The organism is Streptomyces sp. AP-93, assembly GCF_022808175.1.
GTDB lineage: Bacteria > Actinomycetota > Actinomycetes > Streptomycetales > Streptomycetaceae > Streptomyces.
In genome coordinates, this window is record NZ_JALGBX010000037.1 from 1 (window position 1) to 57671 (window position 57671).

The window sequence follows — 57671 nt, forward strand, 5'->3', positions numbered from 1 at the left end:
CATCGTCCGCGGCTACTTCGGCGGCCCACACGTCCGCTACGTCCTGGACGAGAACCCCATGAGTTTCTGATCAATAGATGAGATCCGGATTCTGGATCTTGTTCGTCTCGACCAGAATGTCGACCGGCACCCTCGTCGTCCCCGAGATCGCGGTGAGCGTATCGCCTGACTTGATGGTGTACGGCTTCGCCTTCGGCCCGGGCTTCGTCTCGGCCGGTGCGCCCGATCCGTTGGGCTTGTCCTCGTCGCCACGACCGGGCGTCGAATCCTGACTCGCCCTGCTCTCGTCCTGCTTCCCCGTGCCGCCCTCGCTCGGTTGCTGGGCGCTGCCGCCTCCGGCGTTCTTCTCGCCGGGATTCCCCGGTGCCTCGACCGGAGCGTGATTGCCCTGCAGCGCCTGAATGAAGCCGCCGTCGGACGTCACGAGCTGCATCAGGCCCCATCCGGCGAAGAACGCCGCTCCACCCACCATGACGCTGGCGGCGATGAGGGGTCCGTTGCCGAAGCCCATCGGGCCGGCATGACTCCCGGCAGCTGCTCTCGTCTGCGCCGACGGCTTCAATGCCGTCCCCGCTGGCCTCTGAATTGTAGCCGTCATCGCTGCCCCAACTCCTCTGCGAATAGCGTGCGCATCCATTCTGCCCGACATCGACATTCTACTCATAACCGAATCCAAGTTGATAGGATAAGGGGTTGAGTGGCATTCGGAACCCTATCCAATAGGACGCCAATGAGCCACTGAACCCCTGAACCGCCGACTGTCAGACCGAGCGAAGGAACCACACCGCCATGGCCAACTACTCCATCTCCGCCAGCCAGATCACCGAGGGCAAGAACGTCTTCATCCGCGGGAAGCTCGGCTTCTCTGTACTCGCCCGCCTCATCGAGGGTGCGGAGCTCGTCGCCAGCGACCAGCGCAGGACGACGAACGGCATGAACCCCGTCGGCAGGCCGCACACCACCGCGACGATCGTTCACGCCGAGGTCCAGTTCGCCGATCCGAACAACCCCACCCTCGAAGAGCAGTTCGTCTCCGAGCGCCGCTACGACTCCCCGAAGCGGCCCGAAACCGGACCCAACTACGCCATCGACTCCAAGGGCAGCACCCTGCCGGTCATCGCGATCCCTTCTACGAAGGGCGACGGCACCTACGACCAGGACGAGTCCGGCCAGGAGCTCGAGCAGGGCCTTGACGTCACGCTTGTGTTGCGCACCTACAAGCCGAAGAACTTCAACAACCGCGGCCTGGCCCTCGAACAGGTGATCGTTCACGAGGCGCCGCGCTACTACAATGCCGGCGGCGTAGACCAGGCTGAGCTGGCTGCACGTGGCATCGTGCTCAACGGGACGCCGCGCCCCGTTCAGGCCACTCCTGTCAGTGTTACCCCTGCGGCCGCCGGCCCGGTAGCGACCGAGGTGGAGGACGGCCTGTCCTTCCCGGCCCCGCAGCCGGCGTCCGCACCTGTGGCCGTGGCCGCGCAGTCTCCGGTTCAGACCGCCCCGGCGGCCGTCGCAGTTGCTCCCGCTCCTGCTGCCTCTCCGGCTCCTGCTCAGCAGGAGACCTTGGAGCAGAAGCTCGCGCGTCTTGAGGCCGAGAACGCCTCCCTCAAGGACGCCGGTTCGGCCGTGGGCTCGCCTGCGGCCACCGGCCCCTGGAACGGCTCCGGCCCGGCCCAGCAGGCGGGGATCACCTACCAGGGCTGATCCACGCTGGCCAACGATGAGACCCCGGTACTCGCATCCGTGCAGTACGGGGGTCTTGTCTTTCTCTTCCCCTCCTGACTTATCTGATCGAAAGTGTGCGTCCCACGATGACTCCATCCGACCCTCATGCCTGGTTCCCGCAGTTCTACGGCAACCCCGCGATCCGCACTCTCGCCAGTGCCTGTCGGTGGACCATCTCCGGACAGATCGGAGAAGAGACCTCCGACGATCCCAACAAGCCGCCGAAGCGCAAGGCCCCGATCGACGTACGGCACCTGCTCGACGGCTGCATGCCCAGCTGCCAGCATGCCGGCCCGCTACGCGGAGCCTTCGCCCTGGACGAGACCTGCCTGCTCACTCTCGACGAACTCACCGCGGCGATACCGAACGCTGCGAACGCCGCCTTCTACCTCCAAGCCCAGACTGACGGGCTGCTCGTCCTCGACGTCGAGGCCGACTGCCCGCCAGGTGTGGCCACAGAACTGCTGCGGCTGCCGGGCATCCTCTACTCGGAGCTGTCGATGTCCGGCCAGGGTTTCCACCTCGTCATGCCGCTGCCGAAGAACTTCCACGACTTCCCCGTGGCCGTCGGCAAGCGCGTCCTGCGTGAGGAACACGGCTGGTACGAGCTGCTCCTGGACCACTGGTCGACCTTCACCCGCCAGCCGGTGCCCGATCTCATCGTCGCTCACGTCAAGGCAGCAACTAGCACGCCGGCCTTCGCCTCCATCGAGGACCTCTACGCGCAGCTCGCCGTGAACGCCAGCGAGAGCTCCGGTATTTCAGCATCAGCTGTCAACACCGCCGAGGACATGCCCGACATCCCATACTCGCAGGTCATTGTCGAGCAGGCCCTGGCCGGTGCACGCCACCAGCTCCGGGATCCCGGCGATTTCAACCACGACCTGTCCCGCTGGGAGTTCTCGGTTCTCGGCTCGCTTTACGGCTGGATGCGGATGCAACTGCGCGCCTACAGCGCCCTCGGCGTGGAGTACTCGACGGGCGACATCGCGTGGTTGCTCTACAAGGCGGCGCTCGACGTCATCCCTGCGCGCCCCAAGCACAACGAGCGGCGCAACGGCCGGCCCTTCCTCCTCGACCGGGCGGCTGCGCTCGTGGCCGACCGCGAGGCCCGCTCCCCGTCGCTCGATTGAGGACGCACCTGCACGTTCGATCTCACAGGAGTCATCCATGTCCCGACGTGTACGTATCACCACCAGGCTCAACACCACGGACCTCGCGCACGCGCTGGCCCTGGAACTGGGAATCAGCTACGGCGAGGCCCGCACCGCCGTCAGGTCCGTGTTCGGCCTCATCAGCCGTGCCGCGGCCGGAGGCCATGACACCGCCATCACGAACTTCGGCACGTTCGTCTCTTCCCGGACGCGGAAGCGCATGGCGCGCAATCCGCAGAACGGAGAGCAGATCGCCGTCCCGGCCCACCAGACGGTCCGATTCCGTCCGTCTCCGCGACTTGCCCAGTCGGTGCGCAGCGGAGACTGTAAGGCCGGCATCGGCAAGCTCACCAAGGGCAGCCCGCCGGTGCGCCAGGCGTCGACCCAGGCCCTATCGTGACCGGCTACAGCGGGTGCGATGACGTAACGCGCGTGTATCGGCAAACCCCTCAACGACTTCTGCCGCACCGCAACGAAGGCGACCGGCTGCGGAGGTACATCCAGCAAGACCGCGCAGTGCGGGCGACTTGACCCTGGGGTCTCACCAACGCAAGATCCACGCCGATAGAGCGCTGGCGTGATCCGCTGCTGCACGAGCTTGACGCGGGTGACTGGCTGTCCGCAGCTGCAGCTGCTGCTGGCGGAGTGTGGGGCGGGTGACGAGTGCCGCGGCAAGACGCCTGAGCACCGGTCAGGGACAGAGCTGGATCGCGCGGAGCGCGATCGGGTGGCGATGTGCAGCGGAGCCCCATCGCCACCAGTCCTGGGAGTGCAGGCCTCTACCCGGATCAGTCCGCACAACGCACGGCCGCGCCACAGAGCTGCCCTTGGCCTATTCGGCCTCAACGGCACCGAGAGCCGCCCCTTCTTCTGGCACATCGCCTCTTCTCCTGCCCGCGCACAGAAAAGACATCGACATGAAGTTCAACGACGCCCTGACGACCCTCATCAAGCAGGCCCTTGAGGTCGGCGCCACGCCCGCTCTCATGGGCGAACCCGGCATCGGCAAGTCCAGCTTCGTCGAGGACCTGGCCTACTCCATGGGCACGCAGGCCTTCACGCTGCCGTGCAACCAGCTCGCCGACAAGGCCGACCTCACCGGTGCCCGCCTGGTGCAGTACACCAAGGACGACGGCACGCAGAGCTACAAGCAGGTCTTCTACCCGCACCAGGTGATCCAGGAGTGCATCGACTACGCCGAGAAGAACCCGCGCGAGTGGCCGATCCTCTTCCTCGACGAGATCAACCGCACCACCTCCGACGTCACCTCAGGCGCGCTGACCCTCGTCACGCTGCGCCGTATGGGGTACGTCGAGCTGCCCAAGAACGTCCGCATCGTCGTGGCCGGCAACGACAAGGGCAACGTCACCTCACTCGACGAGGCAAGCCTGTCCCGCTTCGCGATCTTCCGCGTCGAGCCCGACGCCGCCACCCTCATGTCCGTCCTCGGCGACAACATCAACCCCTGGGTGAAGACGGTGCTCACGCAGTACCCCGGGCTCATCTTCCAGAAGTCGACGCCCGAGGCCATCGTCGCCGACGGCCAGGACGACGACGACAACGGCAACGTCACGATGGCCGAGCTGTTCGACGGCGGCGAGGAGATGAACCAGCTCACCACGCCGCGCACCATCGACAACGTGTCGAAGTGGCTCAACGCGGCCGACCAGCAGCAGCTGACGCAGTACCTGGCGACCCCGATCCAGATCGGCGACCGCGAGACTACGCTGCTGAACGAGGCCATCGAGGCCTACGTCGGAGACACCATGTTCACCACGCAGCTCGTGGCCACCATCGCCCAGGACCTGGCGAACAACGCCGGGGGCGTGCAGCAGCGCCGGGTGAACGTCCCGAAGCCGAACTGCTACCAGAGTCTGAAGGCCGCGGCGACCGTGACCGACATGGCCGCGGTCGTCGTGACGCTGACCGACAACGAGAAGTCCGGGTCGCTGCTGTACGCGCTCAAGGAGAGCAAAGACAACGCGCGCCTCATCGAGCAGCTGGCCCAAGCCATGACCCAGATCGAGCCGGAGCACACCCGCACGCTCATCGAGTTGGTGACCAGCCAGCAGATCGACCGCCAGAACCTGGAGGCCTTCATGGAGACCGACGCTCCGATCGTCAACCAGGCCAAGCCGGTCCTCTCGGCCTTCCTCTGATCGCTCGCTCACCGGTGGTGGGGGCCGCTGCGGGCTGCAGTCCTTGCTGCACCTCCCCACCACCGGCGGCGCCAGGGCGCCGCCTTGTCCTCAGAAGGAGACCACGACCTATGACGATCACCGTCACGAACCAGAAGCCGGCCGTACTCGACGCACTGCACACGATCTTGTGCACCGGTGACTACGACCCGATGCCGGCGATCCGGCAGACTCTCGTCGACCCGCTGCTGGAGCCGCTGAACCCCAACGCCCCAGCGAGCATCACCGACGCCCAGGGTGCCGATCTGACGGGGGACATCCCGGATCTGGTCCTGAGCTGCCTCGGCGACACGCTGAACGTGGCCGGCGAGCAGACGGTCAAGGAGGTGCTCGGGCAGACCCTGATCAACTTCGACCAGGGCACACCGCTGCCGGTTGCCGAACTCTTCGCCGTCCAGGCCGGGCAGCAGAACAAGATGCCCGCGCCCTCCCCGCGGGTGCTCTACACCGCTCAGGCTGATGTCCTCCCCGCCGCGAAGGCTTTGCTGGCGGGGACCGGCGACGAGAGCGCCTTCTTCGCATCGATCGCCTACACCTTCCACCCCGACGCCCTCGGGTTCTGGTTCCAGTCCTCCGCGGCCTTCGACGACTTCAAGATCTGGCTGTCCCAGCAGATTCAGACGATGGCCAGCGCGCTGCCGCCGACCACCACCAAGCTGCTAAACGACTTCACAGCCCTGTCCCTGAAGGGGCTCACCGAATCGCTGCTGGTGCGCAAGGACGACTCTGACGCCAACGATGAGCACTCCTTCGCTCGGGTGCTCGTGCACATGCTCATGAACTACGTCGAGCAGCGGCGAGCCCAAGCCAGCCAGCAGAAGACTGCACTGGACACCGGCGTTCTGCCGTTCACGGTCGGAGAGCTGTTCTGCCCGCGCGCCCTCGTCCTGGTCAACGTCGAGGCCCACGCCCGGGCCACCGCGGCGAAGATCACGGGGGAGTGGAACCTCATCAACCAGTCGCTGGCTTCGCCAGTAAAGGTTGTCTCGAACACGTCACTGTCCAAGCTCACGTCGCTGCCACGGGCCGCCGCCCGGGCCGCCGCCCTGGGAGCTAAGCAGCAACCGGGCCAGCCTGGCAGCCGTAGCGCCCAGGTGGCGTTCCGCAAGCAGCCGCCGAGCAAGCTCGACCTGTTCAAGGACATCACCCGTGTGCTGCGCCGGATGGGCAAGGTCAACAGGTCGCAGAACATCTTCCGCACGACGAAGGCGACCTTCCTCAAGGCCAACCGCCGGACCCCGGACGACTTCAACAAGCCCGGCCGGATCACCTCGGTGCAGTACATGCCCGACCTGCACATCTACATCGACACCTCCGGCTCGATCTCCGAGGAGAACTACCAGGAGGCGGTCATGATGCTCATCCGGATCGCCAAGAAGCTCAACATCAACCTGTACTTCAACTCGTTCAGCCACTTCCTGTCCCAGGAGGTGATGCTGCGCACGGAGAACAAGTCGACGGCTCAGATCTGGAAGGAGTTCCGCAGGATCCCGAAAGTCACGGGCGGAACCGAGTACATGCAGATCTGGCAGTACATCAACGTCAGCCGGGTGCGCCAGCGCAGGCTCTCCCTCATGATCACCGACTTCGAGTGGTCGCCGCCGTCCAAGCGTCAGGACCACCCGAAGAACCTGTACTACGCGCCGTGCTCCGCCATGGACTGGCCGACCATGGTGGACCTGGCCAAGCGCTACGCAGACTCGATGAAGCACATCGACCCGAGCATCCGGCAGAGGCTCCTCGGCATGGTCGTCTGACCCTGCATCCCCCAAGAACAGCCAAGAGCGGTGCCGTGCGGCCAACTCCGTTGACCGGCACCGCTCTTGGCGACGCTGACTTCCTCTCTCAAACATCACGCCGAGCAACCCGCACTGAAGGAACCTCCGATGCGAATCCCCGCGGATGTGCTCGCAGCCCTGTCAGGCCGTACCAAGACTGATGGCCATCGCCTGACGCTCGTCGGCCCCCGATTGCCTCCCGCCCTGTACCAGCGTGTCAACGAGGTACTCGAAGCGGTCGGCGGTCGGTGGACGAAGGCTGAGAGTGCGCACCTCTTCTCTGTCCGCGCCGCCGAGGCGCTCGCCCCAGTGCTCACCACCGGTGAAGTCGTGACCCCGGGGGAGAAACGCACCCTCGCTCAGTACTTCCCCACACCCGCACCCGTTGCCGGCCGCCTCATCGCCCTGGCCGCCCTTGAGCCCGGCATGACTGTGCTGGAGCCGTCCCGCCGGCTCCGGTGCCATAGCCACAGCAGCAGCCCGCGGCGCGATCGTGGACTGCATCGAACGGGACCCCAGCTACGCCACTGTCCTGTCCGATAAACATGTGGCACGCCGGGTGCTGGTCGCCGACTTCCTCACGGTCCCGGTCGAACCCCGCTTCGACCGGGTGCTGATGAACCCACCGTTCACCCGTGGCACCGACATGGCCCACGTTGCCCACGCCCTACGGTTCCTGAAACCGAACGGGCTCCTGGTGTCGGTCATGTCGTGGACCGTCACTGAACAGACCGACAGCACGGCAGCCTTCCGAAAGCTCGTGGAACAGCCTGGTGGCCACGTCGAAGCACTTCCGGCCCGGGCGTTCGCCCAGTCCGGGACGACCGTCGACACCGTCCTTGTCGCTATTCCGGCCACTCGTCCGGGCGGCGCGCGACCGACGGTCTGGCCGGTGCATGACATCCCTGTTGGGGATGCGGAAGAACTCAGAAGCCCCGCCGACATCGCCGCGGAGATCGTCTCTGATCTTCGCAAAGCCGTCGCCGCTTTCGAGAAGGTGGCCAGCGGGCTCACCAGATCTGCGCCCACCACCGTGCCAGACGACATCGAGGTCAGCTGACCACGCCGCTCGTCGAAACCGTCAAGAGCAGTGCCGCTTTTGACGACCCCTGGCTTTCCCTCTCACTCATCCATATCCCTGCTCGGGACACCGTGGCGCATCCACCCAGCGCGCCACCACGCCGAGCGACCCGCACCGAAGGAGGACCCGGTGGGTCTCAGTAACTTCACACCCGGCGGCTCCGACGACAACAAGGGCAACGGCGGTGGCAGCAGCTTCCCTCCTCAGTTCCCGCCCGGGGGACTGCCGTCCAGCAGTGGCAGCGCCGATGACGTCAAGGAGCTCCTCGTCGACTACAGCGAGAAGTTCAAGAACGCCGATCCGACCATGTTCCGTGACACGCTCATCGGGCAGGTCCTCTCGGTCATCATCAGCAAGACCAAGCCCAACGCTCTGCTGGTCGGTTCCGCCGGCGTCGGCAAGACGAAGATCGTCGAGGACATCGCACGGCGCATCGCGCTCGGCGACGCCCTCATCCCCGACCAGCTCAAGGACTACACGATCTACGAGCTGCCCATCACCAACATCATCGCCGGGACCGGCATCGTCGGCTCGCTCGAGGAGAAGGTCAAGGCGATCGTCGAGTTCGCCTCGGACCCCAAGAACAAGGCCATCCTGTTCATGGACGAAATCCACCAGATCACCGGTGGGTCCGGCAGCCACGGCGACGCCGTCGGCCGCAAGATCTCGCAGATCCTCAAGCCGGCCTTGGCCCGCGGCGACATGTCCGTCATCGGTGCGACCACCAGCACCGAGTCCCGGGCCTTCGACGAGGATCCGGCCTTCGCCCGTCGCTTCACCCGGCTCATCGTCGACGAACTGAGCGTGGAGCAGACGCTGGCCGTCATGACCACGGTCCGTCCCGGCCTGATGGCGCACTACCGTCACCAGATCGGGGTCTCCGACGACGTCCTGACCTCGGTGGTGCAGATCGCCGAAACGAACTCCCGGGCTGGCCAGCACAGGCCGGACAACGCCATCACGCTGCTCGACAGGGCGATGGCTGATCGGGTCTTGGAGCAGAAGAGGCTCATCGTCCAGGCCGAGGTTGCCGGCGACACGGCACTCGCGCAGACCTTGCGGTCCATGGCACAGGTGCCGCTGACGAACAACCGTGTGCTCGACGTGGCCAAGCGCCTGATGACCGGAAACGCCCAGCGCAAGGACCTCGACGTTGACGCGCTGAGCGCCACGCTCACCAGCAGCCTGCAGGGCCAGGACGACGTACTCGCCAAGCTCACGGACCGTCTGGCCCGCGAAGAGCTCGCCCTGTTCCCGACGAGGACACCCACGACGTGGTTGTTCGCCGGGGCCTCGGGTGTGGGTAAGACTGAAGCGGTCAAGATCATCGCCGAGGAGACGACCGGCAGTGAGCCGATCATCCTCAACATGACCGAATTCCACAGCCCGTGGTCGACGTCAAAGATCATCGGCGCACCTCCCGGCTATGTCGGATCGGACTCCAACCAGGAGCTCCCGTTCGACACGCTGGAGTCCAACCCCCACCGGGTGATCTTGCTCGACGAGTTCGAGAAGGCCGACAAGGCCGTGCAGCGCCTGTTCCTCTCGGCGTTCGACGAAGGCTACATCCGCAACGCCCACGGCAAGATACTGGACTTCTCCAAGGCCCTGGTCATCTGCACGACCAACGCCGCCCGGGATTCGCTCGACGGCAAGATGATCGGCTTCGGCGACAACCCGAAGACCGTCTCTAACCAGAGCCTCAACAAGGCGCTGGGGCAGTTCTTCGACGCCGAGCTGTTGGGCCGGTTCTCACTGGTCGTGGGGTTCAACCCCATCGACCGGCAGACCTACCGGCAGATCATGGCCGCCGACTACGAGCGGCAGCGTGAGCGGATCGTCGAGGCCAAGCCGCGGCTGGCCCAGGCGTTGCCCGTGGTGATGCCCGACGACGAGCTGCGCGCCATCGAAGAGACCACCTATGTGGACTCCCAGGGTGCGCGGCCGGCGCGGAAGGCAGTTCGCACCTGGATCGAAGACTACCTGCTCGCCGCCCAGACCGGCGGCGCAGCCTCGGCATCCCCGTCGGACGACTGAGCAGGCGTCCGCATCGCACCGGGCGTACCTCACCCGCACACCCTCATTGCTCAGGAAGGGCGGTCTCCGTTCGTTATGACCTGGATAAGGACTCTCAACGCAACGTCCCCACAAGGGCAGCAAGTGGAGTACTGGCAGAACCCGGGAGGGGGATACTCCCTGGCCGAGTCCCCTGCGCGGGTGCAGGTGTCCGGTCGCACCGTGGTCAACGGCTGGTCATGTGATGGCGAGACGTATGCGGAGTATGCGCGCATCGTGCGCGAGGGGCACACCCCTGTCAGTACCGACGCGTACGAAGAGGCGTGATCATGAAGTGGAACGAGTGCGAGAGCGGCATGACCGTGCGAGACACCCGCACCGTAGAGATGTTCAAGGTCGTCGGTCGTCGTGGAGTTACCGACGACGGCATCGCCACTGCCACCGACTGCGGCGTGTGGGTCGAGCAGATCGAGCCGGACTCTGACGGCATCAAGGAACTGTGGGTCGTGCACTGGTCGCACCTTGAACGCGTAGCCGACTGATCCGCCGGAGCATCGGGCGCACTCCTCACCGGGGGCGCTCCTTGCCTTGCCCCTGGGATCTCGATCCCGGCGATGCTGCCGTCGATGGTCCCGACCGGCGATCGGACTCGACCTCGAAGTGAGGTGAGCTGCCGCTGATGAACGACCGCGCGCCTGGGTAGCGCGCGGTGTCCGGGGCGTGGCTTCGCCACATACCTCGGATTCAGGGGCCTAACGGCCCCTGACGGGTGGGTTGAGAGGAGCACGGGCGGGGCGCGTTGGCTGTCGATGGCCCCGCCCGTGTTCGTACCTGCGCCCGTGATCCAGCCCTGTCGCTGCGCTTTTCGCTCGCTTTCGAGCATTCGACTGGTTGTTCACCTCTTGTCGGAATTACTGCGTGAAGTGATTCACGCTTTCTCTCAATCCGCCTCTCGATCCACCGAAGAAGGGCAACGACATGCCTGTCCTGCTTGATGACCTCGATCTCTCGGCCAATGCCGTTGCTCACAAGGCCGTCGACCCGAAGTTCTTCTCCTCGAAGCTCACCGGCAACGGCAAGAAGATCGGCCTGCTCAACGAGTCCGTGCTGCCGATCAACACTGCTACCAACACCGCCTACGCCATGGCCGCCGATGTCGAGGTCAAGCAGAGCTCGACACAGCACGACATCACTACGACATCGATCCCGCTCGCACCGATCACGCGCCGCGCTCTGAACGCAGGCGGGTCCTTCACCCTGCCGAGCCAGCACGTCGACGACCGCTTTGTGGTCGACACCTCGTCCAGTCGATTCGACGACTGGGACGTCGCCTTCGATATGACTCCGCAGGCGCTCGTGCTCTACGAGGACAAGTCCGGCGGCAAGTCCACGCGCGACCTCGTCGTCCAGTACCGGATGGAGCTGTACTTCTTCAAGGAGGGGCTCCCCGAGCCCGAGCGCGCGACCGCAGTCTCGCGCTCGGTCGGCTACGGAAACCACGACGCTGCCGTCTTCCTGCAGTGGGACACCAGCCCGCTCGAGAACGCTCGCGACTACGTTCAGGACGTGCTCACATCCGCCGGCCTGACTGCCTCCAACCTCGGCGATGAGTTCGACGAGTGGATGCGCCAGTACCCGATCTACGAGCGCATCACGCGCCTGGCCCAGATTTGGGACTCCGAGACGATCGCCGACGAGATCTGCCGCTACATCCAGGACATGCCCGCGGGCCCGACGGAGCAGCAGCTGAACATGCTTGCCGTCCAGCTGCGCTACCTGGAGAACTACAGCGTCCCGCTGGAGGCATACCGCCAGATCCACAAGCAGATCGATGCGGCCTTCTCCGACCGGATCGCGACGACGCTGTCGAAGCAGAACCTCAGCCTGCTGATGAACCACACGCTCGACCACCTGGAGCACATGAAGGCTCAGCTGGTCGTACCCGCGCAGCCAGCCACGCCTCCGGCACTGCCAGCCCACCTGTCCAAGCAGCAGCTCGACGCGCTTACCACGCACGAGCCGTTGGTGATGACGCAGGCGGGAGCCGGAACCGGCAAGTCGACCGTGATCCTCGAGCGCATCAAGTACCTCAAAGCCTGTGGGGTCCCCGCCTCTGACGTCACGGTGCTGTCGTTCACCAACGCCGCGGCCGACAACATCACGGAGAAGAACCCGGACGTCGGCTCGATGACGATCGCCAAGATGATCATCGACATCTACTCGATGAACCACCCGAGCCACAAGGTCTCGGCAATCGACACGATCATCAACTCGATCGACATCTTCTACCCGAACAGCCAGTTCGCGGCGACGTTCCGCTACCGCCTGCTGGAGGTCGACCAGAACAGGACCGGTGCCTTCACCGCCCTGAACACGTTCGTCGAGAGCCACTTCGACGAGGTGATCTCCCTGCTCGACCGCATCGGGCAGACGTCGCTGGAGCTGCAGATCATCATCTGCTACCAGAAGATCGACGACATGGCCGAGCCGGCCCACGTGCAGTCGAAGTACCTCATCATCGACGAGGTGCAGGACAACAGCGTGTTCGAGTTCATCTACGTGCTGAAGTACATCACCAAGCACGCTCAGTCCCTGTTCATCGTCGGCGATGCCTCGCAGACGCTGTACGAGTTCCGCTCAGCGAACCCGCGCGCGCTCAACACGCTGGAGGGTTCGGGGGTCTTCGCGACCTTCAAGCTCACGACGAACTACCGGAGCAACCAGGAGATCCTGGACTTCGCGAACGTCGTGCTCGGCGGGCTGGAGACCAACCAGTTCGCCAACATCCAGCTGCAGGCGAACTCGCTCGCAATGCCTACGGCGGACTCGTTCCAGGAGAAAGTCACCCTGGAGTACCGCGAGGTGGCCAGACTCACTGGGTTCGTCACCCAGGACCTGCAGGCGATCGTGCGCAACACGGTCATCCCCGACTACGTGGAGAAGTGCCTGGACCGGGGCGAGCAGGTGGCCTTCCTGGCCTACTCGCGCCGCGAGGTGTCCTTGATCCAGGATGTGCTCGAAAAGCGCTACCCGGGCCACCGCGTCGCCTCTCTGGTTAGCGACCGCGTCTACGCCACGGACATCTTCTCGAAGTACATCAAGTTCTTCTGGAACGACGTCCTGCAGGCACCGCCGACCAACGCCGCGTTCGTGGTCTCCCAGGGGATCAAGGACAACATGGACAAGCTGACTAAGAACGCTGCCAACGCCAACGTTGAGAAGGCGATCCTGCGCACGATCTCCGAGTGGTGGATCGAGAACAGCGCGACCATCAACGGCTGGGTCACGCTCTGCCACCAGGGCACGCTCACGCACAAAGCGTTCTTCGATCGGCTGCGCGACAACCTGCTCTCCTTCGAGATTCAGCGGAACCAGCAGAAGCTGAACATCAACAAGCAAAAGAACCAGGAGCGCAAGCGAAAGAACCTCGAGTCCAAGGCCGACCTGGTCGTTTCGACGATCCACGGTGCCAAGGGTCTTGAATTCGACAACGCTGTCGTCCTCTACAGGGAGGACACGAAGATGACCCAAGACACCAAGCGGATGTTCTACGTCGCCTTCACCCGCGCCATGAAGAGCCAGTACGTACTCGGCTACGGCACCGTGAAGAACCCGCCGATCCAGAGCAGTTACGAGCAGATCGTGACGGCTCTGATCGAGCGCGACCAGAGGAACGCCGCTCGAGCCCTGGGCGTCGATCCGGATCTCCTGGACGACAACGACAACGACAGCGCTGCTCCCGGCGGCGCTGACGACCGCTCCGCGGTCACTGCGGCCGTCTGACCAACCGCCGCCACCACCCCATGCCGCGGGGGTGAGCGTCTCGCTCGTCGAGAGCACCCGCCCCTGCGGTCTTGCACGCTTCACACCCCCGAATGACGCAGTCCCGAAGATCTCACCATGACTGTGCTTGGTGTACAGGGCGCCTCCGCTGGGCCCGGCCCGGCCCGGCACGAAGTCGTACGGCGGATCGTTCGTCGAGAGCCTCGCCGAAGCCTGGCACTACCTCGACCAGATCGTCATCCACCGAGAAGGCCGCTTCGCTGTCAACGTCCCGGCAGAACGCTAGGCGCAGCAAGCCGAATTTGCCATGTCTCCCTCACGAATCCGGCGGGACGGTGGCGTTTGCGTATCGCCGGGCGTTGCCGCAGAAGAACAGGAATCCACCCATGGACTTTCCCGGACTGGAACTGAAAATCCGCATGTCGCTCATGGCCGACCCGGACTCGCATATTTGGGTCCCCGCGCGGCTCTACTACAACAAGGCGGATCCCTACGCGGTGCAGTTCTCCTTCGACGTCACGCCCGACCATGTGGTCCAGTGGACGTTCGCTCGGGAACTGCTCGACCAAGGCCTCGCCGCACCCTCCGGCATCGGCGATGTGAAGATCGCTCCGATCGACCAGAACCGCCGCTTCAGCATTGAACTGGAATCCCCCGCCGGATACGCACGCCTTGGAGGACCGGCAGCTTCCGTCAAGGCATGGCTCACCAAGACCTTCGAGGTCGTCCCCGCCGGCCGAGAGTCCGAATCCGTCGACATCGACAGCTTCCTCGACGAGCTTCTGCCCCATTGAGCCGAGAACCGCCCCGCACGCTCACAACGGGCCCGGCGCAGGGAGATCCGCGCCGCCATGTCACACCAGCGGCGTGCAGCATGCCTCTGCACATGACCCATCCGCCCACGTTCCCGAAAGGGGGCAAACCTATGGCTACGCACTAAATAAGTCCTGGGGCACCAGCCTGGGGAACGGCGTCGGTGCTGCGCCCGACAGCACAGGCAGGTACAACTCAGTCTGTCGGCACACCTCGACGACCAAGGCATGGTCCAGGTCGGCGCGGCTTCTTCTCCAGCGGAATGTACACGCTCACGCCGGGCGGTCCGTTCCGCTACTCCCAGACCTTCGTCGACGTCATACTCGGCGCCCACCAAGGCAGCTTTGCCGAGCTGCGCAACTCCCAGGGGCCTCATTCCCCCTGGACAAGAGCGGGTTCCGCTCCGTTGAGCACCGCTGTCCTCTCCACCCACTTGCCCCCGCGAAAGCGAGAAATCTCCATGCCCGCATCCACGATTGTCTCCTCAGGCGGGGAGTTCCGCCTCTACGGAGACTCCGTGCAGACCTTCGCCGATCTGCCCGTGGCCACCTACGCGATCTCCTTCTCTCAGGTGGCCGGCTACAGCCTGCGCCAGACGGAGTCGTTGACATCCGCCGAAGAGACCGTCTACGGCAGCCACGCCTCCCGTGTACAGCGGATCGTCACCGGCTACTCCGCCATGGACCGCTCGCTCGGCGTCATCCTCTCCGGCGACAAGGGCATGGGCAAGAGCCTCATGCTCCGCCTGCTCGCCGAGCGTATGCGCGAGGAACACCACCTGCCCACCGTGCTGGTGCAGCACAACACGCCGGGGCTGGCCGCGTTCCTCGACGAGCTGGGCGAAGTTGTCATCGTCTTCGACGAGTTCGAAAAGATCTTCTCCAACGAGGACGACGAGTCGCAGAACCAGTTCCTGAGCCTGTTCGACGGGCTGAGCACGACGAAGCGCCTCTACGTCCTGTCGGTCAACGAGCTGCACCGCGTCAACGACTACATGCTCAACCGACCCGGTCGCTTCCACTACCACATGCGCTTTGCCTACCCCGAGCCCGAGACAGTGGCCGCCTACCTGCGCGACCAGGTACCCGGGGTGGCCGAGAAGCAGGTGGCCGAGATCGTCGACTTCTCCCGGAAGTTCGACATCAACTTCGACCACCTGCGGGCAATCGCCTTCGAGCTGCGCCTGGGCGAGTCGTTCGCGGAGGTGATCGGTGACCTGAACATCAAGCGCAGCGAGCAGGCCGGCTCGCGGATTGAGGCCCACATCACCTGGAAGAACGGCGACCAGGACGTCTTCGATGGCCGTGTCGACCTGTTCAACGGCGACAGCCTGCAGACCATCAACGACTGGGACACCGGTACCGGGTTGCAGTTCCGCATGTGCGACGCCGTCCCGTCCGAGGACGGCTACCAGCTCCCGGATGGCGCCTTCACGCTTACCGACCTTCGTGACGAGGACGACAGGTCGCCCAACGACGAGAAGGACCTTCGTGCCGCCGCGGTGACCCTGCGCCGTCTCCCGAAGTACTCCATCGACTTCTGAGGACGCCCCCATCCGAACCGCCGAGGAGCCACTCCGGTCTCCTAGGCGGTTCGCCGTCCGGCTCACGCGTTCCTGTACAGAAAGCAGCCTTCGACCATGCTCAAGAACCGCATCGTCTCCGAGCCCGACCCTGACGCGGAGCATCGTGAGCCCCGAAGGGCCAACCCTTGCCTCGGCACGGCCCGTCTCGTCACGGTCATCGACGCCAAGGACCTGTTCTGGGCGACCAGGCGTGAGCTGATCTCCTTCGGCAATGACCCGCATTGAACGCCATGCCGCCAGATCCGACTGTGCTGCTCGTCTGCCTGGCCGTCGCTGCGCTCGGCATCCTGTGCCTCGCCATCGGCGTTGGCCGTAAGCGGCGCTGGCGGGACCCCACCCGGCTTTTCACCTGGTCCCAGAAGCAGCAGCTCATCCGCCAGGCCAACGGCCAGTGCGAGCACAAGCCGCCTCTCTGGTTCCGGTGCCCGACAGCGGGGACCGAGGCCGATCACATATATCCCTGGAGCCGTGGCGGGCCGACTGAACTGTGGAACGGCCAGTTGCTCTGCCGTCGGCACAACCGGCGGAAATCCAACCGCGTGCCGAGTCCCCTCTACCGCTGGCGTCTCGCGCGCCGGCGCCAGAAGCACTGACCACCCCGACACGCCCGACCTGCTGAACCACCCGCACTGAAGGAGCAGATCACCATGGGCGCAAGCATGATCATCGCCACCATCGCCTTCCCCGCCGAACGTGCCGAGCCACCGAACTTCGACCGCGGCCGCCGGCTGCTTGAGCAGATCGAGGATCCCTCACTCTTCAACTTCGACGACCCCCAGATCGAGCTGGAGGAGCTGCTGACGGGCCTTAACGGCAAGTTCGAGCTCGTCGGCGAGGATGGTGCAGTACTCATCGAGTACGCCCGGCGCGCCGGTCTCGCCATCATCGGCAACCTCGAAGGCGCCCTCGACTCTCGAGAGACGACCTTCTTCACCATCGCCGACTACAGGATCTACATCTCAGGCGGACTCGCCAACGGTGACAGCCCCACGGATGCGACCAGCGCGATCTGGAACGCCTACAAGTTGCCCGAGAGCGTGCTGGTGGCCATGGGCTTCATCCCGGACTACGAGTTGCCGCTCTCGCGTGCGAACGGCAGCGGGAACCAGACGCCCCTCACCGACACCGACGTAGTCGACGCGATCGCGCTCGGCCTTGGCACCTCGCCGGACTGGCCCGGTGCGGACACCCTCGAATGGATCGCCGACACCATCGGAGCAAGGTACGCAACCACCCCGGAGGCCGCGATCCCCGCGAGTACCGCGAGGAGTTTGCCGAGGAACACGCCATCGATCCGCTCGTCGACAGCTTCCTCGCCAAGTACGCCAACGAAGGGACCGGCGAGGTGAACGAAGAGGAGAACGAGTGATCGCGCAGCCGCCGGTGCCGATACGGTGCGCGGGCCGTCCGACTCTGGGCAACCTGGTAGTCCCGTGGATTACGCTGCACGCTGGCGGCCGGTACCTGTTTGGAGCGCTCGACAAAGACCGGCGCGACCGGGCACTGACCGAACGGCGCTGCCAGGTCTGCGGGCAGAGCTTCGATGAACGGATCTGTCTCGCGGTGCGGCCTGCTGATGTACACGCCGGGTACACCGTCGAGCCTGGCATGCACCCGGAATGCCTCGCGTACAGCGTGCGCGCCTGTCCGATGTTGTCGGGAGACACCACACGCTACCGGGCCACGCCCGCGTCATCGGGCCTATCCGGGGTCGCCGAAGCAGACCATGGACCGCGTGCCGGACGTCCCGCAGAGGCATTCGACGCCTGGTGGATCACACCCCGCTCGTACTGCGTGAAGGCGGACCCGGAGCACCCCGGCCAACTGCTGGGCATCGATCTGGACGTGCCCGTGCTGCGTAAGCGGCCCATCCGCCCGGCAGCTGGCCCGGACCTGGACAGCCTGCTTGCGCTCGCCCGCCAGGCTCTGGGACTCGAAGACGCTGCGTCCAGTTGCCCACATCAGCCCGACGCCCCCCAGCCACGCAACACCGCGAAGGAGAGCGATTGATGGCCATGCTTCGTCAGTTCGCGATTTCTGAGGCACTGATCTGTCGGAACCCACGAGACGGCGCACGTAACGGCCAGCTTTGGCCGTCGAGTTCACGAATTCCAGGATGCTCCCCACGCATCGACCTGGCCCTGAGGCTCTACCGAGAGCACCGGGCCCAGCAGGTTGAGAGGCCTGAGGCGGTGCCGGCATGAGCTCCCGTCCGGTTCAGGACCCCGTGATCGGCACGGCGCTCGGCGATGAAGTCCACCCCGCCTTTGGCGTTGCGGTCGTGACGCGCAGGCACGGGACAGGCCGTTCGTTGTTCCAGTCCGACCTGCTCCACAACGAGACCGTCTCGCTCTCCGTTCACGAGGCCACACGCGGGCGTGACCTCAACCACGACTCGGTCCATCCGCGTCGGGTGCTCGTGGAGATCGAGATGAGCCTCAGCCAGTGGGGCTCACTCGTGTCCTCCATGGGCCTCGGCAGCGGCGTGCCGGTAACCATTCGGCGTACCGAGCACGAGCCCTTCGTGTCCGAGATCCCGCATCAGCCCCGTACCGCCGAGAACCTTCGGGAGGTCCGGGAGGTCACCGACCGGATGTACGCCCGCGTCAAGGAGGCCACGGCTGCGCTGCACGAGGCGATCCACGCGAAGAAGGGCGTGAGTGCCACCAAGGAAGCGCTCCGCGCGCTCGAGAACGCCGTCGCCCATGTGGGCAGCAACGCCCAGTTCGCCGTCGACTCGCTGGTGGAGGCCAGCGAGCAGGTGGTCGCCCAGGCCCGCGCCGACATCGAGGCCCACGTCCTGGAGGTCGTCCGCCTGACCGGTGCCGGACCATCCATCGAAGCCTCGTTATTCGATGCCCCGGCGCTGCCGGGAACAGCTACCAGCTGAGAGGAGCCCACCGATGCCTGAACTCATCGTGCCCAATGAGCTGTTCGACGCCGACCTCGTCGCCTCCGACGAGCACAGCCTGGCCGCTCGTTTCGACTGGGTCGTCCAGGACGGCCGGCTCATCCATGCCCCAGTCGTCGGCTGGACATGGACGTGCCCGGAGTGCGGAGAATTCGGGAGCTTGCCGAAAGACCCCGTCACCCTCGCCTCTCGGTCGCATGGAGCGCAGCAGGCAGCCGGCCTGTTCAACACCATCGTGCCGCTCCTGGTCGGCGTAGCACGCAAGTTCCCTGGCTCCCGCCCTGGGGCTAACTGAAACTGGCAAGGAGGGAGACGTCGATCATGAACCCAGGCACGACCACCGGGACGTCGCGCAGACCCCGGGCCGTCATCGTCGACATCGACGGAACGGTCGCCAAGCATGTGCTGTCCGACGGCACGCTGCTGCGGGGCCATCGCGAATACCGCCTGGTGGTCTGGGATCTACCCAACCCGCCGATCATCGATACGGTGAACGCGCTGCGCGACGCTGGCCACCAGATCATCTTCTGCTCTGGTCGGCCCGAGCGTGACGACCGGGGGTACAGCGTCCGAGCTGCGACCCGGGACTGGCTGGGCCAGCACCTGGGGGAGTGGGCTGACGATGCTCTGCTGCTGATGCGTGGGCAGGGAGACATGCGCCCGGACCACGCCGTCAAGCACGAGCTGTTCAACGCCCACATTCGTGACGCCTACGACATCCTCCTGGCCCTGGACGACCGTGACCGAGTTGTGGCCCTGTGGCGCTCGCTCGGCATCGCCTGCCTGCAGGTCGACGAGGGGAACTTCTGAAGTCGCGACCGGCCATCCATCGCCATCCATGAACGAGCCTGACCGCCAGTTCGAGCGACCTATACCTCGTAGAGGCCGGCGCGCTCATCGTCCCGGTCATCGTGCTCGTGCTGATCTTCGCCATCGCCGACGGCTGAGCCTCGCGGTTGGGCCCGTCCCGTCATTGAGAGAACCCCCGCGATGCCTGTGTGCATCACGGGGGTTCTCTTTTTTGCTGGCTTCTCGTTGTCTACGATGCGGCCCGTAGCTCACGATCCTCAGTGACGTTCTCGAACTCGTCGGCATCCTCGATCGCCCCGTAGGACTCCGGTGAGATGTCGTCCTCGTTCTCCCCCAGCCGGCGGTTGAAGCTGCTCGATGCGGAGAACTTCAGAACCACGTAGTCGTCGACGTCGCTCTTGCCGAAGCGCACCTTGTGACCCTTATGGTCCTGTCGGTAGAAGCGACCGAAGCTTGTCAGCACGACCGTCTCTCCGCAGCTGACCGCCCCGGTGAGTTCACCAAGCAACGACTCGTACACCTTGCTTACCACCCGGATCGGCAGCTCGCTGCGCGTCGCGACCCGCGAGATGAACTCGCGCTTGCTGACACGCGGATTCGTCGTCTCCATGCCTGGACCCTGTCCTATCGTCGGTCATGCCGCCGTATCGCTGAGAAACCAGTCTACCGAAGATAGTCATGAGTCTATAAGTCTGGACCGTCTTATTGAGTGCACTCGTGATGCTTATCTCGACTCATCTGACTAGGCCGTGTCTCGTGGATCAGTGGCGATGCCGCATGGGCATTTCAGGAGCCGGTGCGCCCCGCCGAGTGATAGTCCAACGGCTCGCCCCCTAGCTGGCCAACCCCATGCGCGCAGGCAATCCGGGCGGTCTTCACTTGTACGAGTGAAGACCATGCGCTGAGCGTGAACATGCCGCCAGTGTCGTTGGTAGGTGCAGTCAGATGTACGCACCGGATCTCGTCGGGATCTCCGCCGGATCCGCCTGAAGCGGTACTAAGCACGATCTATGCCCACGAAGGAGACACAGTGGAACCGGACGTAGACACCAGTGAAGGACTCAAGAGCTTCGGGTTTGACTTCCCGTCTGTCGTGCCCCCTACCAGCGGTCTTTCCGTCACCCCGAAGTCCCGTCAGATGATCTACCTCCCGGAGTTCCGGGCAGAGGTCAGTGCCGGCAAGTTCATCGAGGAGCAGGCCAGCGGCCAATCGGACCGCGACATCCCCAGTGACATGGTCAACGGACAGCCGCCGGTGGACGGGCGCATCGCCAGTGCTGGCAACCCCTTTGCCTCAAAGCTCGACGGCATCCAGGACGAGTCTGGCAACCCCTGGAAGGCCATGGCCGTCCAGAGTGGTCAGGCGATCCCGTTCTCGCTGACGTTCGACAGGCAGGTGAAGATCCGGCGTGTACGAGTCTTCATCACCAAGGCGGACTGGGACTCCGGCCAGTCCCTGAGCCGTCGTAGCTTCGATCTGTTCAACCCGCTCTACTCGCGCACCTGCTCCGCCGCCCCGTACTGGGAGGCCAACGGTGAAGTACCGGAGGGTCTGATCGCCCCGAGTCCGTTCGAGTTCAGCCTCAACCTGCCTGTCCGAAGCGTGGGGCGCCACACCCTGTTGCTGGAGATCGATTACCCCGACAACGGCGATGCCCTCTACCAGGTCTTTGACCTCCAATACACGACCTGACCTCACGACACATTGCCGGGCCTGCGGGACACGCGCCGTCGTTGTCCAGGCATGGAACGGCACAGTGGGCTGAGGGATGCGGCGTGGGAGCAGATCAAGGACCTGCTTCCACGCGGTCGCACGCGGGGCGGCCGATGGGTCGATCACCGGATGATGATCGACGCCGTTGCCTGGAAGTACCGCACAGGTGCCCCGTGGCGGGACCTGCCCGCGCGATTCGGCCCCTGGCAGACCGTCTACAACAGGTTCCGCCGCTGGGCACGCGACGGCACCTGGAACTCCCTCCTGAGAGAACTCCAGGCGCAGGCTGACTCGGCCGGTGAGATCGACTGGCTGGTCAGCGTCGACTCCACCGTCGTGCGCGCCCACCAGCACGCAGCGGGTGCACGTATTCATCCAGAGACGACCAACGAACCTGCTGACCACGGTTTGGGGCGATCGCGCGGCGGGCTGACTACAAAGATCCACCTGGCAGCCGACGGCCGCTGCCGCCCGCTGGCCATCCTCATCTCGGCCGGACATCGGCACGACTCCCTCTTCTTCGAGGCCGTCATCGCCCGCATCCGGGTGCCCCGCACCGGAGCCGGCCGGCCGCGGACGCGACCGAGGCAGGTCAGCGCCGACCGCGCCTACTCCTCTCGCGCTATCCGCCAATACCTGCGCAAGCGCGGGATCAAGGCACTCATCCCCGAACCGTCCGACCAGGCGGCCAATCGGAAGCGCCGGGGAAGGAACGGTGGCCGCCCACCTGCGTTTGACCGAGATGGCTACAAGATCCGCAACACCGTTGAGCGGTGTATTGGCCGGATGAAACAGTGGCGAGGGATCGCCATGCGCACCGACAAACTCGCGACACACTACGAAGCAGCCGTAGTGCTCGCGGCAACCATGCTCTGGACAATGCGGCGGTGATCCACGAGACATCGCCTAGACCTCTAGGTCTGCCTCGATCTCCTCTCGGTCGTCCTTGGGCTCGTAGTCGACCGACTCGATGATGTTTCGCGTGTTCGGATCGCGGCGCTGGTTCACGACCTTGTTGTGGGACTCTTCGAACCGCCGCTGCGCCGCCACGCGGTGGGCCGCGTCGAGCTTCGCGCCGATGTTGCGCTCCCCGAACTCCATCATCGAGCCCAGTGACGACTTCGCACCCTGCTTGATCGCATTGACGTTCGGCTTGTTCTGCGCCCGCTGCTGCTCCCATCGGCTCCGATCCTCCGGCGTGACGTAGCCGAACATCCGCGCGAAACGAGATCCGAACCTGACCTGCTGTCTCTCATTCCGTTCCTGGCTCATGACCCTTCCTCCCGCTCCTTGTTCGTGTTCTCGGATCGCCCTCAGGCGGGCTGGTAGTCCTCGGAATCGGCCTCAGCCTGCGGTCCGGCCTCCTGTGCGGCCGACGGACCCGTAGGACGCGACCGCGGCTTGCGCCGCTGCTCCTTGAAGAAGGCACCCGGGTCGTCGACCGCGGCCTGCAGCGTCTGCTGCCAGTTCTCTCCGAGGCTCCGCTTCAGCTCGGCCTCAAGATCCGGGTACTTCTCGTTCGCTGCCTCCATCGCGTCGACGTAAGCGTTGGAGTAGACCCGCTGCTGCTCCTCGGGGGGCAGGCCGTCGATATCCATGCTTGCGATCATCACCTCGGACTGGTCCAGGCGGTGCTGGAGCATGTCGGGCAGCCCGCTGGTGTCCAGGCCCTGCTTCTGCGCCGCGAAGCCGACCAGGTAGCCGAGCATGTTGCCCCCGTGGCCCTCTTGGTCGCCGCGGCCCAGCGCGTCGAGCAGCGAGGTCTTCATTGTCTCGGCGAGCTGGATCTGGTGGGCGTCCGCGTCCATCGGCCGGCGCAAAGTGAACATCCCGTCCTCGGGTAGACGCTGGCCCAGCTGGTCGTCGAACTCCCCGCTCCAAACCGTGCGGACACAGTCCGAGCCCGCGATCCGCTCCCCGTGTGCAGGTGCCTTGACGATCCGGCCGTGGGCCACGCCGTTGAACATCGTGCGCAGCTCGGGCTCGCATTCCATCCGTTCGCCGATGATCACTCGCGCGCGCTGGACGACCTCCTGGCGCTCCAGGCCGTCTTCACGCATCTGCTGGTGCAGCCGCTTACGCATCGCCCGGTAGCTATCGCGGATCAGGCCAGCGTCCGCGCCCGGCTCACGCATCTTCCAGAAGGCGTTCTCCATGAGCGCGACCTCGGTCATGGCTGCCGAGTCTGGAGTGAACATCTCCCGGTGGCCGCGCTCACGGTGCTGCATGGCGTCGAAGCGCTTGAGCCACTTCTTCGTCAGGTGGTCAAGCGGATCCGTGCCGCCGATGAGGCGCTCGCGCCGGGCATCGCTCGGCACGTCCTTGAAGATCCTCTGCCGGTGCACGATGCCACTCTCGGCAGAGGCGAACATGCTGCGGGTCCTGGTGTCGATGCGTTCCTGGATCTTGTCCTGGAGAGGCTGGAGGTAGCTGTCCATCTCCTGCTTGAAATCCGGGGCGAGCATCCGCATCGTCATCACCATGCCAACCGCCTGGATGATCGAGTTGCCATTCACTCCGCGCGAGAGCGGCTTGAGACACGACTGCATCATCATCTGCATGTAGACGTGGTGCATGACGCCGAGATCCTGCGTCCGTTCCTCGTCGTTGAAGCCGGGCACCAGCAGCTTCGAGTCCCGCAGCGAGGCCATGTACTTCTCACCGGCAAGCCGCGTCTCCGCCCGGAGCTTGAGCAGCTGCTCGCGCTGGTCCAGGCCCTCGCTCTCGTCATCGGCCCGGTCGACGTCGATCCGGTACACACGCTCACGGTCAGCCATCCGCTTCCGGGTCTTCTCACCGAAGAACCCGCGGGCACGGTCCCGGAGCCGCTCACGCCAGGCGCGCCCACCGTCTGCGTCCTCCGGTCCCGGGTCGTCGATCACCTCGTCGTCAACCGGAAGCACCTTGGTCGCGCGCCGACGGCCCGCGGGGCCCGTTCCCAGTTCCTTGTGCTGTGCCATCTCAATACCCCATCCCGTAGTCGTCGTCGTTGCCCTGCGGCTGATCGATCTCGATGCTCGGCGTGTAAACCGGACGCGACTTGCCTACGCGCACGGCATGCGCAGAGCGGCGATGCGAGCCGCGGGTACGCGAGGTCTCCGCGTCCTGAGAGATCACGTCGCGCTTGACAACCGAGTCGTCGACAGCGATCACGGCGTTGTCCAGGCTGTGCGTCTCGGCGGCTCCCAGCTGATCGAGCTGCCGGGACATTTCCGCCCGAGCCTTCCGAGTCCCCGAGGACGCAAACTGCTCGTTCTTCTCGCCGTCGTAGACGCTCTCGCGGTTCTTGGCTGCCTCGACCAGATCGGCGAACGCGCCACCATAGGCCATCCGGTCCATCACGGTGCCCCGCAGCGACGCATCTTCTTCCAAGTTGCGGATGAGACCGGTCTTCGGGTCCTCCAGCGCACGTGCCACGCGGGCCACATAGTCCGGGTTGACCGTGACTCCGAAGCCCTCCTTGGACTCGTAGAACTCAATGAACTGCTTCTCCCACTCCTCAGTCGTGGCCTGGACAGGCTCACCGTCGAGGAATGCCGTGCGCCACTGGCCCGGGCCGACGTGCTCGATGCTGCGGCCCCTCCAGAGATCGCGGCCGGGGCCCTGGAGCATCGCGTACTTGTGCCGGGCCTCAGCGGCGTCGTGCTTGGCCTGCAGGATCGATTGGGTCACCGGGTAGGTGACCTCCAGGACGGCCTTGAGGTCCTCGCCGCGCAGCGCGCGCACGGCGCGCTGGCTGAACGAGCCTCCCAGGCCGGTGCCGTGGGCCTTGATCGCCGTGGCGAACATTGAGGCTTCCTGGTCGGCCTGCGTGATGCCGGGCGTGCCCTGCGCATCGCCCAGGTTCCGGGCGTAGTCGGTGAGCTTCTTCTCGCTCCCCTTGGCACCGGTCTCGACACAGACCTCGCGCACGCTCTGCAAGTGCGCCTCGCGATGCGAGAACATCAGCGCCGCACCGAACTCGCCACGTTGCGCCTGGCGGTACAGCCCGCTCAGCTCCTCCGTCACGACCTGCTGGGCGACCTCAATGTCCCCCGGCGACTGTGCGCCGGTGAGCACCTGCAGCCGGAGCCGGTTCGCCTCGCTCCGCGAACTCTCCAACTCCTCGTTCAGCCCAGCATCCTTGAAGAGCGCGACCTGGGTGTCCAGCGACACCTGCATGGCCAGCGGGTGTGAACCATCGCCCTTGACCACTCCGGTGTCCAACAGGTTGGCCGGCACCGAGAGCTTCGCCAGGGCCTCAGCTTTGGCAGCATCGCTGTGCAGCTTCACCACGGCGACGGCGTCGCCGTCGAAGTCGCCGTCGAAGCAGGCGTCCATCACCGGGTTGATCGCGGCACCGGTGAGCCGGTCGTCGATCGCGACCCGCATGTAGCGCACGCCGGCGTCACGGAGCACCGGGTCACGCCACACCAGCGCGTGATCGCCCTCGGCCAGCCCCAGCTGTTCGGCCTTGACCGAGCTGAGCGCAACCTGGTCGACGTCCAGCCGGGGGTCTGAGGTCCACACCATCGTCGCCGAGTCGGTGAGCCGCGAGGCCATCAGCCCGGTTTTGAAGATGTTGTTCTTGCCTGTCAGCACCCGGTTCTGCACGTCGGTCGTGATCGCCTCGAAGGCGCGCTGAGCGCGCGAGACCGACTCGCTCATGCCGCGGCGCACCTCGGCGCGCTTCTCCGCGGGCAGACGCTGGCTGCCCAGCTGCTCGGCCATGTAGCGGTAGCGGCAGGCCTGGACGAAGACGTCCTGGTAGCTGCGGGTGTGGTCGTGCGTGACGGAGGATCCGTCCTCGAAATCCTGGCCACTGCGCAGATGCGAGGACATCACCGGCAGCTTCCACGAGCTCGCGCTCATCGTCTCGGTCTGCTCACCGGTCGGATACGTGAGCGGGAACGGGATCTCCATGTCGCCGCCGCGGTCGCCGATGAGATGGCCGAAGGATTTGCGCATCGCCGTGGTGTTGAGTCCCGGGAACTGGCCCTCCTTGCGCGGCTGAGTGCGCAGCAGCTCGGGCATCGGGATGAGCCGGCGCTCGGGGCGCTCGTCGACGCCCTCGGCCTGGCCGACCACCCGCAGTGTGCCGTCAGCCTCCACGTCCATGCCGGTCACCAGCAGATACTCGCGCAGGGTCGATTCGGCTCCGCTGTTGTGGCCGTAGAACTCGCGCATGATCGACGGGCAGTCCTGAGACTGCAGCGCCCAGGCCAGCTGCGAGGAGGCCTTACGGCCCTTGCCGGCACGCACCTGCTCGTCGTCGTAGATCTTCGTCTTCTCGTCGACGGCCATATGGGTGACCACGAAGCGCATCTCGCCCAGGGCACTCGGCCGCAGTTCTCCGTTGGGGGAGCGCAGGTCGGAGACATTCCCGCTCATCAGCTCGCGCGCCGAGCCCGCGTTGCGCCGGGAGATCAGGCTGAACGGGCTCATCACCACGTCCAGGCCCGGGTTGGCCCGGAACCAGTTGACTTCTTCGACGACATCCTGCTCCTGCGCGTCCTGCAGTGGCGTGTCCCGGTCGACGATCAGCGAGATCACACCCTTGTTGCCGTGCAGATCCGAGATCTTGTCGCCCACGACGAGATCTCGCTCCTGGCCGCCAGCCCCGCGGATGCGGTGGCGCTCGGCGAACTCCTTTGACACCACGATCGGGTCGTCAGCTGTCCAGCCGCCGAAGGTCATCAGCGCCGTCTTCGCCGGCGCGGTGACCTCAGAAGACTGCATGATCGTAGAGGCCGTCATCTGCTGGCGGTCGAACGGGTCGTATCGCAGCGTCTCGAGCTCGGGGAGAGCCATGAGCGGCGCACGCTGTCCGGCCACGCTCTCGTCACCCGGCACGATCCGGCCGTCGGCGTCGACTTGGGCCTGAGTGGTCAGGTATCGCACGATGCCCTGGTTGGTCGCGCCTCCGGTCATCACCGGGTCGAAGTAGCCGCTGGGCGCACCGACGTTATTCCTGTCTTTGCCGGTGAGCACCGTCATGTTCCGTCCGCCGGTGAGCCGCCAGGCGTCGAAGCGGTTGTCGTCAGCCGGGTCAGTTCGGTCGCGCTGGTCCCGGTACTCGGCGTAGATCGTCGAGCCGGTCTTGATCTCGTTGGAGTAGCGCACACGGCGCGCCTCGGTCTGCAAGATCGCGGCCGTCCACTTCTCCAGGTGTTCCTTGATCTCGCCGGTGGACTCGTCGAGCTGGTACGTGGTGGCGCGCTCGATGAAGTCGATCGGGTGCTTCGTGCCGTACAGCTGCGAGTAGACCGCGTTGAGCGAGGAGGGCTCGCCGGTCTCGCTGCGCCCGGCGATGAGGTCGCCGGCGATCTGGTACTGGATGCGCTCGTGCATGAGCTGTTCGTAGCCGCGCAGGCGCGTGCGTTCCTCGACCGAGGTCGGAGCCTCGCCCGGAGTCTGGGCCGTGATCGTGGCCTCGTAGCCCGGCACGATTAGGGCGTTCTGCCTGCTGGCGAAGGCGGTGGTGATCTCGCCGTACTCGCCGACATCGAAGACCTGGCCGATCTCACCCGAGATCGGAGCCCTCTTGCCGTCACGGCGCAGCTTTTCGCCGCTCCAGCGGATGACGCCCTGCTCGTCCACCAGGATCTCGGAGACCGTCGCCGCGTTGCGCTCGATGCTTTCACGCACGGTGACCCCGATGCGCCGCATGAGCGCAGATTCGTGATCGGCGATCGACAGGGAGCGCGCGGCGTTGAAGCGGACGAGCCGGTCCTTGAACCGGGTCGTCTGGAAGGTCGAGCCCATTATCTCGTCTGGGGAGATCCCGCAACGCCGAAGCGCTGAGGCGAGGTTGTCGAGGTTGGACCACTGCCCGGTGGGGCTGGTCATGTAGCGCGCCACCCGTTCCGGGTTGAAGCGCTGATCGACCCACTCGCCGTCGATGTCGTGGGGCCCCGCCTCCCAGGTCCCGATGAGTTCGAAGGGAACGTCCTCGGCGTGCTGTCGGACCTTCTCGATGGCAGTGCCGGCGTAGACGAGGTTGCCCATCTCTGGCGCCTCGTCGGCCTGCAGCTCGCCGATCTCCTCCAGCCGTTCCTGGTACATCTCTTCGGTCGCACCTGGGCGCAGCAGTTCGCTGTGCGCTCCGGTGAGCACGTCCCAGTACGAGCGCTGGATCGCAGCGACCTCAGAGTCAGCCGAGTAATCCGGCGGTTCGATCGCGTCCAACTGTCCGCTGGTTCGCTCCAGTTCCACCTGTGCACGACCGATGAGATCCTCGACGCCAAGGGCTGCCTGTAGGTTCTCCCGAGCGCTCTCGACGGCGGTCTTCGCATAGGCCTCGGCTGGCTCAGCGTCGATGAAGAAGAGCGGTAGTGAGCGGTTCTTCGCGTCTCGGCGCAGCATCACCTTCGAGCCGGGCCGGGGGCCGGACTCACCGGGGGCCACGTAGTCGCCGACCACGAACATCGACTCGCGGTCGACGTGGTAGCTGTCGGGCACATCCACCACTGTGCGGCCACGGTCGCGCTCCTGGTGCGTCGTGCCGGTCTCGCCGGCGGCGTGCCCCGGCAAATCCATGCGCTCGACGCGATGGCCCTGGGCGAAGCGCAGTAGCTGGACAGCTTCCGCCGACGAGGGGGAGTAGACGGCCATGCCGCCGGGGACCCGGTAGTTCGTCGAGTAGCGCAGCACGGTGCCGTTGTCGTAGATCCGAGCTCCGGCGTACTCCTCCTGACGTGTGTCGGTGAGGCGGATCTCCATGCCGGTCCCGGCGATCTTCGCCTTGATCTGGCCTGGCTCGCGGTCGCGCATCACCTCGTAGGACACGCCCTGGGCCTTCAGCTCCTCGAGCAGTGCTGCCGAGCGCGCCACGGCGCGCTGGGACATGAAGCGGTTGCGGTCGACGCGGTTCGTCTGCGGGTCCCGGCCGCCGTCGATGACCCACTCGCGCACCTGGTCGTACTCCTGCTGGCTCATCTTGTCCATCAGCGCGGTGAGACCAGCGGCGTCGTCGTTCGTCATCGCGCGGCCTGCCTCGAACGGCTTGCCATCGTCGTCGGTACGCCAGAGGACCATGTTTCCGCGCCGCGGATCGGCCAGGGTCTCCACCTCGCCGCCGGCCACGCGTCCGATCGTCTCGTCCGGCAGGTACACCAGCGCAGTCCCGGCGCGCTTCACGGTCGCGCGTTCGGACCAGTCGGGGTCGTAGGGGCTGATCGGCAGCCGAGCCGACTTCGGGTCGACCTGGGCGCCGACGCCGGTGACGCGGGTGAACTCCCGCTGCGACTGCTGGTAGCGCTCGTTCTGCGGGGAATGGTCACCGAACTGCGGCTCGTAGTCGGACACCTTCTCCGCGAACGCCTGGTCGATGGCGGAGAGGCAGTCCGTGACGCCCAGCCGCGGGTCGGCCAGTGCGGTGCCCCGCTGGCCGAGGATCTCGTCGACCCGGGCGCGGATCGCCTTGGCCTGGGAGATCGGAATGACCTGTCCGGTCTGCTCCCGGGCCTGCGCGACTGCCTTGTAGTAGACGTACTCGTAGAAGTACCTGCGCAGTCCGTGTGCCTTCTTCATAGTCAATCAGCCTCCTGTGGATGCTCCGGGTTGCATAGAGCCTACCTCGCCTATTTAAAGGGGGTGGGAGACTATTGGAAAAGCCAGTGCCGAGGCTGTCTCTCTTAGTCGAGAGATGGCCTCGGCACTGGTCGTGATCTTTGTCCGGCCCCCAAGTGCGCGCCGGCTACTTTGAGTTCATCTCGATGGCCATGGCCCGGTCAAACCGGCCGTCGGCCAGCACCTCCCAGCTCGGCAGCGAAGCCAGGTACTGGTAGAAGGCCGAGTGGACCTTCACCGTCGCCAGCGACTTCAGATCCTCCTCGGTGACGTCCTCCTCGGCGAACACCCGCGAGACCCCGTCGTTCACATGGCCGTTGATCCGGCGGGCCGCATTGGCGTACGCGTCCGAACGAATCTGGCTGATGTACGTCTGGGACCCATCGGCGCTGCGCAGCTCGCCGTCGCCGCCGACCGAGAAGTGTTCGCGATCCTGTTCCAACTCGGTCTGTGCCGACTTGTAGGCCTCACCGATCTCGATGTCCAGGCTCTTGACCTTCGCCGAGCCGTCGGGGTTGACCAGCATCTCCTTGCTGATCGTCCCTTCGGCGTAGAGCAGGCGCTGCCGCTCGACGCTGACCGCCTGACTCTCGGCGACCGCAACCCCGACCTCCACGTTCTCGATGAACTGGTCCTCGTCGAACATGCTCATCCCCTCGTACTCGTCGGGGTCGACGACCACCGGGGCATTGGGGTCTTGGCCCTCGTCGACCGTGGTCATCGTGGTGATGACCTCCATGACCTCGTCGGCGTAGACATCCGGGTCCAGGCGCTCGATGTCGACCTCCCGGTAACCGTAGATCTCCTTGTACTGCGCCTTTGCGTCCGCGGCCTTGACTGCCTGCCGCATGCGCTTCTCCAGCATCTTCACGAAGTCCGGCTGGTTCATACGCACGTCGAAGTCCATGGCACTGGACAGCGTCGGGATCGTCTGCAGCGAGTACGTGTGCCCCGGGTGCTTGATCGTGTTCCCCAGCAGCCGGAACGACATCGGCAGGATCGTCTGGTTGCGGTTCCAGATCGGCGCGTCGCCGGCCCGGAAGACGATCGAGTTGCGCGGCGCGAGGAATGCCATGTCGTTGTAGCTGATCAGCGGCTCTTCCTTGGTGTTCATCGTGTAGGAGACCCGGCCCTCGGTCTTGCCGCCGATGATCTTGTCGAGATCCTGGCTGATCTGCTTGCTGTCCCTGTATGACCGGTGCGTCTTGCCGCTCATCTTCTCCAGCGTTTCGATCATCGAGTCGTCCGTGGACTTCAGGAACACGATGTTCGAGGTGTTGCCCTGCACGATCTTGTCGACCGACTCACCATAGACGTCGCGCAGCTGCTGCAGGGTCTGCAGGATGAGCGTGAACTGCTGCTCCTGGCCCAGGCCGATGGAGAGCATCGTCTCGAAACCGTCGATGCCCTTGCCCTCCGACTGCAGGTTGCCGAGCTCGTCGAGCATGAACCGCGTGCGGTAGAGCGGCTTCTGGTTCGACTTCGTCATGTACGCCTGGTCGGCGCTCACGTCGAACAGCTGCTTGACCAGGATCAAGATCAGCTTTGCGTACTTCATCAGGTGAGGCGGAGTCACCAGGAACAGTGCCTTCGGGGACTCCGAGTAGCGCGACAGCGTCTGCGTGATCGCCCGTGCCTGGTATGAGACCTTCTCCGGGTTGCCGCCGCCGGAGAAGTCGAGCTGTGTGTCCGGGTAGAGCGTGTCCCCGGGCTGGAAGGAGAGGGTCTTCCCGTCCCGGGTGCCGCCCTCGCGCACCGGCTTGAGCTCACGTATCACGCCGTTCTTCACGATCTTCTTGCCCGTCACGGGCTCGACCACGTAGTGCCGGCCGTTGAGCGAGACCTGGTAGTTCTTCGTGAAGCTGAAGTAGAAGGTGCGCACCAACATCTTCGTCTGCGGGTTGACCAGCTCCAGTTTGAGCCAGGCCTCGTCGTCAGGGAACTTGCCCTTGAAGTTGTACCGCGCCCAGCCCTCGCGGCCGACGATCTCCTCGTGCGTGAAGTCCTCGCCGAGGCTCTTGGTGAACATCTGGTCCGCGTAGGCCGACCATACGGCCTGCTGACCGACGAGGTGGTCGCGCTTGACGTAGTTCGGCGCGAAGCGCACGCCGAGGCGGCGCGGGAAGCTCAGGCCGGCCAAATCGGTGTTCTGCGAGGGCTTGCCCGAGGTCAGCGTCGAGATCGTGGGGTCGGTGAAGAACGACATTGCGGTGATCGCGATGCCGTATACCGAGGCCAGCATCTTCTCCGCCCCGGCCATCGAGCGCAGCGCGTTGTGGGCGTTGCCCACCAACGTGCGCATGTTGTTGCGGGGCAGCTCCTCGCTCGCGTTGAAGTACAGGCTGAGCATGTCCTGATCGGCCTTGCCCTCCCACATGAAGGCCTGGGCCGCCGCTTTCTCTTGCTCCTCGGCCAGGGCGTCCTCGTTGTTCTCGAACTCGCCGGCCTTGACCCGCTTCTCCAGCTCGGCCTCAGGGTTCTTGATCTTCTTCGAGCTCATCTGTACGAAGAACTGGTAGCAGTTGTAGAGCGTGACCTTGCCCCAGAGGTCATCGAGCTTCTGCTCCACCAGCGCAGGGTCCATATTCAGCACGGCTGCAGCGCTGCGCAGCTCCCGCTCCTCCTCAAGATAGAAGTCGATGAGTCCGTAGGCCGCGCGCTTGAAGGCGTTGTTGGCGGCATTGGGCCAGACCGGGTCCTCGCCGCCGTCGAGCGGAAAGAAGATCCCGGCGATGTTCTCCACGTACAGCGCGCACTTGGTGAAGTTGCCCTCACGCGCCGCGTCGGCCGCCAGCCCCAGCGGGTTGTAGATGTCGGTCTTCATGGAGTTGATCAGATTGAACTGCACCGGCTCGAACCCGCGCGTGACCAGGGGCACGTAGTTCTTCACCAGCAACTCGCCCTTGGGGTCGTTGATGACCATGTTCGAAGGCTTCCTCTCCCGCGACCACATGTCGATGACCGGCTCGATGTAGGTCTGGCCCTTACCGGCCCGGGTGATGGCCAGCACCATGGTGTTCACCGGCGCCGTATCGACCACGTACGCCCCGGCCGGGCGCTGGACCTCGTACGCCGGGAACGTCCAGTCTTCCTTGATCAGGTCAGCGACGGTCTTGTGCTTGTCCGACCCGAAACCAAGCTTGTCCCGGTTCTTGCCGTCAGGGTTGTACGGGATCAGCGTGGTGTCGTACTTCTGACGCAGCCCCTTGTCCATAGGGAGCCCCGATGCCTCGAACAGCTCGTCGCCGAAGTCTTCGTCGATGATCGGCAGGGTCCGCGTCAGCGGATTGCCCTCGTCGTCATCTATGACCTCGTCGGCGTAGTAGACGAGGTTCCCCTTCTCATCGATGACGTCCTTCTTGGCGCGCTGGACGACCTTGACGGTGCCCAGGCCCTTATTCCTGAGCATCATGTGGCTGAGCATCGAGCTGACCTGCACGCTCGAGTGAGCACCGGCGTCCGGGAACCAGTCGTAGTTCTGCTGGATCTCTTCCGGCAAGGCGATGTGCTGGTCGTTCTGGTACTGATTGATGTCGCTCGTGGCGTTCATCAGGTTCGCCGCGGCGACCTTCCGCGAGAACCACGTGCCGATGATGAGGGCGACCATCAGGCCCGAGCCGAGCGTGATGAAGAGCTTGAATCCTGAGACGTCGGCCAGCTGCTCGCCGACAGCCGTCGTGCTCTTCTTGGGCTCAGCCGGCTTCTCGGCGCTGGGCTTGCCGTCCTTCGCCGCGGTGTACCAACTGGGGAGAGGAACAGCCTCAGCGTTGGGGTAACACTTCGCCTTCACGTCCGGGTTGCCGTCATTGGTCAGGGGCCGGTAACACTTCACGACCGAGCCGCCCGCACCCGTCGTGATGTCCTGGACGTAGTACGCGCTCGGCATGCCGGTGTTGCTGCCGGGCACATCCGAACCCACGGACGCGCCCACCGAGAGCACCGCCGTGGCGATGAGCGAGTAGAAGACCCAGACGACGATCGTCACCAGCACGCCAGTAATCACCGCGACGGTCATGCCCGGTCTGGTCGACCTCAGGGTCAAGAACTCGCTACGGTCCAGCTGCTGGTTGTCGTAGACGTCTCGGTTCGTCAGCGTCTCGCCAGGCGACCGAGCTGAGATCTTGTCCCAGCTGCTCGCCTCCGGCCGTGCCGCCTTCCGCCTGTTCGTGGCCATCGTGATCCCTTACTCTCGAGCTTCGCCCGTTCTGCTTTCCTGCTGTCCAGCGCGCCCGCCTGCGCAGACGACGACGGCGCATGGGGAACGCGCCCCATGCGCCGTCAGATCACCCCGTCGGTCATGACCGGATCGCTCAACGGGTCAAGATCACCCCGACGATGAAGCCGGCCACGCCCATCAGGAGCGAGAGCGTGACGATCATGACGACAAGGATCTTGTTCGAGCGGCTCTGCATCTCGGAGGCCCGCGCCAGCTCGTTGGCGTAGGACTCCTTGTCGGCCTGCATCTCCGTCAGGCGCGCCGCGTACCGCTTGACCACTGAATCCTCGACCGCCGACAGCTGCTCGAGCAGGTCGGTGACCCGCGCCACCTGAGAGTTGGTCTTCTCCTTCTCCAGGTCGAGGTTGTGCTGCCACTCGGCGTCCCGAGCCGTCATCTGCGTGATGGCGTCCTTGCGGTTGCGTTCGAGCTCATCCTCCATCCGGCGGACCCGGTCTGCGTGCTCAGCGCGCACCGACTCCAGGAGGTCCTGCTGCTCCCGGCGTAGGACGCCTATCTCGTCCGTCGTCCGCAGGTGGCTGGCCAGCGCCTCAGACTGGGCGATGTCGGCCTTGCGGTTGTCGTCGACGATCCGCTGGATCTCGGACTTCCACTGGTTCAGGCGCTCTTCCTCGGCCGCCAGGTACTCCGACTGCCGCTCGGCCAGCACCTCGAAGATCCGCGTCTGCCCGGTCTGCATCTTCAGCGTCGCGTCCGACCGCCGGACCCGCAGGATCTCCTGCTGGTTGTACGCGTGGGTATCCTCGATGTCCCGCTCGATCTCGGCGACGGAGTCGATCTGCTCGCGCTCCATCCTCGAGCGGTTGCGCTCCTTGTACTGCAGCTCCGCCGAGAGCGCCGCCTGCTGGGCCACCTTGGAGGCCTGCGACTCATAGTCCTTGGCGATCTCCGCCCGGCGGGACCGGATCTTCTCGTCCTTCTCCGTCTGCCGCTGCTGGTGCTCGGTCTCGGCGGCGTCCTTCAGCAGCTTGTACCGGGAACCCTCGCGGTCAGTGGCCACATTGCGGATGACCTGCTCGGTGTGCGCCGACATGAGATTGACGTAGAGCGAACGCAGCTCATCCTCGTGCGCGGAACGGAGCTGCATCAAGTCCGCATTGGACTGCCGGTTGAGCTGGGCGACCTGGTCCCCGAGCCACTCCGTCGCGCCCACGGGCACAGCGATCTGCACGACCGGTGCGCCGATGGCGAAGGTCGCGTTGAACTCATCGAGCCGGACATCCAGGTCCAGCTCCTCGGAGAGGAACCGGCGGGCGATGACGTCGCGCACCTGGGCCTGATCGGCCAGCAGCACAGTGTCGCCGGCCTCCTGGTAGTCGCCCGCGATGCCGTAGCCGGCGTCCGTCTCGTCGAAACCCTCGTAGCCGGCCACCTCGTCGCCGTCGTAGTCCGTCCCCGACTCGACCGGCGCGGTGCCCGCGTCGTCCTCGTCGAACATGGGTGTGTCCGCCCCCTCGTCGTCGATGACGTCGCTGAAGAGCGGCTCGTCGTCCAGGCCCTCGTCAGCCCCCTCGTCACCGGGGATCTCGTCGAAGATCACATCCCCCTCGTCCTCCCCGAGGACCGCGGGGACAGTGCCAGTGGCCCCAGCCTCGGCGACCAGGCCGCTGTGCTCCGCCCACGCCTTCTCCCCCAGGGCCTCTTCGAGACTCGTGGTGCCTGCGGCGACAGAGCGCGCCTGCGCGAAGGTCGCATCGTTCACCAGATCGACGAGCAGATCGCCGCTGGGCTTCTGCCATACGACGGCCCAGGCGTAGGTGGCACCGGTGAGCAGCGAGTACTCCTCCATGCGCGCGAGAGTCTCGCCGGTGGGGATGATGCCGAAGACCTCCTCTTCGATCATCTCCGCCGTGGCCACCGTCCGGATCTGATCGGAGCCGAGGAGCTCGATGATCGAGCCCTTCGCCTCGTCCCGGCCGTGCCGCTTGCTCAAGCCGCCGATCTCGTCGGCTGCAAGCACGAGCATCACCCAGGCCGTACCGCTGGGAAAGACGAACGGAGTGTTCGACCGCAGCAGCTCGACCGCAGCCGGGATCGCCGTCTCTCTCACCACGGAGGCCAGAAGCTCGTCGGGCTTCTTCTTCCGTTCCTTCTTCCTGCGGACCGCTGCCGTTCCCAGAATACCCATTGATGCCGATCCCTTCGCTAAGAGAACATAGTTCGCCTGGTTTATGAGTATCCTATCGACGTCCTGTCGAAGTAGGCAACTATAGGATATGAAAGGGCTATTGACTCGTGAGTCAACCAGTTCGCGCCGTCCTTGACTGACTCATCGCACCGCACTGACCTCGACGTAGGCATCGGAGCTCAGCAGGTTCTTGTCGTCGCTGACCAGGTCGCCGACGACGTCGATGCGAATCCGCTGCTCCGAGGGATGCTCGTTGAGGAAGGTCGCCACCGCGGTGGTGACCTCGTCGGTCAGCTTCGCCACGGCCGCACGTGCGCCACCAGCATCGGAATCGGTGTCGCCCTTGTCCTCGATGAGGTACTGCAGGACCCTCGAATCGACGTCGACCCGCACGTTGTGCTTGACGAACACCTCCTGCACCATTTGGCGCAGCTTCTTCCGCACGATCTTCTGTTGCGTCGGCAGCGACAGCGGCTGGAAAGGCACGATTGCGTCGATGCGGCCCAGCAGCTCGGGCGGGAACCGGTTGTCGCCCGTCGTCGAGGAGATTGAGCGGCGGATGAGCTTCTCGTACTCCATCAGCTGCTTGCCCGAGCCGGTGTCGTCGGCGGCGTACTGCGAGATGCTCTTGTAGATCTCCGAGCCGGCGTTCGTCGTCAGAACTATGTACGTGTTGAGGAAGCTCACCTCGCGGTTGTTGTCGTCGTTGAGCCGGCCGTCGTCGAGCACCTGCAGTAGCACGCGCGTGACCATCGCCGAGGCCTTCTCGACCTCGTCGAAAAGCAGCACAGCGTGGGAGAGGTCCCATACGCGCTTAGTGAGCTCGGAGCGGAAGGCCGCGAACGACGAGTCCTCGGCGTACTCCGTCATGTCGAACCGGATCAGGTGCCGCTGGTCGTCGCCGAACAGCAGCTTCGCCAGCTGCTTGGTGAGTTCGGTCTTGCCGACACCAGTGGAGCCCGTGAACAGCAGGCTCGCCATCGGCTTTCCCTTGTCGTTGAGATCCGCCACCGACAGCTGCAGACGACGTGCCACCGCGCCGGTTGCCCAGTCCTGGCTGAACACCTTCTCGTCCAGCTGCTTCTTGATCCTCGCGCCGTCGACCTTGAAGGCCACGTTGACGTTCAGGGTCTCCATGAGCACGTCCGAGAGCAGGTCTCGGTCCATCGGCCGGTGCGTCAGGCGAGTCCAGCCGACCATTGAGTCGAGCACGAGAATTGACTTGCGCGGCTGGGCGCTGGCCGGCATGTAGCGCTGGGTGTACTCGTAGATCTGCCGGAAGATGTGGTCGTCGTAGAACTCGTCAGCCACCCCGTACCGTTCGGCCATGCCCTGCAGGATCTTGATGGTCGTCGACTGGTCCGGCGGGTTGAGGTTGATGCGCTGCAGGCGCTCGACGAGCGGCTGGTTCGGCGAGATGTGCTTGTGGAACTCCTCGTAGGTCGTCGCCGCGATGATCCTGATGCCGCGGGTTCCCGAGGTAGCGAGGACCGGCTTGATCGCCTCGACGGCGGCGTCGGAGAGCTGAATGACCTGGTGGAACTCGTCGATGAAGAGGACCAGTTCGTGCTTCTCGTCCTTGACGAAGTCCTCGGCCTCGTCGAAGAAGCCCTTGAGGATCGCGGCCATGTTCTCGGCGGTGCCCGCCTCGGAGATCATGCGCGCCGGATCCACTTCGAGGTAGAGACGGTCCTTGTCTACCAGCATCGTGGCCTGGACCAGGGCCGTCTTGCCCGTGCCCGCTTCGGCCAGCAGGAGCGCGTTGCATAGTTCGGGACGGCTCATCGAGGCCAGCAGCTGTGTCGTCTCGTGCTCGCGGCCGACGATGTCGCGCTTGGCCTTCTTCAGTGGCTCCGAGAGCTTGGACAGGAGCCGATAGCGCTCGTTGAGCTGTGCCTCTTGAAACATGCCGCGCAAGACCTCTCGACTGGACTGGTAGTTCAACTGGAAAATCAGTCAAAATCCTATCATGAGTCGCATTTGATAGGGCATTCAATGAAAGCGTGAAAGGGTTCCTGCGTGGACTCTGGGGCCTTTCGTTCTATGCTCGGGTCGCAGGTCGCTTCACCTGCCGTGCTCGGGCTCGCTGCCCTCCGGCGTCTGGGGCTGCTCGAACTGGTAGTTGAAGCGCTCACCGGCCGAGGCCGTGTTGGGCCCCGCTGTGCCAACCTTGTCCATCACTCAGCCCATAGGTCTGACCAGGTCCGCGCCGAACGAGGGCTGCGCCTTCGGCGCGTCCGCGGAGGGGATCATTCCCGGTAGTGGCGGCTCCGCGGTCTGCGGCTAACGCTCGCGCACCACCGGGTTGAACCGCGATCCCGGCTCACCTGATGCCGGCGCCGATGGATAGCTCTGGCGTGGCCCGCCGTGCGTGCTTGGCCTGGCCTGCGAGTTCGCCGCCAGAGCCGCGTCGGCTCCGGTGCTGTCGTGCCCGACATCATCGCCTGGAACGCTTCCTTCGCCGGGGCCTCGCGAGCGGCTTCCTCTTTCCGGCTCGTGTCCCGTGCAGCTGAAAGGCCCCTGGAATGACATCCAGGGGCCTTTCGGGTAAGGCTTGACTCGGCCTCGGCCTCGGCCTCGGGCTCAGCCGACCGCCGGCTCGTCGACCTCGACTGCCTGCTCCTGCTCGCCTCCGAGGGCCAGGGCCTGAGCCTGCGCTTCCTTGGCCGCGGCCTGTGCCTCGCGGGCGGTGCGCATGGACGCGAACTGGTTGTTCAGCGTCTTGTCGTCGACCTTGAACTCGGAGGCCTCGACGGACTTGGTGTTGACCACCAGGCCGGTGCCGCGCGTCGCGGGCATCACGTTGCCCTTGAAGCCGTAGATGGTGCCGACCTCGTTGCCGCCCTTGTCCAGGATCGGCTCGGTGTTCGGCCCCGCGGCCTTGACGATCTCCTCCATTTGGCCGGTGGAGTACGGAGCGCCGTTGTTGTAGCGGACCTTGCCGTCCTCGCCCTGAACCCGATCGGACTTAAGATGCAGGTTCGTCTGCTCCGGACCGCGCGGATCTCGGGCGTCGATCTGGACGTCGGCGTACTGGGACTTGCCGTCCTTGGTGCCGCCGTTTTTGTAGACCTTCGCGATGAGGTTGACTCCGGTCATCGCTCCCTTGCCCTTGAGAAGTGCCATGACCTCTTCCTTCCATTTGTTCCGACTGCCCCTCTGGCAAGTCGGCCGTGATCAGTCGCATCGTCCGGACAAGGGATTGAGTCCTGCCGAACGCTCTTCACGCTAATACTGCTATAGAGCATTCGACAAGACTTTCGACTGGTCTTTCTAGTCACGTTCCAAGTCGGTCGAGATAGAAGGCGGCTGTGAGTCGAATCCCATCCCGGCATCCGCTGTGGTCGCAGCCTGATCGACCTGGGCCTGGACCCGTACGACGAGGCCGGCGTCCAGCGACGAAGCCTTGGACCGCCGCATCGGCTCGGCCCTCTTGCGCTCGGCGCGCAGCTCGGCGATCCGGGAACGCAACACGAGCGAGCCAGATCCCTCGTCCGTCTGCTGAGGCGTCAGCTCCCGGGAGACCCGTGTCATCGCCGCGACATCGTTGACCGGCAGATCGGGAATTGCCTCGGCCTGGCCGGACTGGTCCAGGTAGTCCATCGCCGCCAGCAGCATCCGCCGGCGATCCCTGGTCGTCTCAACGAAGTTCCGGCGTGCGTGTGGCCCGATCTCGACGTCGGTGACGAAGTCGTAGCCCAGGTGGTGCAGGTCCAGAGCCTTGACCTCGTCGAAGTCATACGCGGCACCGGCAACAATCTCAAAGTCCGTGCTGACCGCCTCGGTCTCCGTACTCGCCGGATCCTCGCCACCCCACCCCACGCGCAGCACCAGGCCGGAGGAAGCAAGATCGGTCCGCAAGCCGTCCAGCTTCTGGTCATAGGACTGCTTCATCGTCCAGATGCGCGCGTCCAGCACCGCCCGGCCGCGCTTGCCCTCGGTCAGGAGCCTGCCGCCGGGCTGATCGTAGATTGTCCGGCCTAGGTTCTCGGCTTCCTCGGGGTCCTTCATCCGCTGCAGGGAGGCATCCGCGCGCAGCGCCATGAGCGAGAGCAGCCGCTGGCCGTAGGTCGCCACCTCCTGCTGCTGCTCGTACCACTGGCCGGCGTCCCCGAGGAAAGGCAGGAAGCGCCTGTACTTGCTCACCAACCGCCGGTGGTAGCCCTCCTCGAAGCGGTAGAAGTCATAGAGCGGGCGCGAGTCCTCAGCGGCCACGCCGGCCTTGTCGGCCTGTTCCCACTGGTGCGCGAGGTCGCGGTAGACCCCGGCCTTTTCCTGGTGGTGCTGCAGACGTGAGGCGTAGCTGCGCAGCCGGAAGCCGAAGGAGACCAGATCAGCTTCCGCGTTCTCGTCGTTCCCCTGCCGATCCGCGGCCAGCGCCGCAATCTGCTGATAGTCCATCCCCATGACTTCGAGCATCGGTGTGCGCACCCGCAGCTCGGACTCCGGCATCGCCCGCAGAATCTGGTAGACGCCGTTGACGGCGCGATCCGTGATCTGTACGCGTCCCTGCTCGACCAGCTTCTGCCATTCCTCCGTGCTCAGGGACTCCTTCGCGCGGCGCTCGTTGGTGTAGTCCACGATTCGCTCCATGGCCTTCGACATCGGGGACCCGGCACGTTCGAGCTGCTCCTTCACGAGCTCGGTCACCAGTTGGTTCGCCTTGCGCATGCGAGCGTCGTTCGAGCCGGCGCGCCACAGGGTTCGATCCGCAGGTAGGCAGGCGAGCAGGAACTGCGGCAGAGACTCGGCACGGATTCGCTCGTGCGCCCACCGCTTGATGAAGGTGATGACGTTGCGCCGTTCGTAGCCGACGGCGCTGGAGAGGTGAGCCACCGCCTGCTTCTCGTCGAGCCAGGCATCGACGCCGCGGCGAAGCCGGGACTTGTGCCGGTCCAGCAGCTTGCCGCGCTGTGTGCCGTTCTTCGTCACCTGGCCCCGGCCGCCGTCGACCATGGCCAGGTGGCAGTGCACGTGCTCGGTGTCGACCTGGATGACCCCGACGTAGCGCAGGTCGTCGAAGCCGCTGCTGCCCGAGCTCATCCGCTCCAGCCCGTGCATGATCGCCATGCGCAGCTTCATCTGATCGATGTGGCCGCGGTAGTCACCGCGGGTTTCGCAGCGGAAGCCCTCGTCGACGATCTTGTGCTTCCGCAGGTACTCCTCGTCGAAGGACAGCACGGTCTTCAATACGGTGTGCCCGGCGTCGAAGAAGTGCTGGATGTCCTGACTGGCCGCCTTGAGTTGCTCGTCGGAGAGCGAGACCGAGCCGTAGCCGAAAGCCACGCCGCCTTTGCCCTGGGCCTGGCGCATCTCATGCTTCGCCGCGCTCCGCGAGATACCGACGCGGTCGACGGCGGACTCCCGCGTCATGTAGCGCAGGATGAAGTCGTCGGTGCGCAGGCGCTGGATCGGAGCCAGTGACTCCGTTGCCTGGTCGCGGGCCATGTACCGGGTGACGTAGTCGCCCGGCGTCGCGCCGCGCGATCCCTTGCCGCCAGGCAGCGGCACGCTGAACTCATTGACGATCACGATGTCCTGCTTCAGGCCCATCGTCGCTCTCCTTCCTGTCTCGGTACCGATGCACTACGGCCCCGGCTGCTGTCCGCCAGCAACCGGGGCCGTGATCCTCATGCCTGATCCGTCCTCAGGAACCCAAGCCCTCCTCGTAGTCCTCGCCGAAGTCGAGATCGGCCGCACGCTGGGCCACCTGGCGCTTGCGCTCGTCCAGGCTCGGAACGGGCTTGACCTCACGTCGACGGGTCTCCTGCTCCTGCTCCTCCAGCTCCAGGTCGAGATCCAGGTTCAGGTCGCGCTGCGCCTCACGGGCCGGGACCGGGGGAGCGAACGGCACCTTCTGCTCTTCGGCCCTGTGCAGTGGTGCAGCCACGCGCTTCCGGTAGAGGTTCTCCGTGGTGCCCTCGGTGCTCGCACGCTCGGTCTGGTACTGCTCCCGTTCGGCGGCGATCTCCGCCTCGATCTGCTGCAGGCGAGCGTTCATGCCGTCGACAACCGGCACTGCCTCGGGCGCGGGCGCTCCGACGATCTGCTTGACCTCGGTGTCCAGGCCCAGCTCGTCCTCGGTGAACAGGGAGTTGATCGCGTCCGAGCGTGCTTTCAGCCCGCGTGCATCGACCACAGCCTCAGTTCGAGGGACGCCGTCCTTGGAGTGGTCGGCGAAGTAGCCAGCGAGGTCGTAGCCGCTGGACTCGAGATCGATCTCCAAGCCCCCGATGCCGTGGATCTGGGTGAAGACCACGGGCGCATCGTCTTCGGTCTGTGCCCCTGACGGAGCGAGCATGAGCATGTCCGCCGTGGCCGGCAGCTCCCACTCGATCCCAGTGACCTGCTCGGGCACGGCGAAGCCGCTCGTGAAGTACCCCTTGCTGGCCAGCACGACCAACTGCTGGTCATCGAACTCGTAGAAAGCATCGACCTTCTCGCCCTGGCCGGGGGAGTAGGTCAACTGGGAGATGCCGAACGGCAGTGCCTTGGCCGGGGTGACCGAGCGGAGCTCGCCCGTCATGTGCAGATACGGGCGGTAGTTCTCCTTCTTGCCCCGGTGCTTGAGGTCGAGCGATTCGACCATGACGCCGAGCTCGACGGTCACCCCCTCCAGCCGGTACGTCTCCACCCCTCGTTCACGCAGGACACGGTGGGCCCAAACGTCGTTCATTGTCAGCCCTGCGGTGCGCATCACTTGCTCCTCTTGCGGTTGGTCTTGCTCTCGTTGGCGGTCCTGGTCGTGGACTTCGGTGTGATGTCGGCCCCGGTCGCCTCGCCCCGGGCGTCCCGAATCTTCGCGATCATCCGCGTTGCCCAGCGCCACATGCCGCGCATCACGACGATCTCGCCCGCGGCGAGGAGTGCGACCAGGAAGAGGAGCGGCATCAGCCACATGGCGATGGTTCCGTCAGCACTGAGCGCGCCCCGGGATGCGCCCGACTGCTGGTGCAGCCATGCGCCCAGCCGCGGGATGATGACCATGGCCGTGATGAACGCCAGCAGGTAGTCGGCGAGAACGACGATGGCCCGGAAGAACCCTGCCCACATCACGACGGAGAACCTGCCGGCCTCCTTCTTCGGGGCCAGACGCCGCCATCCGGTGCGCAGCTTCGAGTCCGTCTGCGCCTTCACGGGCTTCGCCGTGGTCTTCGCCGTCGCGGCCGTGCTCGTCGGGGCGGTCGTCTCGGTCTTCTCCAGGGTCTGGGTCAACATGTTCGTGTCCTTACGTCTCGTCGGGGTCTTCTGGGGTGCGTGCTGAAGCGGCGGGCGCTCCGTTCACCCGGTCTGCTTGGGGGAGGGCTGTTCCTCGCTGGCGGCAGCGAGGGTGTCGCGGGACTTGCTGGAGGCCCGATAGGCGTCCAGCGACGTCACCGTGCCGTCCTGAGAGGTGGAGTAGGTGAAGACCGCGAACTCGCCCTTGGCAGCGCTGTTCTGATCCGGTCCAACGCGGATTGGATCGAGCTGGGCCACCCCCGTGTAGGAGTAGTTCAGTCCCTGCGCCCGACTCACATCAATGTCCAGATCAGCAAGCGTGTACGTCGCCCCAGCGCCCTTTGCGGCTCCGGTCGCCGTCATCCAGTCCGGCACGAACTCGGTGAGTACCCGGGACTCGTGGTCGAGGAAGCCGTAGCGGGCGTCGAGCAGCATCTGCTGCTCCTTGACGGTCCGGGTCGACGCCGAACTGTCGGTGAGACTGAGCAGAAGGGACCGGCCCGTCGCCCTGTCACGGTTCACCCGCTCGATGTCCATGCCCGGCAGCTGGGCCAGCAGCACAGCGTGTTGCGTCGCCAGCTTGGTCTGGGCGTCGCCGAGGTTGCCTTCGAGCTTCTGGACCAGTGCATCAGCCTGGGTGTCCGTCGCGGCCGGGCCGTCGCTGAGCAGGCTGGAGCCAAGCGTGAACACCGAGAGCGCGAGTAGCGCCCCGGTGCCACCGAGCAGGATCTTCCCGGCGTGCTGGCGCAGCTTGTCCTTGATCTCCTCCTTCACGGCGCCTTCACCTCCTGCTTCAGGCCCTCGCCCGTGGCCGTCGTGCCGGTCTGGATGTTCACGAACGCCTTGCGGACCAGGCCGTAATCGGCGCGGGCCCAGGCCAGCACCGCCGGTTTCACGCCCGCACCCGTCCCGGTCTCCATCGCCAGCCAGGTCACCGTGATGGTGCTGTCGGCGTTGACCAGGTAGGGCACCTGGGCGATCCACTCAAAGCCGGAGTTGAAACTCATCGGGATCCCGACGCCAGCCGCCACGTCCTTGTCACTGGCGAGCAGATACCACGGCCCCATATCCGCCTGGTGCACCGAAGGGGTGAAGTAGGGGATGAGGTTGCGAAGCGTCGACTGAGACGTCGCCGTGCCGAGCTTGCCGCCATCTGCCGCAACGCTGGGAGTCAGGTAGCGGTAGTCGTTCTGCAGCTTCGCGACCTGACCAGCCGCAGTCAGGGCCGCGGTCAGACCACGCTCGGCGTCGTCGGCCTTCGGCAGCGCCGCCGTCTTCGCCTCAGTGATCCTGATCTGCTCCTGCAGAGAGGAGATCTCCGGCGCAGCCGTATCGTTCACCGCGCCCTGACCGCCGGAGAACCCCGCGGAGAGTACGAAGCACAGCAGTGCGCCCACACCCATGCTCACGCAGGCCACGAGGGTGCGCTTGCGCAGGCCGTCTGCGGGCTCCGTCTGCTCAGGAGTATCCGCGCCCTCCGGCGAGGACGCGGACGTCGCGACGAAGCACGTCTTGCGCACCGCGCCCCCACCCGACTCACCGGTCTGTGTCGATGCCATTAGTCCCCAACTCGCCGTTTCACTCAAATATCAGAACAACTCTATCAATAAGGCGAGTCGAAAGGGAGTCCGGATCATTTTGAATAGCGAGTCTCGCCACTCGCTGGGGTACCGGAGGGATTCGAGACCTTGCCCTGGTCGTCGACCGTGACGAAGAGCAGCGCGCGCCGGTGTGCCGTGACACTGGCTTTGCTCGCCTTGTTCTGCGATGCCGCGTCGGAAGTGACCTCGACGTCGGCCAGGACGGCGTAGGTGTAGACGCCCGCCTTGGCGTCGATGACCTCGATGTCCGTATCCGCGCCGAGGGCCGAGTTCAGGCCGACCGTGTCGATGTAGTAGTAACGCCGCCCTTGGGAGTCCTCGTTGAACCGTGATGGAGGCATGAATGACTTCAGGAACCTCTCGTTCTCGGTGAGGCCGAACCGGCTCTTCAGGCTCTCGCGTGCCGCCTCGTAGCTCCGTCCCGAGTCCCACGTGAAGGCCATCGAGAGCAGCGACTTGATGCGCTCACCGTCGGTGCTCAGCCGGTTCTGGCTGACACCCAGGGCCGCCATAACGTCCGAGTTCACCTGGGCGGTGTTCTTCTTCTGGATGCCTGCCAGCTGTCCCTCGACGTCGTTGATCTGGGCTTCCTGCTCAGCCAGGGCCGCGTGCTGGCTGCTCCAGGTCATGCTGGCAACCGTTGCGACGACCGCGAGGACCGCTGCTGTCACCAGGACCGAGAGGTTGCGCCGGAAGGATCCCCGCCGCATGGGTGCTGCCGTCTGCTCCGTCATCGCTTCCCGTCCTTCTTCTGTGTGCCCGTGTCGCTGAGTTCAGGGACTGCGGGCCCAGCCGGCATCTTGGTCGCGCGGTTCTCGTACTGAGCCCCAGCGGCAGTCACCACGAGCGCCAAGTGCTCGAAGGCCCCCGTCGGCCCGTTGCGCACGTAGCGCGCGCTCGCCCAGGCGAGCACCTCGCCGCTTTTCGTGTCCCGGCACAGCCAGACGACCTTTGCCTGGCTTGTCGCGCCCGAGCCGTCCTTCGCGCTCAGATCGGGCATCACCGTCTCGGCCTTCCATGCGTACGTGCTCGGGGCAGCTGCGGTCTGACCGTCGTAGCGGATGTACCAGGCGTGGCGCGGATCGATCTCGGTGGTCGCATCGAACGGCGTCAGCGACGAGGTGCTGTACGCCTCCTTGTCACTGACCAGAAAGGAGCCCTTGCTGAACAGCGGGGCCATGTCCCGGCGGTGCTTGATGATCTCCAGCGTGGCCTGGTTCGGAGCCCCGTTGTTCGGGCTGGGTTGAACGCCGGCCTGGTAGTACAACGTGGCGAAGGTCTGCTCTCCGGACGCGACCTTCTTCGCATCGGCGGCTGCCGCCTCGGTGAGCTTGGACAGCTGCGCGCCAGCGTCAGCCGTCACGGGCGTGGACTGGGCGTCATCCAGATGCTCCTTGAGCTGGGTGATCTGGACCTCATTGTCCGCCGCGCTCGCCTTGAAGCTCTCGCCGGCCACGCCGGTGGCGACGACCAGGGAGAGGATCCCGACCCCCATCACCGCGGTCATGCTGCGTCGGATCAGATGCGCGTTGTCCTCCGGCCTGCGTGCCTGGACCCGTTCGCGCTGGCGCATCGTCCAGCCTGCGAAGCGCTCTTCGAGCTCAGCTCCGGTGACCTTCTTGCGTGTCTTCGGTGCCGCGGGCTTCTCCTCGGACATCGACCCGGCCTCCCGCTCGGGACTCGTGCTCTCGGACCCGTCATAGATTGTCGTCACCGAACGCACTCCTCACTCCATGTTGCTCTCATAAACGACTCAAGTCTATACAGAAAGGCATTCGTGACCGAGTTTGAATCTATTCAATAAGGGTGTAGGGAAGCGAAGCTGACACGCAGGGCCTACGCCGGACATGAAGAAGCCGGTGCCCAGGTCGCCCGGCACCGGCTTCTCGCTCCCAGGTCAGGTGCAGACCATCAGACCGTCTTGATCTTGTCGGAGGGGAGCATCGAATCCGACATGTCCACGAACTTCCAGCCCTCGGCAGCCATCCGCGCCGCACTGTCGACGCGAACCCGACCCATGTAAGCGCAGTAGCCGGCCTCGCCGAGGATGACCTTGTCGCCCTGGACGCCGAGCACCACGAGAGTGTGGCCGGCGGGGGCCGAGCCCGGGCTGGAACCCACCGAGTAGGCCGCCGGGGTCGAGGACATCTGCTTGCCGGTTTCCCTCGCAATCGTGTACGCCGTCTCCTTGCCGTCGCCGGCCGGGTAGGTCTGGAACGTCGTGTACTTGTTCACGAAGTAGGTCGAGAACGACACGCAGTTCATCGCGTGGTTGCCGTTGCAGGAACCCGGGCCGCCGCCCGGACCGTACCGGTCATCCAGGAACTTCCCACCCTCCATGTTGAAGAGGTCGACGAGCGCCTGAGCCTCCTCCTGAGTCATTCCGCCGTCCGTCAGCGAGACGGAACTGCCGCCCTTGGAGGCGCAGTTGCCCCGGATCGTATTGATCCCGTCCACGATGTTCTCGATGATCCCGCCGACGATGCTCTCGACGACGCCCACGATCGAGCTGTCGACCGACCAGCCGCTCATCTTGCCGAACCACATCTCGGCCTTGTCGCCGCGTGCGGCGAGTCCGGCCGCGCCGTCAGCGGAGCGCTCCCAGTTCTCGTGGAAATGCAGCGCTGCCGCACGCGGTGAGCCCTGCGACTTCTTGAGCATGTCCTTGAAGACCGTGACATCGCCCGGGTTGTCACCATCGACGATGAAGGCCAGCTGAGCCTTGATCGTGAACCAGTCGACGCCCTTGCTCTGCGCGTACTGGCGCAGCAATGTGTTACGGCCGAAAGTCCACTGCCCGAGCCCGATGCCGTTGTCCGTGTTCTCCGCGGCGCTGGCCTTCGCGGCGGTCATGGCGTACGTCCCTGCGGGGAAGTTCTGCACGCTGGTCGGATCGATCCCGGACTCTTGTGACCAGTTGCCGAGGATGCCTGCGATGTTGTCCTTCGGCATCCCCCAGCTGCTGAGTACCGAGTAGATCTCCTTGGCGTTCTTCTCCACGTCCGCCGGGACGGTGGCCCCGGAGCCGTTGCCGACGCTCCCCGCGTTGACGACGCACGCTGTCCCGTTCGCGTTGATGCGGCCCTCGGTCTGTGCGATCGAGCTGAGGACGCCGGTGAGGACCGTGCCCAGCAGGGCCAGGCTGGCCGTCATCGCCGCTACGCCCGACATCGCGGCGGCGACAGGGGCTGTCGTTGCCGTGACGGTGATGCCCAGGGCCGTTCCGGCCGCGTTGGCTATGTAGCTGCCGATCGCCATAAACGGCGCAGCGATCGCGTGGCCGATCGTCTTGAGGATGTGGACGAAGAGTGTCCATAGCAGCTTCCCGGCGTTGACGGCCATCGCCATGGCGGCAAAGAACATTGACTTGAGCCAGTTCAGGAAGGCCATGGCCATGACCACGCCCATGGCCGGCGGAGCAGCAGCCGCACCACCACCGACGGCGACGCCCTTGGCCACCTTCGAGCCCAGGCCGTCGTCGTCCTTCGACGCACCGCGCTCGTAGCCCGTGCCGCCGGCACCCAGCTCGCGCTGGTTGGCCAGCTTGGCGTCCGGGCCGCCACCGGTGACCTTGGACGCGCCCTTGATCGCGTCCTGGGCCCCCTCGATGCCGACGTTCTTCGCTGCGCCAACGGCAGCTCCCGGGAGCCCGCCGGTCTGTGCGCCGGCCACGGCACCGGAGACGGCAGCTCCCGCGTAACGCCCGGCGTGACGGCGGGTCGCACTGCTGCCGTCTCCCTCGATCGCCTTCTGGGCCGCGCCTCCGGCCATGTTCCCGGCGACGCCGTTCATGCCCTGCTTGATCTTCGACCCGGCATTCGCGGCACCGGCCGCTTCACCTGCGGTCTCTGCGGTAATTGCCGCGTCCGGCATCTTCGACGCGGCCTCCGGCATCTTCGGCGCAGTGTTCGCCGCACCAGAAGGACCAGAAGAGTCAGCTGCCGGGGTCGGGAGCTGCTTGGGTACGCCGGTCTTGCCCTCGGGAGGCCTCTCGATGCCCTCCTCAGGGCCGAGACCCTTGGTCCCGCGACCCTGCCGGGGCATCCTCTGACTCACCGACGCGCTCGGCTGGTCCCTCGGCTTCCCCTTCTTGGGACTCCGACTCGGCTTGTCGGTGGCCATGTCGTTTTCCTTTCCGGCTCAATGCCAGGTAGGGGGATGTATCACCTACTCGCTGCACTCAATGCAGCGTTGTGAGGAAGTTCTTGTCGTCGCGGATGGTGCTGTTGGACTGCACGTCCCGCAGGTTCACGTCCAGTCGGAGTAGGTCGAGCGAGAGGTCCGACTCGTACTGAGGCTTGTTCTTGGAGTAGTTCTGATACGCCTGTGAGAGGTTGTTCATGATGTTCATGAGTGGGCGCATCGTCACGTCAGAGGACTGGTAGTCCCTGGTGAGGCTGGTGCCGTCCGAGAGGATCCACTGCATATCTGAGATCTGCTGGTTTGTCGGGTCCGAGCCCCCATCACGCTTCTTGGTGAAGAACTGGGCATAGCTCTGTCCGGCTGGCACCAGGGCGTCGAGGTAGCCGTCGTAGACGTTGCCTGCACGCCAGTTGAGGTCGAAGCCGCCCGGGGCGACGTGCTTGGTCTGCAGCGCCAGCGTCGAGACGCCGTCTTTGGCCTCGGCCGAGGAGACACCCGTGATCTGGTCGGTGGCGATCGAGACCGGAACGGTCGGCGGACGCAGGAACAGGCCGTCGATCTTCGTCATCTGTAGGTCGGATGTATAGGACTGGATCTGCGTCAGATTCGTGCGCATCTCGACGAGCTTTTGGTCCAGGGCATCCCTGGCCTCGGCCTCCTTCTCCTTGAGCGCGACCTCGTGATAGGCCTGCGCAGGGTCGAAGGTCAGAGCGTCGAGCGCCGCGATCTTGTGGACCCCGGACGCACCGGGGTTGAAGAAGACCCGCCACTGGTCGTACTTGGAGAAGGTCTCGTCGCCGGCCAGCTTGCCGCTGCTCTGCGTCTGCTTCGCTCCGGGAGTGGCGAGTTCGGCGTTTGCGCGGACCGTCAGGTTCAACACCTGTCGGTCGAAGGGCTGGTCGGCGTTCAAGAGGACCCCGACGTAGCCGGTCGAGCCGAAGGCGTAGAAGGAGCCCTTGATCCCGTTGGTGCTGACCGGCTCGCTGTCCAGCGAGGTGTCCGATCCGAGCAGGAACGCCTTGTAGTCCGCGGCGTTGTACGAGATCTGAGCGGTCGGGCTGAAGTGCATCATCACGAGCGCCTTGTTGCCGCTCTTGTTGGTATAGACCCCGTCGACGGTGCCGTCGAGATTCGTCTTCGACGTCTTGAAGTCACTGGTGTACAGCGCCGTCTGCGACAGCGAGTCACGTCCCGCCTGGTACACCGAGGCCCCCGATGCGCTGATCACGATCGTGCCCGTGACTGCGAAGACGCCGAAGAACACGCCAAAACGCTCGATCGCGTGGTGCGAGTCGAGCTTGAACTTCCTGCTGAAGGCCAATGCCTTGTCCTTGATCCCCACGTTCTGCTCTCTCTCGTGCCTGCGCTGTGCTGCGGGCCCGGATATGGCGAACCGGGCCGGAGGAGGCCTGCACCTCAACCGACCCGGTTCGCTCGACGCCTCTGTCCCCGGTCGTGTGCACGGTCTGTGACGGCCTCTTACTTGGAGGGGCCGCTCAGGAACCCGCTGACCTGATCGGCGGTCGCGACGATCACCGTGCCGCCGCCGAGGTCCGTGATGGTCTGCTGGCCGCCGGAGCCGATCGTCTCGATCAGTGACCACCCGCCGGTGGTCAAAGCTCCGCCGACGAGAATGAGGAGCGCGACCGTGCCCCAGCCCTGCTGATTGCCCGCGGACTGTGGGTTGGCCATCAGCTTCTTGATCAGGAGCACGCCGCCCCAGATCAGGCCGACAACACCGAGCAGCATGAGCAGCAGGCCGCCCCAGTCTTGGATCTGAAACTTGGCGTTCTGCAGAAAGCTCGTCAGGTCCCAGGCTGCGCTCGGCAGGGAGGTCTGCGTGAGAACGGCTGCCTCGTAGATCGTCGTCATGATTCTTTTCCATCCCCTTTCGAATCGTCGGCGGCATGCCAGTGAGTCACGAGATGGCAAGTGCAGCTAGCCCACTCGGATGAGCACTGGTGGAAGGCTCGATTGGTCGGTGACCTGATGTCGACCGCCCCGCCGACTCGTATATGTGTACATCTGTAATGGCTAATCTACCTCATTAAGTCGATGGATTGCAGAGGTGTCGAAAGGTCTATCGACAAGCAATCGGGAGGGACTCGGAAACGAGGCGAATCGACGTCGCGATGCGTGATCGCAGGCCGCGGTGTGCTCCTGTGGAAGGCGCAGTGTGGGATGTGTAATGTGCTGCCCCAGCACTGCTGCGACGCTGGCCTGCTCGTTTTCGAGGCGGGCCACCCCCACACGCCCCGCCGATCGCGATCTTGACCAGGAAGTGTCAAACCGACATGAACCCACTGCCCGGGGACCTTTTCGCCCGCCGACTTCGTCAAGAACGCGAACGCCTCGGCATCAGCCAGGCAGAACTGGCGCGCCGTATGGCCGCACTGCTTGGCACGAACGTTGACTCCACCGCCATCACGCGCATCGAGCAGCAGACCCGTGCGGTCAGGCTCGACGAGGCGGTCACCGCCGCCGAGGCTCTCGGGGTTCCTCTGATCACACTGGTCAGCGATAACTACGCCCGGGAAAACGAGGCTGAGATCCAGAGCCAGCTCGCCGAGCTCGCCCTCGCCGAGCAGGAGTGGGAGAGGCTGCGCCAGAAGATCCACCGGATCACCCAGACGATCCAGCAACTCTCCGCAGAGCGGGATGCCTTCCGCTCGCACGCGCTGGACGTCAACCCTGAAACCGCCGGCGACTACGAGCTCGACCCTGAGACCCAGGCCGCTCTCGATGTCCGGATGCGTGATGTCCGCAACAAGCCGGCCGGAGAGGTCGCAGGCTCAGGCGCATAACGCTGTTGCGGGCAGCCGGGCTGCATTCCCGGTCGTAGGCGGTCACCGTCTCGGGTTTCCACCACCGGATGCCTCTGGCTGAACTCGCGGCCACGGGCCCGACATCGGACCACGACCGCGCCGGCCGTCGACCTAGTCCCTGGAGGGATCGAGCTCAGTGACCTGGAGCCCCTGGACGGCTGCCGCTGGAGGGGTGTGATGGGTCTGAGCGCGGCGCGTGATGCCGCAACGGCGCCAGGCGGACTTCGATGCCTGGGCGTCCTTCAATGTCCGGATAACCTTCAAGTTGGTTCCACGCCGCTCTCGTACGGGCGATCGCGGACTGAGGGGCGCTTCGCCCTTGAAGCGGAAGCTGCGATCTTCGCCCGGGTGGACGAGGGGCAACCCCCACATCGCCGAGATTCTCGAGCGGTACAGCTAGGCTCGTAGGCATGGCAACCGACTGGGAGAGCATCCTCGGCGCAAGCGGCATCGGCCTCAACGATGCCTACGACAGTGCGGTCTCCGCTGTTATCTACAGTGAGGATCCGGGGGACGATCGCCGGCCATTCCCAGTCGGCGAAGAGCACGACGACTCAGACGGCCTGCGCTGACCTCGGCGCACACGACAACGGTGTATGGCCGCCGCACCCGTGCTGATGCTGCTCGGTACGGAGGATAGGCGAGCGCCCCGTCGGAAGACCTTGGGCGCTCGTGCGTCACGCGGCCTTGACCAAGTTGGCCCGGGTCGCTCTCTCCCACTCGACCAGGAGTCGTTGGTACTCCGCCGCGCGGCTGGGGGTGTCGGGCCCCTCCATGAGCTGGCGGATGGCCGCGTTGATCCGCGCAGCAGCAGGGCGCAGCCTTCCGTGAGGCGGGGAGGGCGAGGGCATTGGTAAAGCGTACGGTCCCGCACCGACAACGGTCGTCGGCTTCCCGCAGTGGGGGCTTGACTGGCGCTCGGGCGGCTGCTCCCCGCGAAGGCACGGACAGTCGACTTCCGGACTCCGCCCGTGCCTTCGCGGGGGTTTCAGTGGCGGATGCCGTCGAGCAGGTCGCGTGCGCCCTGGCGGAGCCGGTGTTCGTCCTCACAGAAACGGCGCGGAGTGCGGTGCGAGGTCCTGGCCGAGCAGTTCGAGAGGGCAGGCTGTTCGGTGACCTTCCCGCGGCCTCCGCACGGTACCCGGGAAAGGGGCGTGATGATCGTGTCCCACCTCGCCACGAGCCCGCTCCGGCTGCCGTTGGACTACCTCCCGCACTGGGGGACCGCCGTGACCGTGGAGACCGCCAGGGGCCCCTGGAGACCGTCGGGGTGTACGTGCCGTCCCGCGACCAGACGGAGGCGAGGTTCCTGGAGGGCCTGGCCGCCGCGCTCCCCACCGGGGAGGCTGCCACTGCCTGGTCCTCGGGGACTTCAACATCCTGGAGCCGGAGCACGTCCCGAAGTACCGCACGTTCCGGGACTGGCGGTCCGATGTTCCGCTCGAACAGCCCGGCCGCCTGCATCCGTACCGTCTCACGGCGCTGACGCCCCCGCAGGAGTGAGCTGGCCCCCATTCGGATGCCTGATACACCACGGGATGCAAACAACACCCCCAAACTCATCAGGCACTTCAAGGAGAATCACTTTCACGAGCCGAAGTCAGTAACTCCTCGTCACCCAGCGACGGTGCATCGTTGCGGGCGGCGTGTTCGTCTGATCAGGGGGCGACGGGCGTCTTTGCAGTCGCGCGGCGAGGAGTGCGTCGGCGCGGCATCGGCTGCCCCGTACGTGGGTCGCCGGCCGAGCGGGCGGCATGGATCGCGGCGCGCTGCTCGCGGTTGGTGATGATCCGGCCGCCGCGGCCGGTCCGGCCGCAGAGCGTGGAGCGGTTGCGAAGGAAGCGGCGCAGCCACGAGACGGAGCACTTCAAGACATAGGCGGTCTCCTGGACCGTCATGTACTCCTGTGCGGGGTCTTCGGGGGCAGTGGGCGCGCCGTAGAGCTCATAGGCCTTGGTGGCCATCGTCATGTCCTTTCAGATTGATGTGCTTCGTCCGGATGCGGCGCGAGGTGGTCGTCGCCGGTGCCGAGGGCTGATGGTGATGTGTGGCCGGGCTGATGTATCCACGAGTGCCGTCTTCGAGGTGGCTGAGGCGGCTATCCCCGTCTGTGGTGCCAGCTGTGTACGCGTTCCGTGCAGCTCGTCTCCCGGTCAAGCTTGCAGGTCAACGGCTGGTGCACCCCAGCAATCTAACCTTAGTCAGTCCCAGTTGTATAGATCTAGATAGCCTTCCAGCTGTCTATCGAATGAGCTGTACTGTGTAGTCAAATGGATCTGCATGGCCTTGTCCGAGGTCTTGTGATCGGGAGTTGGCCTGTCTCGCGGATGGGCCTAGCTGACCAAGGCCGCCCCCGTGAGGAGGTGTGTGGGGACTCGGATCTCGCCCGACTTGCGTCACGTGTCAAGGCGAACTGGCTAGAGCTCTACCCCTCGCGCCTTGCGGCTGCCGAGGCGGCGAGGTAGCTCCAGGGTCATGTGGCGACAAGTCGGGGAGGGGGGAGATGTTCGGGCGGTGGCCTATGTGGAGGTCGACCGGGCGTGCGGGTAGCTGTGGGGCTGTATTGCAAGGACTGAAGGCTTCGCTTCAATCCCCGTACAATCTCTGCGCCTTGCCGCGGCTGAAGTAACAGGAGGGACGGTGTGCGTCCTGCCTCCGGAGTTGCCGAAGGTCGCGTGGTCCGAAGGTGCGTGAGGCAGTTAATGGAGGCCCAGGGCCGTGCTTGCCCGTCCTGCCGAGAGTTCCCGGTCGGGTGTTCAGAGTGGGACGGGTGGCGGACGGGACCAGCGGATGGAGTGTCCGCCGGCGCTCGCGCATCGATCGTCGAAGTGGGAGATTACAAGTGCCGTACACGGAAATTCGCGGGAACAGCATCCGCGTGAAGTGGTGGACCGGGCAGTACAAGCTGGACGATGGTGGCAAGCCGACAACCACGAAGCTGTACGGGTCCGCGTCCAAGAATCTGGACGGCATGCCGTTCGCGGATGAAGATGAGGCGTTCACCTTTGGCCTCGACCGGGAGTCCGACGTCCGGAACCATCGGGGCCGGAGGGCGGCCACCCCGATCAACATGGCGGACTACTGCGACCTTTGGTTCAAAGGGGTCAGCCTTCGCAGCAACTCCATGTTGTCGTACAAGTCCCGGCTGTCGGCTGTGATTCGCCCCTATTGGGCGCACAGTGCGGTGGACGAGATTACGCCCATCCAGTACGACGCGTTCAGGAAATTCGTGCAGGCCAAATACTCGCACAACTACGCGAAGGCGGTACTGGGTACATTTAAAATGATCATGGATGATGCGGTAGTGAAGTACAAATACCGCGAGGAGTCGCCCATCGTGGAGCAGAAGCGGCGAGGCCTGTACAAGAAGAAGCAGGTGCGTCGAGTCAAGCGGCAGCTGTCCACCCGATCCGTGCACCAGTTGGCCCAGAATGCCTACTACGTATGGGGATTCGCTGGCTGGACCTATATCTGGACCATTGCCTTCACCGGACTGCGGCCGCCGGGCGAGATGTTCGGACTGCAGCGAGGCTACGCCTCGCCGTATTGGCCCGCCTCCGAGCCGGACGCCGAGCTGCGCGTGGAGGCCCTCCAGCGGTACGAGTCCCTCCACGCTCTCCGAGTGCAGTACCAGACCTATCGGGTCGACAAGAGGGCGGTGCTGGCTGCGCCGAAGTACGACAGCTGGAGGACGATCGTCATCCCACCGTTCCTGCACGAGATGCACCAGGCCCTCCTGGCGTCGCACGACCAGCCGTGGGTGTTCCTGTCGGTGCAGGGCAAGCCGCTGTTGAGCACGAGCTTCAAAAACACCTACTGGTTTCCGATCCGGGACGGCGCCGAGGAGCGCGCGTCCCGGCCTCGGTACGAACGGTGGGCCCGGCCAGAGCTGCCGGCCGTCGAGGAGATGGCTGGAGAGGACATCTATCGGCTGCGGCACTGGCACAAGGCGAAATTGGATGAGCCGGGCGACATCCCAAGGGTGGCAGTCGAGGAGCGGATGGGCCATGAGCTGCCGGGAGTGGAGGGAACCTACAGCGAGGTAACACTCGCGATGGAGGAGCGGATAGCTGGGTACTTCCAGAGAGTGTGGGAGAAGGAAGTGGTGGGGGCCGGGCTGTGGACGCCGACTTTTCCCATGTCTCTCCCAGGCAGTCCCGCGAATCCGGCTCCGTCGCTGTTCAGCGGCCTTCCCATCCTGGAGTACGAGTGATTGTCTGGATCAACGGCACTTTCGGCGCCGGGAAGAGCAGCACAGCGCGCGAGCTGACCGGCCTCCTGCCGGAGAGCACCTTGTTCGACCCGGAGTTCATCGGTGATGCGCTGCGCGTGCTGCTGCCGCGCAAACGCCTCGCGGAGGTGTCCGACTACCAGGACCTGCCGAGCTGGCGGCGGCTCGTCGTGGACACGGCGGCGGCGATGCTGGCGGAGCTGGGCGGGGTGCTGGTGGTCCCGATGACGCTGCTGCGCCAGGAGTACCGCGACGAGATCTTCGGCGGGCTCGCGGCGCGCAGGATCGCGGTGCGGCACGTGCTGCTCGCTCCGGAGGAAACGATCCTTCGGGAGCGCATCGCGACCCGGGAGGAGCCCGGGGCGGCGGCTGACGTGGACCTGCGGGTGAGGAAGTGGGCCTACGACCACATCCCCGCCTACCAGCACGCGCTGGGCTGGCTCGCGGCCGACGCCCACGTCATCGACAACGGGAACCTGACCGTACGGGAGACCGCCGAGCGCATCGCCGAGGCCGTACGCACCGACACGGCCCGGGTCTGCGACATCGTGCAGACCCCGCAGCCGACGCGCGAAACGGTGGCCGCCGGGGTGCTCCTCTTCGACGACGCCGACCGGGTGCTCCTGGTGGATCCGACGTACAAGCCGGGGTGGGAGTTCCCCGGCGGAGTCGTCGAGGCCGGGGAAGCCCCGGCCTGCGCGGGGGTACGGGAGGTCGAGGAGGAACTCGGACTCGTACTGGAGCGCCTCCCAGAGCTCCTGGTCGTGGACTGGGAGCCGCCGTGTCCCCCGGCGGGCTACGGCGGCCTGCGGCTGCTGTTCGACGGCGGCCGGCTGTCGGCGGCGCAGACGGGGCGGCTGCGGCTGCCCGGCCCGGAGCTGCGGGCCTGGCGGTTCGTGACCGAGGAGGAAGCGGCGGACCTGCTGCCGCAGGTGCGGTTCGAGCGGCTCCGGTGGGCCCTGCGGGCCCGCGAACGGGGCCGGGCGGCGTACTTGGAGGCGGGGCGGGCGGTTCCGTAGCCGGGGGCCCGATGCTACGGAGCCCGGGGCACGGGCCCTACGCCCCGGTCCTACGCCCCGGTCCTACGCCCCGGCCCCGGCTTCCGCCTGCGCTGCCGATTCCGCTGCTGCGAGGAGGGTGGCCGCGGTGTCCGACGTCAGGGGGTCGCCG

At 65.4% G+C, this 57671-nt stretch carries 47 protein-coding genes (1 of these 47 running past the window's edge); 25 read left to right on the plus strand and 22 right to left on the minus strand.

The genetic code is table 11. The features are described 5' to 3' along the window. Positions 1 to 70: 70 nt before the first annotated feature. Positions 71 to 511 carry a LysM domain-containing protein gene (locus tag MTF69_RS38855; protein ID WP_243341411.1) on the minus strand — a complete coding sequence of 147 codons (441 nt, stop codon included), beginning with the start codon at positions 509 to 511 and terminating at the stop codon, positions 71 to 73. 278 nt (positions 512 to 789) lie between these two features. Between MTF69_RS38855 and MTF69_RS38860 the strand changes: the two genes are divergently transcribed. The 19 genes from MTF69_RS38860 to MTF69_RS38950 all read left to right on the plus strand — a co-directional run bounded on the left by MTF69_RS38860 (position 790) and on the right by MTF69_RS38950 (position 19854). Further along, a complete protein-coding gene (locus MTF69_RS38860) occupies positions 790 to 1704 on the plus strand; it encodes a hypothetical protein (RefSeq protein WP_243341412.1) in 915 nt (304 codons plus the stop codon). A 107-nt stretch (positions 1705 to 1811) separates the two neighbouring features. Beyond that, positions 1812 to 2858, plus strand: a complete 1047-nt coding sequence (locus tag MTF69_RS38865) for a hypothetical protein (protein ID WP_243341414.1) — start codon at positions 1812 to 1814, stop codon at positions 2856 to 2858. A gap of 37 nt (positions 2859 to 2895) precedes the next feature. After that, positions 2896 to 3279 carry an HU family DNA-binding protein gene (locus MTF69_RS38870; protein ID WP_243341416.1) on the plus strand — a complete coding sequence of 128 codons (384 nt, stop codon included), beginning with the start codon at positions 2896 to 2898 and terminating at the stop codon, positions 3277 to 3279. A 517-nt stretch (positions 3280 to 3796) separates the two neighbouring features. Continuing rightward, a complete protein-coding gene (locus MTF69_RS38875; RefSeq protein ID WP_243341417.1) occupies positions 3797 to 5038 on the plus strand; it encodes an AAA family ATPase in 1242 nt (413 codons plus the stop codon). 110 nt (positions 5039 to 5148) lie between these two features. Further along, positions 5149 to 6834: a hypothetical protein gene (locus tag MTF69_RS38880; RefSeq protein ID WP_243341418.1), complete on the plus strand. Its 1686-nt coding sequence runs from the start codon at positions 5149 to 5151 to the stop codon at positions 6832 to 6834. A 514-nt stretch (positions 6835 to 7348) separates the two neighbouring features. After that, complete coding sequence (locus tag MTF69_RS38885; RefSeq protein ID WP_243341419.1) at positions 7349 to 7915, plus strand: methyltransferase; 567 nt, start codon at positions 7349 to 7351, stop codon at positions 7913 to 7915. A gap of 150 nt (positions 7916 to 8065) precedes the next feature. Further along, a complete protein-coding gene (locus tag MTF69_RS38890; RefSeq protein ID WP_243341420.1) occupies positions 8066 to 9973 on the plus strand; it encodes an AAA family ATPase in 1908 nt (635 codons plus the stop codon). A 308-nt stretch (positions 9974 to 10281) separates the two neighbouring features. Then, positions 10282 to 10494: a hypothetical protein gene (locus tag MTF69_RS38895; protein WP_243341421.1), complete on the plus strand. Its 213-nt coding sequence runs from the start codon at positions 10282 to 10284 to the stop codon at positions 10492 to 10494. Between the two features lie 436 nt (positions 10495 to 10930). Next, positions 10931 to 13735 (plus strand): AAA family ATPase, encoded by a 2805-nt coding sequence (locus MTF69_RS38900; protein ID WP_243341422.1) that lies wholly within the window; start codon positions 10931 to 10933, stop codon positions 13733 to 13735. A gap of 127 nt (positions 13736 to 13862) precedes the next feature. Further along, on the plus strand, positions 13863 to 14021 hold the full coding sequence (locus MTF69_RS38905; RefSeq protein ID WP_243341423.1) for a hypothetical protein: 159 nt from the start codon (positions 13863 to 13865) through the stop codon (positions 14019 to 14021). 100 nt (positions 14022 to 14121) lie between these two features. Then, positions 14122 to 14529, plus strand: a complete 408-nt coding sequence (locus tag MTF69_RS38910) for an SsgA family sporulation/cell division regulator (protein ID WP_243341424.1) — start codon at positions 14122 to 14124, stop codon at positions 14527 to 14529. A gap of 479 nt (positions 14530 to 15008) precedes the next feature. Next, positions 15009 to 16091 carry an AAA family ATPase gene (locus tag MTF69_RS38915; RefSeq protein ID WP_243341425.1) on the plus strand — a complete coding sequence of 361 codons (1083 nt, stop codon included), beginning with the start codon at positions 15009 to 15011 and terminating at the stop codon, positions 16089 to 16091. Positions 16092 to 16187: 96 nt separating this feature from the next. Further along, positions 16188 to 16358 (plus strand): hypothetical protein, encoded by a 171-nt coding sequence (locus MTF69_RS38920; RefSeq protein WP_243341426.1) that lies wholly within the window; start codon positions 16188 to 16190, stop codon positions 16356 to 16358. Positions 16359 to 16363: 5 nt separating this feature from the next. Then, positions 16364 to 16726 carry an HNH endonuclease gene (locus tag MTF69_RS38925; RefSeq protein ID WP_243341471.1) on the plus strand — a complete coding sequence of 121 codons (363 nt, stop codon included), beginning with the start codon at positions 16364 to 16366 and terminating at the stop codon, positions 16724 to 16726. Positions 16727 to 16780: 54 nt separating this feature from the next. Then, a complete protein-coding gene (locus tag MTF69_RS38930; RefSeq protein WP_243341428.1) occupies positions 16781 to 17482 on the plus strand; it encodes a hypothetical protein in 702 nt (233 codons plus the stop codon). 16 nt (positions 17483 to 17498) lie between these two features. Next, complete coding sequence (locus MTF69_RS38935; RefSeq protein ID WP_243341429.1) at positions 17499 to 18143, plus strand: cell envelope biogenesis protein OmpA; 645 nt, start codon at positions 17499 to 17501, stop codon at positions 18141 to 18143. A gap of 190 nt (positions 18144 to 18333) precedes the next feature. Continuing rightward, entirely contained in the window at positions 18334 to 19023 is a 690-nt protein-coding gene (locus MTF69_RS38940) for a hypothetical protein (RefSeq protein WP_243341430.1), read from the plus strand. A gap of 13 nt (positions 19024 to 19036) precedes the next feature. Beyond that, positions 19037 to 19339, plus strand: coding sequence for a hypothetical protein (locus MTF69_RS38945; protein ID WP_243341431.1), 303 nt, complete (start codon positions 19037 to 19039; stop codon positions 19337 to 19339). Positions 19340 to 19365: 26 nt separating this feature from the next. Continuing rightward, entirely contained in the window at positions 19366 to 19854 is a 489-nt protein-coding gene (locus MTF69_RS38950; protein WP_243341432.1) for a hypothetical protein, read from the plus strand. 229 nt (positions 19855 to 20083) lie between these two features. Here the strand turns inward: MTF69_RS38950 and MTF69_RS38955 are convergent, their stop codons facing one another. Then, positions 20084 to 20464: an HU family DNA-binding protein gene (locus tag MTF69_RS38955; protein WP_243341433.1), complete on the minus strand. Its 381-nt coding sequence runs from the start codon at positions 20462 to 20464 to the stop codon at positions 20084 to 20086. A 420-nt stretch (positions 20465 to 20884) separates the two neighbouring features. Here MTF69_RS38955 and MTF69_RS38960 point away from each other — a divergent pair, with 420 nt between their 5' ends. Both MTF69_RS38960 and MTF69_RS38965 read left to right on the plus strand, forming a co-directional pair. Next, positions 20885 to 21547 carry a lytic polysaccharide monooxygenase gene (locus MTF69_RS38960; protein ID WP_243341434.1) on the plus strand — a complete coding sequence of 221 codons (663 nt, stop codon included), beginning with the start codon at positions 20885 to 20887 and terminating at the stop codon, positions 21545 to 21547. A 51-nt stretch (positions 21548 to 21598) separates the two neighbouring features. Then, positions 21599 to 22459: an IS5 family transposase gene (locus MTF69_RS38965; RefSeq protein WP_243341435.1), complete on the plus strand. Its 861-nt coding sequence runs from the start codon at positions 21599 to 21601 to the stop codon at positions 22457 to 22459. A gap of 15 nt (positions 22460 to 22474) precedes the next feature. Here the strand turns inward: MTF69_RS38965 and MTF69_RS38970 are convergent, their stop codons facing one another. The 17 genes from MTF69_RS38970 to MTF69_RS39050 form a co-directional block, all read right to left on the minus strand. Further along, positions 22475 to 22840, minus strand: a complete 366-nt coding sequence (locus tag MTF69_RS38970; RefSeq protein WP_243341436.1) for a hypothetical protein — start codon at positions 22838 to 22840, stop codon at positions 22475 to 22477. Positions 22841 to 22881: 41 nt separating this feature from the next. Next, on the minus strand, positions 22882 to 24528 hold the full coding sequence (locus tag MTF69_RS38975; protein WP_243341437.1) for a hypothetical protein: 1647 nt from the start codon (positions 24526 to 24528) through the stop codon (positions 22882 to 22884). 1 nt (position 24529) lies between these two features. Then, positions 24530 to 30079 carry a hypothetical protein gene (locus MTF69_RS38980; RefSeq protein ID WP_243341438.1) on the minus strand — a complete coding sequence of 1850 codons (5550 nt, stop codon included), beginning with the start codon at positions 30077 to 30079 and terminating at the stop codon, positions 24530 to 24532. A gap of 166 nt (positions 30080 to 30245) precedes the next feature. Continuing rightward, positions 30246 to 34292, minus strand: a complete 4047-nt coding sequence (locus MTF69_RS38985) for a type IV secretory system conjugative DNA transfer family protein (RefSeq protein ID WP_243341439.1) — start codon at positions 34290 to 34292, stop codon at positions 30246 to 30248. Between the two features lie 136 nt (positions 34293 to 34428). Beyond that, positions 34429 to 36483 carry a hypothetical protein gene (locus MTF69_RS38990; RefSeq protein WP_243341440.1) on the minus strand — a complete coding sequence of 685 codons (2055 nt, stop codon included), beginning with the start codon at positions 36481 to 36483 and terminating at the stop codon, positions 34429 to 34431. 141 nt (positions 36484 to 36624) lie between these two features. Next, positions 36625 to 38391 carry an AAA family ATPase gene (locus MTF69_RS38995; protein ID WP_243341441.1) on the minus strand — a complete coding sequence of 589 codons (1767 nt, stop codon included), beginning with the start codon at positions 38389 to 38391 and terminating at the stop codon, positions 36625 to 36627. 675 nt (positions 38392 to 39066) lie between these two features. Continuing rightward, on the minus strand, positions 39067 to 39609 hold the full coding sequence (locus MTF69_RS39000; protein ID WP_243341442.1) for a hypothetical protein: 543 nt from the start codon (positions 39607 to 39609) through the stop codon (positions 39067 to 39069). Positions 39610 to 39756: 147 nt separating this feature from the next. Then, positions 39757 to 42036, minus strand: coding sequence for a relaxase MobL (gene mobL / locus MTF69_RS39005; protein WP_243341443.1), 2280 nt, complete (start codon positions 42034 to 42036; stop codon positions 39757 to 39759). 94 nt (positions 42037 to 42130) lie between these two features. Further along, the gene (locus MTF69_RS39010; protein ID WP_243341444.1) at positions 42131 to 43159 is read right to left on the minus strand and encodes a hypothetical protein; all 1029 of its coding nucleotides are present in this window, start codon (positions 43157 to 43159) and stop codon (positions 42131 to 42133) included. A 20-nt stretch (positions 43160 to 43179) separates the two neighbouring features. Beyond that, a complete protein-coding gene (locus MTF69_RS39015; protein WP_243341446.1) occupies positions 43180 to 43701 on the minus strand; it encodes a hypothetical protein in 522 nt (173 codons plus the stop codon). 63 nt (positions 43702 to 43764) lie between these two features. Beyond that, positions 43765 to 44475 carry a hypothetical protein gene (locus MTF69_RS39020; protein WP_243341448.1) on the minus strand — a complete coding sequence of 237 codons (711 nt, stop codon included), beginning with the start codon at positions 44473 to 44475 and terminating at the stop codon, positions 43765 to 43767. After that, positions 44472 to 45260: a hypothetical protein gene (locus tag MTF69_RS39025; protein WP_243341449.1), complete on the minus strand. Its 789-nt coding sequence runs from the start codon at positions 45258 to 45260 to the stop codon at positions 44472 to 44474. Before MTF69_RS39025 ends, MTF69_RS39020 begins: the two co-directional genes overlap by 4 nt. A 74-nt stretch (positions 45261 to 45334) precedes the next feature. Then, positions 45335 to 46036: a hypothetical protein gene (locus MTF69_RS39030; protein WP_243341450.1), complete on the minus strand. Its 702-nt coding sequence runs from the start codon at positions 46034 to 46036 to the stop codon at positions 45335 to 45337. Further along, complete coding sequence (locus MTF69_RS39035) at positions 46033 to 47016, minus strand: hypothetical protein (protein WP_243341452.1); 984 nt, start codon at positions 47014 to 47016, stop codon at positions 46033 to 46035. Before MTF69_RS39035 ends, MTF69_RS39030 begins: the two co-directional genes overlap by 4 nt. A 197-nt stretch (positions 47017 to 47213) precedes the next feature. Then, entirely contained in the window at positions 47214 to 49196 is a 1983-nt protein-coding gene (locus tag MTF69_RS39040) for a phage tail tip lysozyme (RefSeq protein ID WP_243341453.1), read from the minus strand. 286 nt (positions 49197 to 49482) lie between these two features. Next, entirely contained in the window at positions 49483 to 50787 is a 1305-nt protein-coding gene (locus MTF69_RS39045; protein WP_243341454.1) for a hypothetical protein, read from the minus strand. A gap of 137 nt (positions 50788 to 50924) precedes the next feature. Next, entirely contained in the window at positions 50925 to 51317 is a 393-nt protein-coding gene (locus MTF69_RS39050) for a hypothetical protein (RefSeq protein ID WP_243341455.1), read from the minus strand. 422 nt (positions 51318 to 51739) lie between these two features. Here MTF69_RS39050 and MTF69_RS39055 point away from each other — a divergent pair, with 422 nt between their 5' ends. Both MTF69_RS39055 and MTF69_RS39060 read left to right on the plus strand, forming a co-directional pair. Then, complete coding sequence (locus MTF69_RS39055) at positions 51740 to 52249, plus strand: helix-turn-helix domain-containing protein (RefSeq protein ID WP_243341456.1); 510 nt, start codon at positions 51740 to 51742, stop codon at positions 52247 to 52249. 431 nt (positions 52250 to 52680) lie between these two features. After that, on the plus strand, positions 52681 to 52842 hold the full coding sequence (locus tag MTF69_RS39060) for a hypothetical protein (RefSeq protein WP_243341457.1): 162 nt from the start codon (positions 52681 to 52683) through the stop codon (positions 52840 to 52842). Positions 52843 to 52947: 105 nt separating this feature from the next. On the opposite strand, the gene MTF69_RS39065 is transcribed toward MTF69_RS39060, so the two are convergent. Both MTF69_RS39065 and MTF69_RS39070 read right to left on the minus strand, forming a co-directional pair. Beyond that, the gene (locus MTF69_RS39065; protein ID WP_243341458.1) at positions 52948 to 53121 is read right to left on the minus strand and encodes a hypothetical protein; all 174 of its coding nucleotides are present in this window, start codon (positions 53119 to 53121) and stop codon (positions 52948 to 52950) included. Positions 53122 to 53928: 807 nt separating this feature from the next. After that, entirely contained in the window at positions 53929 to 54234 is a 306-nt protein-coding gene (locus MTF69_RS39070; protein ID WP_243341459.1) for a DNA-binding protein, read from the minus strand. An 878-nt stretch (positions 54235 to 55112) separates the two neighbouring features. On the opposite strand from MTF69_RS39070, the gene MTF69_RS39075 reads away from it, so the two are divergent. Both MTF69_RS39075 and MTF69_RS39080 read left to right on the plus strand, forming a co-directional pair. Beyond that, the gene (locus tag MTF69_RS39075; protein WP_243341461.1) at positions 55113 to 56483 is read left to right on the plus strand and encodes an integrase; all 1371 of its coding nucleotides are present in this window, start codon (positions 55113 to 55115) and stop codon (positions 56481 to 56483) included. Beyond that, on the plus strand, positions 56480 to 57520 hold the full coding sequence (locus tag MTF69_RS39080; protein WP_243341463.1) for an NUDIX domain-containing protein: 1041 nt from the start codon (positions 56480 to 56482) through the stop codon (positions 57518 to 57520). The genes MTF69_RS39075 and MTF69_RS39080 overlap by 4 nt, the downstream gene beginning before the upstream one ends. Before the next feature lie 63 nt (positions 57521 to 57583). Here the strand turns inward: MTF69_RS39080 and MTF69_RS39085 are convergent, their stop codons facing one another. Continuing rightward, positions 57584 to 57671 carry the final stretch of an MBL fold metallo-hydrolase gene (locus tag MTF69_RS39085; protein ID WP_243341465.1) on the minus strand. Its footprint extends 629 nt past the window's final position, so 88 of the gene's 717 nt are visible here — the last part of the coding sequence; its start codon lies off the right edge, out of view — the gene reads right to left on this strand; the stop codon is at positions 57584 to 57586.

What these genes read in the sequence shown, in the direction of transcription:
- MTF69_RS38995 (WP_243341441.1), bottom strand. Translation starts at nt 38,391, where the DNA reads ATGTTTCAAGAGGCACAGCTCAACGAGCGCTATCGGCTCCTGTCCAAG.
- MTF69_RS39010 (WP_243341444.1), bottom strand. Translation starts at nt 43,159, where the DNA reads ATGAACGACGTTTGGGCCCACCGTGTCCTGCGTGAACGAGGGGTGGAG.
- MTF69_RS38980 (WP_243341438.1), bottom strand. Translation starts at nt 30,079, where the DNA reads ATGAAGAAGGCACACGGACTGCGCAGGTACTTCTACGAGTACGTCTAC.
- MTF69_RS39070 (WP_243341459.1), bottom strand. Translation starts at nt 54,234, where the DNA reads ATGGCCACCAAGGCCTATGAGCTCTACGGCGCGCCCACTGCCCCCGAA.
- MTF69_RS38945 (WP_243341431.1), top strand. Translation starts at nt 19,037, where the DNA reads ATGCCTGAACTCATCGTGCCCAATGAGCTGTTCGACGCCGACCTCGTC.
- MTF69_RS38930 (WP_243341428.1), top strand. Translation starts at nt 16,781, where the DNA reads ATGGGCGCAAGCATGATCATCGCCACCATCGCCTTCCCCGCCGAACGT.
- MTF69_RS39015 (WP_243341446.1), bottom strand. Translation starts at nt 43,701, where the DNA reads ATGTTGACCCAGACCCTGGAGAAGACCGAGACGACCGCCCCGACGAGC.
- MTF69_RS39065 (WP_243341458.1), bottom strand. Translation starts at nt 53,121, where the DNA reads ATGCCCTCGCCCTCCCCGCCTCACGGAAGGCTGCGCCCTGCTGCTGCG.
- MTF69_RS39050 (WP_243341455.1), bottom strand. Translation starts at nt 51,317, where the DNA reads ATGACGACGATCTACGAGGCAGCCGTTCTCACGCAGACCTCCCTGCCG.
- MTF69_RS39000 (WP_243341442.1), bottom strand. Translation starts at nt 39,609, where the DNA reads ATGGCACTTCTCAAGGGCAAGGGAGCGATGACCGGAGTCAACCTCATC.
- MTF69_RS38875 (WP_243341417.1), top strand. Translation starts at nt 3,797, where the DNA reads ATGAAGTTCAACGACGCCCTGACGACCCTCATCAAGCAGGCCCTTGAG.
- MTF69_RS39030 (WP_243341450.1), bottom strand. Translation starts at nt 46,036, where the DNA reads ATGACGGAGCAGACGGCAGCACCCATGCGGCGGGGATCCTTCCGGCGC.
- mobL (WP_243341443.1), bottom strand. Translation starts at nt 42,036, where the DNA reads ATGGGCCTGAAGCAGGACATCGTGATCGTCAATGAGTTCAGCGTGCCG.
- MTF69_RS38895 (WP_243341421.1), top strand. Translation starts at nt 10,282, where the DNA reads ATGAAGTGGAACGAGTGCGAGAGCGGCATGACCGTGCGAGACACCCGC.
- MTF69_RS38975 (WP_243341437.1), bottom strand. Translation starts at nt 24,528, where the DNA reads ATGGCACAGCACAAGGAACTGGGAACGGGCCCCGCGGGCCGTCGGCGC.
- MTF69_RS38865 (WP_243341414.1), top strand. Translation starts at nt 1,812, where the DNA reads ATGACTCCATCCGACCCTCATGCCTGGTTCCCGCAGTTCTACGGCAAC.
- MTF69_RS38910 (WP_243341424.1), top strand. Translation starts at nt 14,122, where the DNA reads ATGGACTTTCCCGGACTGGAACTGAAAATCCGCATGTCGCTCATGGCC.
- MTF69_RS38940 (WP_243341430.1), top strand. Translation starts at nt 18,334, where the DNA reads ATGAGCTCCCGTCCGGTTCAGGACCCCGTGATCGGCACGGCGCTCGGC.
- MTF69_RS38915 (WP_243341425.1), top strand. Translation starts at nt 15,009, where the DNA reads ATGCCCGCATCCACGATTGTCTCCTCAGGCGGGGAGTTCCGCCTCTAC.
- MTF69_RS38990 (WP_243341440.1), bottom strand. Translation starts at nt 36,483, where the DNA reads ATGGGTATTCTGGGAACGGCAGCGGTCCGCAGGAAGAAGGAACGGAAG.
- MTF69_RS38900 (WP_243341422.1), top strand. Translation starts at nt 10,931, where the DNA reads ATGCCTGTCCTGCTTGATGACCTCGATCTCTCGGCCAATGCCGTTGCT.
- MTF69_RS38925 (WP_243341471.1), top strand. Translation starts at nt 16,364, where the DNA reads ATGCCGCCAGATCCGACTGTGCTGCTCGTCTGCCTGGCCGTCGCTGCG.
- MTF69_RS39040 (WP_243341453.1), bottom strand. Translation starts at nt 49,196, where the DNA reads ATGCCGGAGGCCGCGTCGAAGATGCCGGACGCGGCAATTACCGCAGAG.
- MTF69_RS38955 (WP_243341433.1), bottom strand. Translation starts at nt 20,464, where the DNA reads ATGGAGACGACGAATCCGCGTGTCAGCAAGCGCGAGTTCATCTCGCGG.
- MTF69_RS38965 (WP_243341435.1), top strand. Translation starts at nt 21,599, where the DNA reads ATGGAACGGCACAGTGGGCTGAGGGATGCGGCGTGGGAGCAGATCAAG.
- MTF69_RS39055 (WP_243341456.1), top strand. Translation starts at nt 51,740, where the DNA reads ATGAACCCACTGCCCGGGGACCTTTTCGCCCGCCGACTTCGTCAAGAA.
- MTF69_RS38855 (WP_243341411.1), bottom strand. Translation starts at nt 511, where the DNA reads ATGGGCTTCGGCAACGGACCCCTCATCGCCGCCAGCGTCATGGTGGGT.
- MTF69_RS38860 (WP_243341412.1), top strand. Translation starts at nt 790, where the DNA reads ATGGCCAACTACTCCATCTCCGCCAGCCAGATCACCGAGGGCAAGAAC.
- MTF69_RS38920 (WP_243341426.1), top strand. Translation starts at nt 16,188, where the DNA reads ATGCTCAAGAACCGCATCGTCTCCGAGCCCGACCCTGACGCGGAGCAT.
- MTF69_RS38880 (WP_243341418.1), top strand. Translation starts at nt 5,149, where the DNA reads ATGACGATCACCGTCACGAACCAGAAGCCGGCCGTACTCGACGCACTG.
- MTF69_RS38970 (WP_243341436.1), bottom strand. Translation starts at nt 22,840, where the DNA reads ATGAGCCAGGAACGGAATGAGAGACAGCAGGTCAGGTTCGGATCTCGT.
- MTF69_RS38870 (WP_243341416.1), top strand. Translation starts at nt 2,896, where the DNA reads ATGTCCCGACGTGTACGTATCACCACCAGGCTCAACACCACGGACCTC.
- MTF69_RS38950 (WP_243341432.1), top strand. Translation starts at nt 19,366, where the DNA reads ATGAACCCAGGCACGACCACCGGGACGTCGCGCAGACCCCGGGCCGTC.
- MTF69_RS38985 (WP_243341439.1), bottom strand. Translation starts at nt 34,292, where the DNA reads ATGGCCACGAACAGGCGGAAGGCGGCACGGCCGGAGGCGAGCAGCTGG.
- MTF69_RS39060 (WP_243341457.1), top strand. Translation starts at nt 52,681, where the DNA reads ATGGCAACCGACTGGGAGAGCATCCTCGGCGCAAGCGGCATCGGCCTC.
- MTF69_RS39025 (WP_243341449.1), bottom strand. Translation starts at nt 45,260, where the DNA reads ATGGCATCGACACAGACCGGTGAGTCGGGTGGGGGCGCGGTGCGCAAG.